Source organism: Actinosynnema sp. NPDC037264, assembly GCF_055603705.1.
Genome location: NZ_JBVJVK010000050.1, coordinates 1 through 57,671, shown reverse-complemented (window position 1 = coordinate 57,671; position 57,671 = coordinate 1). Strand labels below are relative to the sequence as shown.

The window sequence follows — 57,671 nt, the reverse complement described above, 5'->3', positions numbered from 1 at the left end:
AGCAGCCGCGGCAGTCGTCGTCGCAGCCGCCGCGCCAGCCGCACCAGCCGCCGCCCTACAAGGTGGAGAAGCCGCCGCCCTACCAGCCCGCGCAGATCCCGCCGTACCAGCCGGTCCCGCCCTACCGGCCGACACCGCCGGCACGGCACTACCCGCCGACGCGGGTCGCCGACGTGCCCGTGGAGGCGCCGAGGCCGACCAAGCCGGAGCAGCCCGCGCCGTTGGCCGACACGCCCGGTCCGCTGCCGTTCGGCCCCGGCGGCGGCAGCAGCGCGCCGGTGCCGACGCCGACGCCCGACTCCGGCAAGGTGTGGAACCCGGCGGGCGGCCGGTTCCGGCGGATCCGCCAGCTCGGCCGCGGCGGGTTCGGCACGGTGTGGCTGGCCGTGGACGAGCAGTTGGCGCGCACGGTCGCGGTGAAGCTCGCGCACGCGCCCGACAACGACACCGAGCAGCGGATGCTGCGCGAAGCGCGCGCTCTGGCCGCCGTGCGGCACCCGAACTGCGTGCGCGTGTTCGACATCGTGCAGGACCCGGACGGCCTCGCGATCGTCATGGAGTACATCGACGGCCAGCCGCTGTCGGACGTCGTGCGCGACAGCGGTCTGCTCGCCGACACGCTCGCCGCCCGGCTCTGGGTGAACATGGCGGACGCGCTGGCCGCCGCGCACGAGCAGGGCGTGCTGCACCGGGACGTGAAGCCGTCCAACGTCATCGTGGACACCCAGGGCACCGCGCACCTGATCGACTTCGGCATCGCCAGGTCGAAGGGCGACAGCACGCTCACCGCCACCGGGATGATGGTCGGCACGCCCGACTTCCTGGCGCCGGAGACCGCCCGCGGCGAGGCGGCCAGCCCGGCGTCGGACGCCTGGCAGCTGGCCGCGACGGTCAGCTACGCGCTCACCGGCCACCCGCCGCGCGGGTCGAGGGAGAACCCGATCTCCTCGCTGATGGCCGCCGCGCAGGGCGAGCCGTGCGTGAAGCTGCCGCAGCACAGCGCCCACGCCCGGCTGCTCACCAGCGCGCTGGACGCCGACCCGGCCAGGCGGCCGGCGCTGGGCGCGATCCGCACCGAGCTGAGCGCGTGGCTCTCGCAGGCGGGGTTGAGCAAGGAAGGACCGGTCACGAGGATGATCGACCGGCCGGAACCGCCGCCGCGACCCGTGCGCTGACCAGGGCCGCGACCCCGATCACCAGCGGCACGGCCAGGAGCGCGCCCGAGAAGACCAGCACCAGCGCGGTGCAGCCGAGGGCGAACGCGGCCGTGCGGCTGCGGAGGAGTGCGACGGCGGCGGCCAGTCCCGCCGCCGTCACCGCCGCGAGCGCGGTCGACGCGACGCGCATCAACGTGTCCAGCTCGACGTGCAGGCGCAGCGTCACGGCGGTGAGCACCGCGCACAGCACCAGCAAGCCGGTCAGGCCGTGCCGCCCGCCCAGGCGCGCGCCGCCCGCCAGGTAGGTGTTGATCGCGCCGAACGTGAGCAGGGTCGCGGCCACCGCCGTGACCAGCCGGGCGGACGGCCCGAACACGCGTTCCAGCAGGTCGGCGAGCGGGACGTCGCTCGTCGTGCCCGCCGTCGTGACCGCCAGCCCCAGGTACAGGACGGTGACGACGGCGAGCGTCCGCCGGGTCGCCCGACGCGGGTCGCCGAACTCGTCGGCGAGGTTGCCCGCCGCCTCCCAGCCGGAGAACGCGAAGAACAGCACCACGGCGGCGTGCCCGACGGCGAGCCACCCGTGCGGCGCGAAGGGCTCGAAGTCCTCGCGCGACACGGCCGGCACGTTGCCCGCGACGGCCACGGCCAGCAGCACCGCCAGCAGCCCGACCAGCAGGACCTGCGCGCCCGCCGACACCCGCAGCCCCGCGTAGTTGGCGGCGAACGCCGCGGCCAGCAGCACGACCCCGATCACCGCGGGGTCGCCGCCGCCGAGCGCGTGGGCGACGTAGCGGCCGCCGACCAGCGCGCCGCCGAGCACCCCGAACGGCACGCCGACCAGGTAGAACCACCACGCGACCGGCCGCGCGGCCCGTTCGCCGAACGCCGTGCGCACGAACCCGACCACGCCGCCCCGGTGAAGTTCACCCATCCGGGCGAACGACACCGCGATCGGGACGCTCAACGCCAGCAGCGCCGCCCACGCCAGGACGGAGGCAGGCCCGGCGGCCTCGGTGGCCAGGGCGGGCAGCACCAGCACGCCGGGGCCGAGCACCGCGCCCACGTACATCGCGGTGAGCCTCATGCCATCAACGGGAGCTTGCGGGTCAGCCGGGTGACCTCGGCGCGCGGGCCGTAGAGGGCGACCGCGACGAAGTCCGGGTCCTCGGTGCGGGCGAGGGCTTCCAGGTACTCGGGGTAGGCGCGGGAGCGGCGGGCGACCTCGGTGAAGCCGATCTTCAGCACGCCGTCGGCGCGGTGCAGGGCCTTGAGGTGGTCGGCGGACGTGGTCAGCACCGGCACCGGGTGGGTGTTGAGGCCGAGGTACAGGGCGCCGCCGGCGTCCTCGGCGTCGTCGCCGAGCAGGTCGGGCAGGCGGGCGCCGAGGGTGAGGCCGAGGACGACGGCGGCGTTCGCGGCGAGGTTGGGCGGCAGGTCGTCACGCAGGATCAGGGCGAGTTTGGTGGGCAGCACGTCCGGTCCGTTCGTTCGGTGGATTGCGCCCAGACTTACCCATCTGAATGACTGGATCCAGGGTCACCGAACTTCGTTCGGCGACGTTTGCCATGATCGGGACGTGGACGAACTTGATTCGGCGATCATCAGGAATCTGCAACTGGATGCGCGGCTGACCAACCGCGAGCTGGCCCGGCGCCTCGGCGTCGCGCCGTCGACGTGCCTGGAACGCGTGCGCGCGCTGCGCGAACGTGGGGTGATCAAGGGCTACCACGCGGACGTGGACCTGAGCGCGCTCAACCGCCCCGTCCAAGCCTTCGTCGCCGCCCGCCTGCGCCCGATGAGCCGTGCGGTGATCGCCAACTTCAAGGCGGCGATCGGCGCCCTGCCCGAGGTGACCGCGATGTACGTCGTGGCGGGCGACGACGACTTCCTCATCCACCTCGCCGTGCCGGACCTGGAACACCTGCACGCGTTCCTCATCGACCGCCTGAGCGAACGCCGCGAGGTCATCAGCTTCCGCAGCTCGGTGATCTACGAGAGCATCCGCAACCCCGTGCTCACCGAGCTGCCCGACTGACCTCCCGGTCGCGGTCGGCTGCGTCGAACGGGTGAAGGCGATGTTTCCGGGTAACGGACTCCTCCCGTCGGCCGAACTACGCGTTGATCCGTATGAACAGAAAAGTCAGCGAGGTGGGTCGTGTCGTCCGAGGAAAGCTGGCACGCCGCCCGGTTGATTCCCACTTCGGGGATCAACGGGGCGGATGAACAAGAACGACGGGCGACTTCCGCATTGCTGGCGGTGATGTCCGCGGTGCGCGAATTCGGGCGAACGCTCACCCAGCCGTTGGGCGCGCCCGCCGCCGCCGTGCAGACGTTCATCGAGGTCCCGTTCGAGCTCGAAGGCCGCAAGGTGATCCCCGACGGGCTGATCCGCGTGGTGCGCGGTCAGCGGTCGTGGACGGCGCTCGTCGAGGTGAAGACCGGCGCCAACCAGTTGCAGGTCGAGCAGATCGAGAACTACCTCGACGTCGCGCGGGACCGGGGTTTCGACGCGGTGATCACCATCTCCAACGAGATCCCCGCGCTGCCCGGCCGGCACCCCGCGGCGGTCGACCGGCGGAAGCTCAAGAAGGTCGCCCTGCACCACTGGTCGTGGACCGAGGTGCTGTGCGAAGCCGTGATGCAGAAGGAGCACCGGGGCGTCGCGGACACCGATCAGGCGTGGATCCTCGGCGAGCTGATCCGCTACCTCGAACACCCGCGATCAGGCGCGATGGCGTTCGAGGACATGGGGCCCGCGTGGGTGCCGCTGCGCGAGTCCATCCAGGCCGGCACGCTGCGGGCGACCGACAAGACCGCGCCCGAGGTCGCGCTGCGCTTCGACGCCCTCGTGCGGTTCGCGTGCCTCCAACTCGGCCGACGGCTCGGTGCGGAGGTGACGCCGGCGCTGACCCGCAAGGAGCTGGCCGAGCCGCAGACCCGGGTCGCGAAGCAAGTCGGTCAACTCGTCGCCGAGGGCAGGTTGACCGCCGGTGTCCACATCCCCGGCACGGTCGGCGTGCTCCAGGTGACCGCCGACCTGCGAGCCGGGCGGGTCTCGTGCCACGTCGACCTCGACGGGCCGCGGGAAGGCCGGCCGACCACCCGGGTCAACTGGTTGGTCCGGCAGTTGAAGGACGCCCCCGAAACCGTCCGCCTCGAGGCATTCGCATTGCACGGCCGCGGTGCGGGCGCGTCGGAGCTGCTGCGCACCGTGAAGAGCGATCCGATGGCCTTGGTGGTGGACCCGGCAAAGGAGATCCGCGGATTCCGGGTCGCCAATTCCGCGCCGCTGGGCAGCAAGCGCGGCACCGGTCGGAATTCGTTCATCGATTCCGTGCTCGGCGCCGTCACGAGCTTCTACGAAGAGGTCGTGCAAAACCTCAAGCCGTGGGCGGCCGCACCGCCGCGGATCCGGCCGGAGGAGGTCTTCGCACCGCCTGTCGACGTTCCTCCGGCCCTCGTCTCCACCGCGCCGTCCTCGCAGGACGGCCCCGAGCTCAGTTCCAGGATGGAAGCCACTTCTGGGCGTCCCACACTTCCGGGGTGATCGGGATGCCGTTGAGGATCGGCCACAGCCACACGAAGTTGGCCACGACCAGGCCCACGTACAGCGCCACCGCGAGCAGGCCGGTGCCGCGGCGTTCCTTGCCGTCGGTCCGCCTGCCCAGCACCTCGCCCAGCGCCAGCGCGATGCCCAGCACCAGGAACGGCGCCATCGGCATCGCGTAGAAGTAGTACATCTGCCGGTCGACGTTGAGGAACCACGGCAGGAAGCCCGCGCCGTAGCCGACCAGCACCGCCGCGTACCGCCAGTCCAGCTTGGCGATCGACTGCCACATCGCCCACGCCAGCATCGGGAACGCCAGCCACCACAGGGCGGGCGTCCCGATCAGCATGATCGCGCCGACGCAGCTCGGCCCGCCGCAGCCCTGCACCGAGCCCTCGAAGTAGTAGAGCATCGGCCGCAGGCCCATCGGCCACGTCCACGGCTTCGACTCCCACGGGTGGCGGTTCGTCTCCGACGTCACCAGCTTGGTGTGGAAGTCCAGCACGTTGCCGCTGTAGTACCAGAGCGCCCGCAGCGGCGCCGGGATCCAGCCGTCCTCGGGGATCTTCGTGCCCGCGATGTGCCGGTCGATGGCCGTCTCCGACGCGAACCACGCCCACCACGTCGCCAGGTACGCCAGCATCGGGATCACCAGCAGCGCGAACAGCGACGGCAGCAGGTCCTTCGCGAACGCGCCGAGCCACGGCCGCTCCACCCCCGCCGCACGACGCGCCAGCGCGCTCCAGAACACCGACAGCACGCCGAAGAACGCGATGTACCACAGGCCGGACCACTTCACGCCGCACGCGAGTCCGAGCGCGACCCCGCCCGCGAACCGCCACCAGCGGAAACCCAGCCACGGGCCGTACGGCGAGTTCGTCACCCAGCCCTCGCGCACCGCCTCGGCCAGCCGCGACCGCACCTGGTCCCGGTCCACCACCAGGCAGGCGAACGCCACCACCACGAAGAACGTCAGGAACGCGTCCAGCATCCCCATCCGCGACTGCACGTGGCTCATGCCGTCCGCGATCAGCAGCACGCCCGCGATCGCCGCGATCAGGTCCGACCGCGTCATCCGCCGCGCGATCCGCACCACCAGCAGGATCGTCAACGTGCCCACGGCGGCCGACGCGAACCGCCAGCCGACGCCGTCGTAGCCGAACAGCCACTCGCCGATCGCGATGAGCTGCTTGCCCAGCGGCGGGTGGACGATCAGCTCGTAGCCGGGGTTGTCCTCGTACCCGCCGTTGCGCAGCACCTGCGCGCCCTGCGGCACGTAGTGCTTCTCGTCGAAGACCGGGGTGCCCTTGTCGGTCGGGAACCCGAGGTTCCAGAACCGCACCACACCGCCGATCAACGCCACGGTCAGCGTGATGAGCCAGCCCCTCAGGGCGTCGCTCATCCTCCCGGGTTCGAGCTGGCGGGCCCGCTGTTCGCGGTCGTTGCCCGGTGGCGGGCTCGTCGGCGGCACGTCGCCGGCGTCGACCACGTCGTCTGCGGACTGCGGTGCGATCAGGCTCACGCGCACGATCGTAGGGTGAGAGGCGTGAGACCTGTATCTGGATCAGGCCGTTTGGTGCTGGCCGCTACTCCGCTCGGCGACGTCCGGGACGCGTCACCACGCCTGGTGGAGGCGTTGGGCGCGGCCGACGTGATCGCGGCGGAGGACACCAGACGGCTGCGGTCGCTCGCTTCGGCCCTCGACGTCACGCCGTCCGGGCGGGTGGTCAGCTTCTACGACCAGGTCGAGACGGCCCGGCTGCCCGGCCTGCTGGAGGCGCTGCGGGACGGTCGGACGGTGCTCCTGGTGACCGACGCCGGCATGCCGAGCGTGTCCGACCCCGGCTACCGGCTCGTGGCCGCGTGCGTCGAGGAGGACATCCGGGTCACGTGCCTGCCCGGCCCGTCCGCGGTGACGACCGCGCTGGCCGTGTCGGGCCTGCCGTCGGACCGCTTCTGCTTCGACGGCTTCCCGCCGCGCAAGCAGGGCGAACGCCGGCGGTGGTTCGCGGCCCTGCTCGAAGAGCCCCGGACGTGCGTCTTCTTCGAATCACCCCATCGGCTGGCGGACACCCTCGCCGACGCCGCCCACGTGCTCGGCCCGGACCGCCGCGCCGCCGTGTGCCGGGAGCTGACCAAGACCTACGAGGAGGTCAGGCGGGGTGGGCTCGGCGAATTGGCCGAGTGGGCGGCCGAGGGCGTGCGCGGCGAGATCACCGTCGTGCTGGCGCCCGCCGAGGTCCGCGAGACCCCGCCGATCGAGGCGCTGGTGGCCGAGGTGAGGCAGCGCGTGGCCGACGGCGAGCGGATGAAGACGGCGGCGGCGGAGGTCGCCGAGGCGGCGGGGGTGAGCAAGAAGGCCCTGTACGACGCCGCGATCAGCAAGAGCTGAGACGGGCGGGCGGTCTGCCGCGCACGGCGCCCCGGGCACTGCCCAACCCGCGGAAACCCGCTGGAAGCGGCTCCGTAGGCTTGGCCCATGAGTGCCTCCGTGCTGACCGCGGTGGCGTGGCCCTACGCCAACGGCCCCCGCCACATCGGTCACGTCTCCGGTTTCGGTGTCCCCTCCGACGTGTTCTCCCGCTACATGCGCATGTCGGGCAACCGGGTGCTGATGGTCTCCGGCTCGGACGAGCACGGCACACCCATCTCGGTGCAGGCCGAGAAGGAGGGCATGTCCACCCGCGAGCTCGTGGACAAGTACCACCGCGTGATCGCGAACGACCTGCACGGCCTCGGCCTGTCCTACGACCTGTTCACCCGGACCACCACCGGCAACCACTACAAGGTGGTCCAGGAGCTGTTCCTGGCCCTCTGGCGCAACGGCTACGTCGTCCCGAAGACCGAGATGGGCGCGATCAGCCCGTCCACCGGCCGCACCCTGCCCGACCGCTACATCGAGGGCACCTGCCCGATCTGCGGCTACGACGGCGCCCGCGGCGACCAGTGCGACAACTGCGGCAACCAGCTCGACCCCGTCGACCTGAAGAACCCGCGCTCGCGCATCAACGGCGAGACGCCGAAGTTCGTCGAGACCGAGCACCTGTTCCTCGACCTGCCGCAGTTCATCGACGCGCTCGGCGGCTGGCTGCAGACCCGCACCGAGTGGCGGCCGAACGTGCTCAAGTTCAGCCAGAACCTCATCGGCGACCTGCGCCCCCGCGCCATCACCCGCGACCTGGACTGGGGCATCCCCATCCCGCTCGACGGCTGGCGCGAGCAGCCGATGAAGCGCTTCTACGTGTGGTTCGACGCCGTCATCGGCTACCTCAGCGCGTCCGTCGAGTGGGCCCGCCGCAGCGGGGACGACGACGCCTGGAAGGAGTTCTGGACCGGCGACGCCCAGGGCTACTACTTCATGGGCAAGGACAACATCGTCTTCCACTCGCTGATCTGGCCCTCCCTGCTGCTCGGGCAGAACGGCCAGGGCGCGAAGGGCGGCGAGCCCGGCTCGTTCGGCACGCTGAACCTGCCCACCGAGGTGGTCTCCAGCGAGTTCCTGACCATGAGCGGCTCGAAGTTCTCCACCTCCCGCGGCACGGTGATCTACGTCACGGACTTCCTCAAGGAGTTCGGGCCGGACGCGCTGCGCTACTTCATCTCCGTGGCCGGCCCCGAGAACCAGGACGCCGACTTCACCTGGGACGAGTTCGTCCGCCGGACGAACTTCGAGCTGGCCAACGAGTGGGGCAACCTGGTCAACCGGTCGATCTCGATGGCGCACAAGAACGTGGGCGCGATCCCGAAGCCGACCAGCCCGACCCAGGCCGACCACGAGCTGCTGGAGCTGTCCCGCAAGGCGTTCGACGTGGTGGGCTCGAACCTGCGCCGCTCCCGCTTCAAGCAGGCGTCCACCGAGGCGATGAAGGTGGTCGGCGCGGCCAACCGCTACCTGTCCGACCAGGAGCCGTGGAAGCTCAAGGACGACCCGGAGCGCCGCGACACCGTGCTGCACACCGCGTTGCAGGTCGTGCAGGACGCCAACACCCTGCTGACGCCGTTCCTGCCGCACTCGGCGCAGAAGGTGCACGAGGCGCTGGGCGGCACGGGCGTGTGGGCGGCCCAGCCCGAGCTGACCGACGTGCCCGACCTGGACGTGCCCGACCGCGAGTACCCGGTGCTGACCGGCGACTACGCGGGCGAGCGGGCGACGTGGGCGTCCACCCCCATCGAGGTGGGCAGGCCGCTGGCCAAGCCCGCGCCGCTGTTCGCGAAGCTCGACCCCGAACTGGGTGAGACCGGCCCCGAGTGGGCCCCGATCGCGAAGTGACGAAACGCCGAGGCGAACGGCCACCGGTCCCGGAAGCCCTTCCGGCGCCGGTGGTCGACGCCCACACCCACCTCGACGCGTGCGGGGCGAAGACGCCCGAGCAGGTGCGCGAGGTGCTCGACCGGGCCGTCCGGGCGGGCGTGGACCGCGTGATCACGGTGGCCGACGACCTCGACGCCGCCCGCTGGGCCGCCGAAGCCGCCACGTGGGACGACCGGGTGTTCGCCGCGGTCGCCCTGCACCCCACGCGCACGTCGACGTTCGGCGAGGTCGAGCAGGCGGAGCTGGAACGGCTCGCCGCCCGGCCCAGGGTCGTCGCGATCGGCGAGACCGGGCTGGACTACTACTGGGACTACGCGCCGAAAGCCGCGCAGCACGAGGCCTTCCGCTGGCACATCGACCTGGCCAAGCGGGTCGGCAAGCCGCTGATGATCCACGACCGGGACGCGCACGACGACATCCTCGAGGTGCTCGACGCCGAGGGCGCGCCGGCCACCGTGGTCTTCCACTGCTTCTCCGGTGACCTCTCCTTCGCGCGCGCGTGCGTGGAGCGCGGGTTCGTGCTCTCGTTCGCGGGCACCACGACGTTCCGCAACGCCCACGCCCTGCGGGAAGCCGCACTGTGGGTGCCGGAGGACCACGTGCTCGTCGAGACGGACGCGCCGTTCCTCACGCCCCACCCGTACCGAGGTCGCCCGAACGAGCCGTATTGCGCGAACTACACGCTCCGGGACATGGCGACGCTGCGTGAGACCGACCTGGGTGAGTTGGCCACGAAGATCACCCGAAACGCCGAACGCGTCTTCGGTCTTCGTGACGCGGTGAGGTCGTAGTCCTCCTTACGACGAATGGCGGACAGACTTGCTCCCCTAACGGAGTGACTGAACTCACAAGGGTTGTCGGGGTGTTGGCACAACCCCCGTGAACCCGTTACGGTCCCGTGACCGTGCCCCGAGTCGTGATTCGGGGCGCACCCGCAGTCGGGGCGGGTCACGTTGACACCAGAAGCGAGAAGCCGAGAACGCACGGGAGTTGCCGGAGATCACCAGCTGACCACCGACATCGACCGTGCGCGTCGCCGGACTTCGCGCCTTCAGGAGGTATGGCAACCCGTGAACTCGTTCAACGAGGACACCGACTGGTTTACGCCCGTGCAGTCGACACCCGCGACCGGTGTCGACGTCCTGGACAGACCCGGGCCGCCGTCCGAATGGGACACCGCGGTGTTCACCATCACCCCGGACGACGTGCTGGAAGTGCTGGGACCGGACGCCGACGCGCTGCTGGAGAGCGCGAACGTCGACGTCGACGAGCTGATCCGGCTGATCAACGCCGAGACCACGCTCCTGCCACCGATCATCATCCCCGACGAGGTCTCCCAGGACCGGGTCGCGGGCAGCCTGGCCGCCGAGCGGCCGAGCGCCCCGCCCGCCGCACTGGTCGAAGCCGCGGGGAAGTGGAAGCGGCGCTTCCTGAAGGCCGCGGTCCTCACCGTGCTGGTCACCATCTCCGGCGGCGGCGCCACCGCGATCGCGATGGACAAGTCCGTCACGGTCGACGTCGACGGCGAGGCCACCACCGTCCGCACGTACGAGTCGACCGTCGGCGAGATCCTCGCCGACGAGGGCATCGCGATCGGCGAGCACGACGCGCTGAGCCCGTCACCCCAGGCCAAGGTGAGCGACGGCGGGAAGATCTCGCTGGACCGCGGCCGCCTGGTGAAGATGACGGTCGACGGCGAGCAGCGCGAGGGCTGGGTCCGCTCGGTCACCGTGGACGAGGCGCTGGACCAGTTGCAGGTGAACGACGAGGGCGCCTGGCTCTCCCACGACCGCAACATGGACGTCCCGCTCGACGGCCTGTCGCTCGAGGTCAAGAGCCTCAAGACCATCACGCTCTACGACGGCGGCAACGCGCCCCGGCAGATTCAGACGACGGCCGTGACCGTCGACGAGCTGCTGAAGAACGAGAACCTCTCGCTCGGCCCCGAGGACAAGCTCGAGACGGCGGTCGACCTGCGCGTCACCAACGGCGCCGAGGTCCACATCACGCGCACCGGCGTGTCGGTGATCAACGCGACGGAGGCCATCCAGCCGCCCGTCGAGGAGGTCAAGGACGACACGATGATGAAGGGCCAGAAAGAGGTCCTGGACCCGGGCGAGGCCGGCGAGCAGATCGTCACCTACCGCGTCACGGTCAAGAACGGCCAGGAGGTCGGCCGGGAGAAGCTGGGCGCGAAGGTCACCAAGGAGCCGAAGCCGAAGAAGGTCAAGGTCGGCACCAAGCTCCCGCCCGACGGTGCGGTGTGGGACGCGCTGGCGCAGTGCGAGGCGACCGGCAACTGGGCCATCAACACCGGCAACGGCTACTACGGCGGCCTGCAGTTCAACAAGGGCACCTGGGACGCCTACGGCGGCAGCCAGTACGCCGCGTACCCGCACCAGGCGACCCGCGAGCAGCAGATCGCCATCGCCACCAAGCTCCGCGACGCGCGCGGCGGCTACTCGGCGTGGCCCCACTGCCAGCAGAAGCTCGGCTTGCCGTAACAATGTGCCGGTGACACAGGACTCGACGTCGGCCGGTTCGGGGAGCCACCTCCTCGGGCCGGCCGACGTGCGTCGGCTGGCCGCCGAACTGGACATCCGCCCCACGAAGAAGCTGGGGCAGAACTTCGTGCACGACCCGAACACGGTGCGGCGCATCGTGGCGGCGGCCGACCTGCGCCCGGACGACGTGGTGCTCGAGGTCGGGCCCGGCCTGGGCTCGCTCACGTTGGCGTTGCTGCCCTCCTGTCGCGCGCTGGTGGCCGTGGAGATCGACGGCGTGCTGGCCGACCGCCTGCCGGTCACGGTGGCGGAGCGGGCCGCTGAGCTGGCCGACCGGCTGTCCGTCGTGCACGCCGACGCGATGCGCGTCACCCCGGAGCAGCTCCCGGTCGCGCCGACCGCCCTGGTGGCGAACCTGCCGTACAACGTGGCCGTGCCCGTGGTGCTGCACCTGCTGGCCGTGCTGCCGTCGTTGCGCACGGGCCTGGTGATGGTGCAGTCGGAGGTGGCCGACCGGATGGCCGCCGGTCCCGGCAGCAAGGTCTACGGCGTGCCCAGCGTGAAGCTCGCCTGGTACGCGGACGCCCGCCGGGCCGGTCCCGTGCCGCGCTCGGTGTTCTGGCCCGTGCCGAACGTGGACTCGGCGCTGGTCGCGTTCGACCGGCACGAGCAGCTGTCCACTGTGGACCAGAAGCGGCTGTTCGCCTTGGTGGACGCGGCCTTCGCGCAACGCCGCAAGATGCTGCGCGGCGCGCTGTCGGGCTGGGCAGGCTCGGCCGCCGAGGCGCACCGGCTGCTCGTCGAGGCGGGCGTGGACCCCTCGGCGCGCGGCGAACAACTGGCCGTCGGCGACTTCATCCGGATAGCCGAGGCCGCGTCCGCCCGCTAGTCGTTGATCTTTCGGCCGAAAGTGTGATTTGCCGGACGATCCTGGTTCGGACTTGCGTCAGCCGGGCCCGGTCGGGTCTACTCGTGGTGCCATCCCGAGCGGCCGAGAGACCTGGCTCCACGACGCCGCAGCAACCACCCCTCCACGGGGGCAGGTGCTTCCGCCAGGAACGATGGAGGAATCACGTGCCCAGGATGCGAATGCTCACCCGCCGGCGGGTGGTCGACCACGGTCGCCGCACGTCGTCCGCCTGTCGCAGCCGCTGAGCAGCCGCAGGCGCCTCGAATCCCCGCGTCCTTCACCCAGGACACCTTTCCGAGCTGAGCCGTCGGTCACGCACGCCCCGGGCGTGCGCTGCCGCATGCCGTCGTGGAGCGAAAACGTGATCACTGTCGAGAACCTCACCAAGACCTTCCCCGGGAGTACCGGGCAGGTTCGCGCGCTGGACGGCGTGAACCTGGACGTCGCCGCGGGCACCGTGCTCGGCGTCGTCGGCCCCAGCGGGGCGGGCAAGTCCACCCTGGCCCGGTGCGTCGCGCTCCTGGAGCGGCCCGACAGCGGCGCGATCCGCGTCGACGGCACCGACCTCGTCTCGCTCGACGGCACCGCGCTGCGCGCCGCCCGCCGGCAGATCGGCGTGGTGCCGCAAGGGGATTCCCTGCTGCGCCAGCGCACCGCCGCGGGCAACGTCGCGCTGCCGCTGGAAGCCGCGGGCGTGGCCGGGCCGCAGCGCCGCACCCGCGTCGCCGAGCTGCTGGACCTGGTGGGGCTGACCGACAAGGCGGGCTCCTACCCCGACCAGCTCTCCGGCGGCCAGCGCCAGCGGATCGCGGTCGCGCGGGCGCTCGCCGCGTCGCCGTCCGTGCTGCTGGCCGACGAGCCGACGTCCGCGCTGGACCCCGAGACCACCGGCTCGGTGCTCGCCGTGCTGGACCGGGCGCGCGCCGAGCTCGGCGTGACGGTCCTCGTGGTCACGCACGACATGGGCGTGGTCCGGAAGATCTGCGACGCCGTCGCGGTGCTGGAGGACGGCCGCGTGGTGGAGCACGGCAAGGTGCTCGACCTGGTGTCGGACGCCGCGAGCCGCACGGCCGCGTCGCTGCTGCCCGCCGTGGACCAGAACCCGGCGGCGGAGTCCGCGTTCGACCGGGTCGCGGACGTCGTGCTGATCGGCTTCGCCGCCGTGGGCGCGCTGCTGCCCGAGGCCACCGGCCGGTTCGGCGTGGAGCTCAACCTGCTCGGCGGCGGCCTGACCAGGCTCGGCGAGACCCCGGTGGCCCGGTTCCGGGTCGGCCTGAAGGGCGAGCGCGCCGACTCGGCGCTGGAGTGGATCTCGGAAGCGGGCGGCTCGGTGCGCCGGACCCTGTCGGGTCCTCAGGGAGTAGCTGCGTGAGGTCCGCAACACCCTGGTCCATCGTGTTCGACGACCTGCTGGTCGCCACCGGCGAGACGTTGTACATGGTGGTCGTCTCCACCCTGATCGCCGTTCTGCTCGGAGCACCTGTCGGCATCTGGCTTCAGCTCACCGCACCCGGTGGGCTGAGGCCCCGGCCGGTGCTGCACAAGGTGCTCGGGTTCGTCGTGGACCTGGGCCGCTCCATGCCGTTCCTGGTCCTGCTGGTGGTGCTCACCTCGCTGACCAGGCTGCTGCTCGGCAGCACCATCGGACCGACGGCGGCCATCGTGCCGCTCGCCGTGGGCGCGATCCCGTTCGTCGGCAGGCTGGTGCAGAACGTGCTGGCCGAGGTGCACGTGTCGGTGGTCGAGGCCGCCGTCACCACCGGGTCGTCCACGGTGCGGATCGTGCGCAGCGTGCTGCTCCGCGAGTCGTTGCCCGCGCTGGTCAACGCCATCGGCGTGACCGCGATCGCGCTGCTGGGCTACTCGGCGATGGCCGGCGTGGTCGGCGGCGGAGGGCTCGGCGACCTCGCCGTGCGCATGGGCTACCAGCGGTTCAACGACCGCTACCTGTGGAGCACGGTCGTCGTGCTGGCGGTCATCGCCACCGCGATCCAGTTCACCACCAACCGCGTGGCCCGCGGCGTCGACCGCCGCCGCACCGCGTCCGTCTGATCGTTTTTCTCCTCACCTAAGGAATGAAATGCGTATTCGTGCTGCCCTGCTGGCCGTGCTGCTGACCGCGGTGGGCTGCGGTAGTGGCGACACCGGCGCCGCGTCCGACCCGAACGCGCCGCTCAAGGTCGGCGTGAGCCCGGTCCCGCACGCCCAGGTCCTGCGGTACGTGGCGGACAACCTCGCCGCGTCGAAGGGCCTGAAGATCGAGGTCGTCGAGTTCACCGACTACGTGCAGCCGAACACGGCGCTGGTGGACGGGTCGCTGGACGCGAACTACTTCCAGACCGTGCCGTACCTGGACACGTTCAAGGCGGAGAGCGGCGCGCCGCTCGAGTGGATCGGGCCGGTCCACCTGGAGCCGCTCGGCGTGTACTCGAAGAAGCACAAGTCGCTGGCCGACCTGCCGTCCGGCGCCCGCGTGGCCGTGGCGAACGACGCGACCAACGAGGCGCGCGGCCTGAAGCTGCTGCAGGACAACGGGCTGATCAAGATCACGCCGGGCGCGGAGAAGACGGCGACCGTCCGGGACGTCGCGGAGAACCCGCGCGGGCTGGAGTTCGTCGAGCTGGAGGCCGCGCAGCTGCCGCGTTCGCTGGACGACACCGACGCGTCCGTGGTGAACGGCAACTACGCCATCGACGCCGGCCTGAACCCCGCGTCCGACGCGCTGGCGCTGGAGAAGGCCGAGGGCAACCCCAACGCGAACGGCCTGGTCACCCGAACCGACCTCAAGGACGACCCGCGCGTGAAGGACCTGCTCGCCCTGCTCCAGTCGCAGCAGGTCAAGGACTACATCAAGGAGACGTTCTCGGGCTCGGTCCTCGCGGTCTGAGGGTCCTGCCGTCTGAGCGGAGAGTCCTGAAGGACGAAAAGAGTGTCCTCGCCGGACGGGCGGAGAGTCCTGGAGGACGGCCGGAGAGTCCTGGAGGACGAAAAGAGTGTCCTCGCCGGACGGGCAGATCAGCAGGATGACGGCGGTGGGTGGTTTTGTGCCGGGTCCGTTGTTGGTCCGGGTTTCGTGTCATCCCACCGACCTCCCGAAGGGCTACCACACGTGTCAAGGGGGGCGGCATCGGTTCAGGCCGTGGGTATCGCTGGACGGTGCCCCCCTTGACACGTGCGGTAGGGCTGCGCCAGGTCGGCGGGATGACACGAAGCCCTTCCTTTGTGTAGGCAAGCGGGTGCGTGAGCGGGAGTGCGTGACGGTTGGGTGGGCGTGCGGCTGCGTGAGGGGGAGTTGGTGGGCACGCGGGTGCGTGAGCGGGAGGCGAGTGTTCCGTCGCAGGTCAGAGGTTGGTAGGAGCGGGCAACCCGGAAACGCCCGTACGCTTCATGGCGTGCTCGCTGTCGTCCCACCCCCGGTCACCGTCCGCGTCCCGGCCAAGGTCAACCTGCACCTGGCCGTAGGCGACTCCCGCGAGGACGGCTACCACGACCTGGTGACGATCTTCCAGGCCTTGTCGCTGACCGACGAGGTGACCGTCGCCATCGCCGAGGACCCCGGTGTCGAGGTGCACGGCGAAGGCGCCGACTCGGTGCCCACCGGCGCGTCCAACCTGGCGTGGCGGGCGGTGCGGGTGCTGGCCGAGCACGTCGGCCGCGACCCCGACGACCCGAAGGTCCGCGTCGTCATCCGCAAGTCCATCCCGGTCGCCGGCGGCATGGCGGGCGGCAGCGCGGACGCGGCGGCGACGCTCGTCGGGCTGGCCTCGCTGTGGCGGCTGGAGATCAGCCGGGACGAGCTGGCCGGCCTCGCGGGCAAGATCGGCGCGGACGTCCCGTTCGCCATCTACGGCGGCACGGCCCTCGGCACGGACCGCGGCGACCGGATCGTGCCCGTGCTGTCCCGCCACACGTTCCACTGGGTGCTGGCGTTCGACCGGCGGGGCCTGTCCACGCCCGAGGTGTTCGACGAGCTGGACCGGCTGCGCGCGGACGGCGACCCGCCCCGCGTAGGCGAGGCGGAAGCCGTGCTCGAAGGCCTGTCCTCCGGCGACCCGCGCCAGCTCGCGCTCCTGCTCGGCAACGACCTGCAGGCCGCCGCCGTGTCGCTGCGCCCCAACCTGCGCCGCACGCTGCGCGCGGGCGTGAACGCGGGCGCGTTGGCCGGCATGGTGTCCGGCTCGGGCCCGACCTGCGCGTTCCTCTGCACGGACGGCGACTCGGCGGTGCGGGTGGCGGCCGAGCTGGCGGGCGCGGGGGTCTGCCGGACGGTGCGCGTGGCGCAAGGGCCGGTGCACGGCGCGCGCGTCATCGGCACCGAGGAAGCGCCCCGGCCGATCCCGCCCGAAGTGCACGCGTGACCTACTCGCCCGCCTTCTTCGCCGACAGCGTGACCTCGGTGTCGCAGTCGACCACCTGACCGGCGGCGACGCTCTGCGCGGTGGTGGTCCAGTTGCGGTCCACCACCAGCAGGCGCCCCTGACCGGTCGCGTCCTGCTCGCGCAGCCGGTACAGGCCGGCGGACTGCATGGTGTCCTGGGCGGTCTGGTGGACCATGCCGACCACGTCCGGCACCGTGCACATCCTCGCGGCCTGTGTCACGGTCGGAGGTGGCTCGGTCACCGCGGTGGAGGTCGAGGTGGTGGTCACCGAGGTCGAGGTCGAGGTCGTGGTGGTGGTCGTCGCAGGTGGAGTGGCCGCGGTGCCGCATCCTGCGGCTGACAGGACGGCGAACGCGCCGACGACCCTGCTGAGCTGTGACATCGGACTCCCTGGTTCGGTCGTGGCCGGTGCGTCGAGCCGGGGCGGGCCGTCGTCACCGGCGCGATAGCTAGGCTGGCGTACTGCGTTGTCACCCCGTTCTCGATGAAGGTGCTGGTACATGGCCAACTTGGTCAACTTGGAGAACGTCTCCAAGTCGTTCGGCGTGCGTCCGTTGCTCGACGGCGTGTCCCTCGGCGTCGGCGAAGGCGACCGCATCGGGGTCGTCGGCCTCAACGGCGGCGGCAAGACGACGCTGCTGGAGGTGCTGGCCGGGCTCGCCCCGCCGGACGAGGGACGGGTCAGCCAGAACCGCGGGCTGCGGATGGCGGTGGTCACGCAGCGCACCGAGCTGCCCGAGGGGTCGACGGTGCGCAACGCCGTGATCGACCCGCTCGGGTTCGACTCCGAGCACGAGTGGGCCTCCGACGCGCGCGTGCGGTCGATCCTCGACGGGATCGGCATCACCGGGTTCGGGCTGGACTCGCCGGTCGCCACGATGTCCGGTGGCGAGCGACGCCGGGTGGCGCTGGCGGCGGCCCTCGTGCAGGACCTCGACCTGGTCGTGCTGGACGAGCCGACCAACCACCTCGACGTCGAGGGCGTGCGGTGGCTGGCGGAGCACCTGCTGGCCCGGCGCACGGCACTCGTCGTGGTGACCCACGACCGGTGGTTCCTGGACACGGTGTGCAGCCGCACGTGGGAGGTCGTGAACGGGAAGGTCGAGCAGTACGAGGGCGGCTACGCGGACTGGATCTTCGCCCGTGCCGAACGCGCCCGACTGGCCGACACGATCGAGGAGAAGCGCCGCAACCTGGCCCGCAAGGAGCTGGCGTGGCTGCGCCGCGGCGCGCCCGCCCGCACGTCCAAGCCCCGCTACCGCATCGACGCCGCCGAGGCGTTGATCTCCGACGTGCCGCCGCCGCGCGACTCGGTGGAGCTGCTCGCGTTCGCCAAGCGGCGGCTCGGGCGCACCGTGCTGGAGCTGGAGGACGCGACGCTGACCGTGCCCGACCGGGTGCTGGTGCGCGACCTGACGTGGCGGATCGGGCCGGGCGACCGGGTCGGGATCGTCGGGGTGAACGGGTCGGGCAAGACGACGTTGCTGCGGGCGTTGGCCGGTGAGCGCGAGCTGGAGGGCGGCAAGCGCGTCCAGGGGCAGACGGTGAAGCTCGCGCACCTCAGCCAGGAGCTGCACGACCTGGACGGGTCGATGCGGGTGCTGGAGGCCGTGGAGGAGGTCGCGCGGCGGGTCGTGCTGGGCAAGCAGGAGATGTCGGCGTCGCAGCTGGCGGAGCGGTTCGGGTTCTCGTCGCAGAAGCAGTGGACGCCGGTGGGCGACCTGTCCGGCGGTGAGCGGCGGCGGTTGCAGCTGTGCCGGCTGCTGATGGCCGAGCCGAACGTGCTGCTGCTCGACGAGCCGACCAACGACCTGGACATCGACACGCTGCAGCAGCTCGAGGACCTGCTGGACTCGTGGCCGGGCACGCTGGTGGTGATCTCGCACGACCGCTACCTGGTGGAACGGGTGTGCGACCAGGTGGTGGCGCTGTTCGGCGACGGCGGGCTGACCGACCTGCCGGGCGGGATCGAGGAGTACCTGCGGCGGCGGGACAAGCAGAAGGAAGCCGCCGTCGTGCCGAGCGCGAAGCCCGCGTCCGCGCCGTCGTCGGCGGCGGACCAGCGCGCGGCGCGCAAGGAGCTGTCCCGCCTGGAACGGCGGCTGGAGGCGTTGCAGAAGAAGGAGACCCAGCTGCACGCGGCGCTGGCCGAGGCGGCCACCGACCCCGAACGCCTGCTGGCCCTGGACGCCGAGCTGAAGGCCGTCCTGGCCGAGGCGGAGGACGTCGAAGCCCAGTGGCTGTCCGCCGCCGAGTCCGCCGAAGCCTGACCCGCGAGTCCTGAAACTCCAGGACCCCCGAGTTCAACGCTCAGGACCACCCTGAACGGCGAACTCGGGGGTCCTGAGCGTTCGACACGCGAGGGTCAGCGGCCGCGGCGGCGGAGCTCGGTGACGAGCAGCGGCATCAGCTCGTCCACGTAAGCGCAGTCGTAGCCCTGACCCGCGATCAACGCGGTGGCGAACTTCGTCGTCGCCACCTCCGCCGACGACGCGCCGAGCATGCCGTCGAGCGCGATGCCGACCTCCTCCAGCACCCGGTCCACCTGGGACGTCCGGTACCCGCGCTGCGCCGGCCCCGCCAACGGGATCTTGATCGACCGCAGCTGCTTCCACGACGTGATCGGCGGGATGGCGCTCGGGCGCGGCGGTCCCTCGCCCAGCTGCTTCTCCACCCGGGCCAGGAACGCGTCCACCTCGGTCTCGTCGTACCCGCGCCGGCCGAACATGGGCCGGCTGAAGCGGACCTCGCGGACCTCGCGCGCGGTCAGGTCGTCCTGCCCGAGCAGGGTGTTCTCGATCCGGTCGAGGAACTTGTCGACCTGCGACTCCTGGTAACCACGCCGGCCGCGCGGCGGCTTGCCGAAGGCGGCGGTGCGGACGTCACGAGCGGTCAACGGGCGCGTGCCGGGGCCGGGACGGGGTCGCACCGGGGGCGCGGGAGGGGGCAGGGGTGAGGAGGGTGGCGCGAGGGCGGCGGGGGAGGTGAGGGGAGAAGGAGGTACGGGGAAAAGTGGTGCGGGCATTCGCTCCAAGGTCACCACGACGAGGTCGAGGAACGTGTCCACGTCGTCCTCGTCGTACCCCACCTGACCTGGAGGGGCGTAGCTGAACTCGAAGTCCTGCACCTCCCGGGCGGTCAGGTGGTCGCGACCCGCCAGGGTGTTCTCGATCCGGTCGAGGAACGCGTCGATCTCGCCCTCGTGGTAGCCCCGGTTCCCCGGTCTGGGCTTGTGGAACCGCACGCCGCGCACGTCCTGCGGCGTCAGCCGGGCCGCCGGGCGCATCCCGGTCGACGTGGCGTGCGCGCCCTGCGCGGGAGCGGTGGCCTGGCGCCGCTGCGGCGTCGAGCCGAGCGTCTCGGCCGCCAGGTCCATGAACGCGTCGACCTCGGCCGCGTAGTAGCCGGGCCGCGAGGGTCTGAACCGCACCTCGCGCACGTCCTGCTCGGTCACGTCGTCCCGACCGAGCAGCGTTGCCTCGATGCGGTCCAGGAAGGCGTCCACCTGACCCTCGTCGTACCCGGGCTGACCGGGCGGGGGGCGGTGGAAGGCGACCTGCCGCAGATCCCGCGCGCCCAACAGCGGCGCCGGATGTGCCGGCATGTGCTGGCGAGCGTCGAACCCGGCCACCCCATTACCTCCTTCGTGTGGTGTACCGGGGAGTATCGCCGGACGACGCACCCGATGTTTCGCCCTATCGGCTCAATGCGCCGGAAGATCGCTCTACCCTGACGGGCATGAGCCGGTTCGTGGACACGATGGTGGCAACCGCTACGGGCGCCGGAGGACGGGCGCGGGGCATGACCACGGGGGAGCCGAACGCTCCGGTCCGCAGGTCGTGGGCGGAGGTGCACCAGCAGGCGACCCGCATGGCCGGCGCGCTCGTGGCGGAGGGGGTCGCGCGCGGCGAGTCCATCGCCGTCCTGGCGGGCGACCCGGCCGAGATCGCGCCCGCCGTGCAGGCGGTGTGGCTGGCCGGCGGCAGCACGACCATGCTGCACCAGCCGACGGCGCGCACCGACCTCGCCGAGTGGGCCGGTGACACGTTGCGCGTGCTCACCATGATCGGCGCGAAGCTGGTGCTGCTCGGCGCGCCGTTCGACGCGCTGTCGGGCGTGCTGGACGAGCACGGCGTCTCCTACCGCAGGCTGGCCGAGCTGGACGGCGAGCCGCTGGCCGCGCCCGTCGAGGTCGACGAGGACCTGCCCGCGCTGCTCCAGCTGACCAGCGGCTCCACGGCCGACCCGAAGGCCGTCCGCATCACGCACGGCAACCTGTGGTCCAACGCCAAGGCGATGGAGGTCGCCGCCGAGCTCGACCCGGAGACCGACCGGATGGTCTCCTGGCTGCCGCTGTTCCACGACATGGGGATGGTCGGCTTCCTGACCGTGCCCATGCTGTTCGGCATCGACCTGGTCAAGGTCACGCCGGTCGACTTCCTCGGCCGGCCCACCCTGTGGCCGGACCTGATCAGCCGCTACCAGGGCACCATCACGGCCGCCCCGAACTTCGCCTACGCCATCGCCGCCCGCCGAATGAGGGGCGTGGACGACGGTGCGTTCGACCTGTCCAGGCTGCGGATCGCGCTCAACGGCGCCGAGCCCATCGACCCGGCCGCGGTGAAGATGTTCACCGACGAGGGCGCGCGGTTCGGGCTGCGGCCCGAGTGCGTGCTGTGCGCGTACGGCATGGCGGAGACGACGCTGGGCGTGGCGTTCGCGCCGGTGTTCACCGGGCTCTCGGTCGACGTGGTCGACCCGGAGGAGCTGGAGGCGGGCCACCGCGCCGTGCCGGTGCCGCCGGACAGCCCCAACGCGCGGGCGTTCCCGCTGCTCGGGCCGCCGCTGCCGGGCCTGGAGGTGCAGGTCGTGGACGAGCAGGGCAAGCTGCTCGGCGAGCGCGAGGTCGGTCAGCTGCGGGTGCGCGGCGAGGCCGTGACGCCCGGCTACCTCACCGTGGACGGCCCGAGGGACACCCAGGACGCCGAGGGCTGGCTGGACACCGGCGACGAGGGGTACGTGGTGGACGGCCAGGTCGTCGTCTGCGGGCGGCGCAAGGACGTGATCATCATGGGTGGGCGCAACATCTACCCCACGGACATCGAGCGCGCCGCGACCGCCGTGGAGGGCGTGCGCGCGGGCAACGCGGTGGCCGTGCGGCTGGACGCGGGCACGCGGCGGGAGCGGTTCGCCGTGGTGGTCGAGTCGAAGCTGGCCGGTGAGGACGACGCGGTGCGGGCGTTGAGCAAGGAGATCAGCGCGCGGGTCGTGGACGCGGTCGGGCTGCGGCCGTTCTCGGTGGTCGTGCTCAAGCCCGGCAGCCTGCCCAAGACGCCGTCCGGCAAGCTGCGCCGTTCCGCCGCCGCGGGCCTGGTGCCCACCGTGTGATGTCGCCGGCGGAGCGCGCTCTGAGGCACGTGAGGGCGCGGTCGACCGGCACACCGCTCGACCGCGCCCTGCGCGTCACCCTCAACTTCCACCCCGAACGAGTGGTCGCCGCCCTCGCGGACACGGGGCGTTACGTCTCGCAGTTCGTCACGGGCACCGGCAACGGCGGCCTGACCGCGTTCGCCGGTGGTGACCGGTGGCGGTGGGAGAGCCGGATGTTCGGCGGCGCCTACGACGACGCGTCGCCGCACGAGAGGCCGGTGTACGGCGGGCTGAACTTCCGCCTCAGCCCGTACGGCGCGTCACCGCGGTTCGGGTCGTCGCACTTGCGGCTGACCCGGGACGTGGTGGACCGGACCACGTTCTGCTACCCGGACAGCGTGCTGGAGCCGGAGACGTTCGGCACGGCCGACCGGATGGCGTTGATCGAGCTCGCGCGGGCCGACCGCCGCGACCCGCTGGACGACTACGTCGAGGCCCACGTGCACGGTCCCGTGTCGCTGGAGGCCGACGCGGAGGCGCTCGTGCTCGACCCGAGCTACCGGGGCACGGAGGTGGAGGAGGCGGCCTACCGCCTGCCGTGCGCGGTCGAGTGGCACACCGGGTTCCGGCTGCCCGTGGACGAACTGCGCCGCCACCCGGACTTCCGGGGCCCCGAGTACGTCGAGTTGGGCGTGGCGGTCGCGGTGGACGGCGTGCTGACGCCGAAGGTCATCGGCGACGCCCGCGACCGCTACGACCAGCAGGACCTGAAGAAGGTCTGGCACCTGCTCGCCCGCTTCGGCCGCGCCTGACCTCGTTCCCGGCGGAACTTGTGCTCAGTGGAATTTATTCTGGGCGGCTTCCAGCCCCAGCTCCAGCAGCGCCTCCACGGCGTCCGCCGCCCGGTCCAGCTCCAGCGCCAGCTGCTTGCGCTCCACCAGCGAGAAGTCGCGCAGCACGTAGTCGGCGGGGTCCATCCGGCCCGGCGGCCGGTCCACCCCGAACCGCACCCGGTGGTAGTCCTTGGTGCCCAACGACTTCGTGATCGACCGCAGCCCGTTGTGCCCGTTCTCGCCGCCGCCGAGCTTGAGCCGCACCACGCCGAACGGCAGGTCCAGCTCGTCGTGCACGACGATGATCGACGACGGCGGCGCCTTGTAGAAGTTCGCCGTGCCCGCCACCGGACCGCCGGAGGTGTTCATGTAGCCGCGCGGCTTCGCCAGCACGACCCGGCGGCCGGCCAACCGGCCCTCGAGGACCTCGGCGCCGCCCTTGTGGGCCTTGAACTTCCCGCCCACGCGCGCGGCCAGCTCGTCCAGCACGAGGAAGCCGACGTTGTGCCGGTTGCCCTCGTACTTGGGGCCGGAGTTGCCCAGCCCGACGACCAGGGCGACGTCATCGACCACGGAACCGCAACTCCTGCTCAAGCTCGTCCAACAGGGCGTCCACCGCGCGGACCTGGTAGCCCCGCCGCAGCCCGGACGTGGTGGTGAACCTGGTGTGGCGCACCTCGCTGGAGGTCATCCGCCCCCGCCCGTCCAGCGCCGCGGCGGCCCGGCCGAGGAACGCGTCGACTTCGCCGCGATCGTAGCCGTTCGGCGCGCGCGGCAGCTTCACCGCCAGCACCGCCTCGCCGGTCTGCAACGTGGTCGGCGGCACGTGGCCGGACCGGAGCTGGTGCTCGCACGCGGCCAGGAAGTCGTCCACGGTCCGCTGGTCGTACCCGCCGGCGATCTCGGTGAACGCGATCGTGCGCACCTGGTCGGGGTGCAGCGGCACGCGTCCGGCCAGCGCGTCGGCGATGCGCAGCACGAACGCGTCGACCTGCGCCGGGTCGTAGCCCTTGCCCCTCTTGCGGGGGAACCGGGTGGCGCGCACCTGCGCCGGGCTCAGAAACGGGAACGGCACGCCGCCCCAGCCGTGCGGCGGGGGAGGCGTGCCGTTCGAGTTGCCCGACGTGATGGGCTCAGCCTTCTTCGGTGGCCTCGGGCTCGGTGCCCTCACCGGTGTCGCCGTCCAGCTCGGCGGCGGTCGGCGCGGCGTTCACCGCGAGGACCATCGCCTCGCCGTCGGTCACCAGCGTGGTGCCGGCCGGCAGGACCAGGTCGGAGGCGTGCACCTGGGTGCCCGCGGCCAGGCCCGCGATGGAGTACTCGACCTGCTCGGGGATGTTGAGCGCGTCGGCCTCCACCTGGATGGTGGTGAGGTCCTGCGTGAGCAGGGTCGCCGCGGCGGCGTCGCCCGTGAGGACGATCGGCACCTCGACGGTGACCTTCTCGCCCCGCTGCACGAGCAGCAGGTCGACGTGCTCGATGTAGTTCTTGATGGGGTGCGTGGTGACGGTCTTGGTCAGCGCCAGCTCGGTGGAGGACTCGATGTCCAGCGTGAGAACTGCGTTGTGACCGTGCTCGCGGACAACACGGGCGAACTCGAGCGCCGGCAGGGCCAGGTGCTTCGGGTCGGAACCGTGGCCGTAGAGCACCGCGGGGATCTTGCCGGCGCGGCGGGTGCGGCGGGCGGCGCCCTTGCCGAACTCGGTGCGCTGCTCTGCGGCGAGACGGACCTCGGACACGGTGGGGCTCTCCTAACGGTCTGGCCTGGTAAACGTCGGCGGGTACGTCGGGCGGGGCGAAGCGGGGGTTGGCCTGCGGCGGCGGGCGGCGCGGAGGGTGAACACGCGCGGCATCACAACCGCCGCGTCGATCACGCCGAGCGTGATGCTCGCCCTCGCCGAGGCAACCTGGCCAGTGTAGGCCGACTCTCGGGACGGGGCCTAATCGGGGTTGCCAACGCGCCGATCCGGCACTAGGCCGGGCCACTCGCCCGCTCGATGACGGCGAGTTCGCCCAGGATCGCCGGGAGCGCTTCCGGGACCATCCGGCAGAGGGCGCGGATGCTCGACGTCCAGTCCAACACCCGTCCCTCGGACGCGAGGACGCGGGCCAGCAGGCGTCGCCCTGGCCCTGGTTCGACGGCGTCGACCAGGTGCAACGCCCTGGTCGGCTCGTCGGCTGTGGTAATCGAGTCGACGAGGGCACCCGCGCGGTCCGGGTCGCCCGACTTGAGCAACGCCGAGGCGACGGCGGCGAGTGCGTCGCCACGCCACCACGGATCCGCGATCGACCAGGCGAGTTGGTGCGCCCGGTCGTGGTCGCCGAACGCTATGACGGCTTCGGTCACCGCCACGAGCGCTGTCGCTTCGGCATGCGCCTCGCTCGCCGAACGGGCCGCGGCCTCGGCACGGTCCAGCAACAGCTCCGCCCGGTCGAGGTTGCCTGCGGCCACCATCGCGGTGATCACCTTTGTGATCTGCCGGCTGGAGCGCCCAGACTCGATCAGCGAGAGGACGATCGCCTCGGCCCGGTCGAGGTCACCGGCTCTGATGGCGGCATCCGCCACCCGGCCGGTCATGTCGTCGCGGGAGTAGCGCGTGGTGATGGAGCCGGCCAGCGTCTCGGCCCGGTCGAGGTCGCCGGACGCGATCGCGATCTCGACGGTCAACTCGGCCGCTGTCTCCCGGTGGTCGGCCTCCCAACCGGCGACGAGTTCCGCCGCCCGGTCGAGGTCCCCGGTGGCGATCGCCGCGCGGACCACGTTGGCGACCGCGAACCGCTGACGTGCCGGCTGGGGGATTCGGGCGACAAGGCCCGCCGCCCGCTCCAGGTCACCGTCGAGGATCACGTCCCGCACGAGCGACTCCAGCAGGTGGCTGCGGTAGTCCGGGTCCGGGATGGAGAGGGCCAGTTCCTCGGCGCGTTCGAAGTCGCCGTCGGCCGCCGCAGCGTGGACCCGTGACGCGGCCGTCTGGTTGTCCTGCTCCGGCTCCGCCGAACCGTGTCGTCGAGTTCGCAGGCGGTACGTGTCCGATGTTCGCCCGAGTGCCCCGCTGCGGAAGATGGGCTCGATCACCGAGTAGGCGAGCGCTTCCGCTTCGGCGCCCCGACCCGCCGCGCCGAGGTGCCGGACGAGAGCGGAAATCGCGTCGTCGCGTCCGAAGAGGTTCGTGATGCCCAACGCGGCGGCCTTGGCCTTGTCGAGCAGCACGTCGGCGCGTTCGGGATCGTTTTGACGCGTGGCGGTGGACAGGGTGGCCAGCACTTTGCTGCGGCTGCCCGGCTCAGCGATGGAGTCCGCCATGGCCTCGGCCTGCCCGATGTCGCCGGTTCGGACCACTTCGTCGATCAACGCGGCCAGCACCCGGCTCTGACGGGTGGCGTCGGCGGCGCGTCGCGCGACGGCGGTGGCCTGGTGAAGCGCCCGCCGCGCCGTCTTCACGTCGCCGCGCCCGGTCGCTGCCCTGATGACGGCGGCGAGCGCCCAGCCCCGGTACCCGGGTGTCGAGATCGACTCGGCGAGCGCCTCGGCCTGGTCGAGGTCGCTGTCGACCAGGGCCCGCGTCACCAGGACGAACGCTCGGTCCCGGGAGTCGGCGTCGATGATCGAACCGGCCAGGCGCCGTACCCGGTCGACCTCACCGACCGCGATCCCGGCCTGGACCACCGCGTGCAGCGCCCAGCTCTGTGCGCTCGCGTCCGGCAGGGCGCGGGCGGCGGTCTCGGCCCGCGCGAAGAGCCGTTCGACCCGATCCCGGTCGTCGGCGGCGATCGCTGCGCGCAGCGCCCACGCCAACGCCTGGCTGTAGCGGATCGGGTGACCGGTGAACTCGACGAGCGCCTCGACCCGGTCGAGGTACCCGGCGGCCCGGTCGGCGGCCCCGAGGCCGAGCGTCGCTTCAGTCAGGGCGTGCAACGCCCGGCTGCGGTGCCGAACCTCGGTGATGCTGTCGGCCAGCGCGTCGGCGCGGTCGAGGTCGCCGGCTGTGATGGCCGCGTAGACCGCTGCGAGCAGCACGCGGCCCTGGTGCATGGCGGCCACCTCGGTGCCCAGGCTGCCCGTGCGGGTGAGGAAGTCGGCCTCTTCTTCCGGGTCATCGGTGCGGATCACCTCGCGCACCGCGGTGGTGAGCGACTGACCCGGGGCGGTGGCGTCGGTGGTCGACCGCGCGGTCGACAGGACCAAGTCGAACACCTGACCGGCCAAGACGTGCCCGGACACCGCCCCGGCCACGCGGACCAGGGAGTAGCCGCGTCGCGCGGTGTCCACGATCTGGTGCGCCGCGGCTGAAGCACGCTGGAGTTCGCCACGCTCGACCAGGCGGCGGACCACCGTGTCCAGCACCCGCCCTTGAGCCGCAGAGTCGGTGATCGACAACGCCAGGGCCTGCGCACGATCGAGGTCGTCGACCTCGACCTCGACCACGGCTTGCAGAGCTTGACCACGGCTGCGGGTGTCCTCGATCGAGCGGGCCAGGTCGGTCGCCCGCGCCAGGTCACCCCGCTCGGACTCGACCACGGCACGGAGCGCTTCGCCGCGGAACCGGCGGTCCGCGATCGACGCGGCCAGCCGTTCGGCGCCGAGGTGATCTCCGAGACGGATCATCGACCGGGACAGAGCCGCCATCGCCCTGCCTTGCCGATAGGCGTCCTTCACCAGCCGGAAGGTCCCTTCGGCCCGTGCGACCAGCGTTCGGGCCTGATCGAGGTCGCCACCTTCCACGGCCGCCTTGATGATCGACTCCAAAGCGTCACCGTAGTAGTCGATCCCACTGATGGCCGAGGCCAGGTCGACGGCGCGGTCCAGATCACCGAGTCGGATCACCGCTTCGACGGTCGTCCGCAACGCGCGGTCACGTTGGTTGCCTTCGCTGAACGAGGTCGCGAGCGCCTCGGCCCGGTCGACGTGACCGATGCCTGCCCAGAGCGAGGGCAGGTCGCGGGGAAGCCACTTGTTGCGGCCGGTGAGGTGGTCGCGGTGCACGGCCAGCTTGCTCATCGTGACCAGGTCCGGCTCCTCGGCGGCCAGCACGACCTGCTGCGTGGCGGCGAGCTCGGCCAGCGCCGCACCGTCGCCACCGGACAGCTCCAGCATGCGGTCGTGCCGGTTGGGGTCTGTGCAGCACCGAATCATCGAGTCCAGGTCACCGGCGGCGGTCAGCATCGCGAAGTAGCCCCGGAGCAGGTACTCCGGTGTCTCGGCGGGCCACTGCCGGTCGCGGTAGGTCCGGACCCAGTCGTGGATGCGGTCGCGGTACTCGCGCATGCGGCCGGGGCCGAGCATGTCGATGGCTTTCACGTGCAGGTCCTCATGGCCGAGGAGGTAGACGTCCGGTGACCGGTCCGGCGCGTAGTGGGCGTTGCGCCTGCTGAAGCTGCGGCCCGTCACCGCCCGCAAGTGGTCGTCCACGTCCCACTCCGACCAGCCCGTCAGCTCCGCCAGGTCGGCCGCGGTGAGGCCGCCGCCCGCCGCGGTGAGCAGGCCGAGCAGGTCCTGCTCGGTCGGCGAGCCGTGCAGCAGGCGCTTGAGCTCGCGTTCCATGTCGGCGCGTTCGGCCTGCGCGGCCGGTGACGTGGTCAGCGGCCGGACGACGTCCGGGTCGCGCAGCGGGTGGTGGTCGGGGACGTCGCTCGGGATCGGCGGGTTCGGGCGGCCGGCGACGACCACCCGCAGGCCCGCCGGCGGGGCGACCGGCAGCAGCGCCGCGATGCTGTGGGCGTCCGGGCCGGTCGTCACGCCGCGGTCCTCGTCGAGGCCGTCCACCAGCAGCACGAGGTGCTCGCCGCGGTCACGGCACGCCTCGGCGGCCTCGGTCAGCAGGCCGAGCAGGTGGGCCTCGCGGGTCGACTCGGTCAGCAGCGGCGGCAGGTCCTGCCCGAGGATCGTGACCAGCTGCTCCAACACGTTGTCGATGAACGCGTTGCGGTCGTTCTGGGCGGCCAGGCGGGCGGTGATGAAGAACGACACCACGCGGACGCCTGGCGGTGGGCTCAGCACGAACGTCGACATCAGCGCCGACTTGCCCGACCACGCCGGCGCACGCCACCAGCGGTAGGGAGTGGGAGAGGACGTGCTGAACGAGGCCAGGTCGGCCAGCTCGGCCTCACGACCGATCAACTTCGGCGGCGCGATCCGCCGCACCTGCTCCCGGTACCTGGTCTTCACCGGGGCGCCGGTCACCAGGTTCACGTCGCCGTGCACGACGCCGATCTGTGCGACCGGGCCGTGCACGGTTCCCGACACCGAGTTGGACGTCGAAGGGCCCGGCACGTCGCGCGTGCCGGGCCCTTCGCGTTCGAGCGCCATCCGGGGATCATCCCGCAGGGCGCGCGGGGTGTCAGGCGTTGCCGTCGAACAGCGAGGTCACCGAGCCGTCCTCGAAGACCTCCTGGATCACGCGCGCCAGCAGCGGCGCGATCGGGAGGACGGTCATGGCGTCGAAGCGCTTCTCCGCCGGGATCGGGAGGGTGTCGGTGAACACCACTTCACGGGCGCCGCAGTCGCGCAGCCGCTCGATGGCCGGGCCGGACAGGACCGGGTGGGTGGCGGCGATGACGACGTCCGACGCGCCCTCGGACAGGAGCTGGTCCACCGCCTTGGTGATCGTGCCGCCGGTGTCGATCATGTCGTCGATCACGACGCACAGCCGGCCCTCGACCTGGCCGACGACCCGGTTGGCGACGACCTCGTTCGGCCGCAGCGGGTCGCGGGTCTTGTGGATGAACGCGATCGGAGTGCCGCCGAGGGTGTCCGCCCACTTCTCGGCCAGCTTGGTGCGGCCGGCGTCGGGCGAGACGACGGTGATCTCGCGGCCCGCGTACTTGGCCTTGATGTGCTCGGCCAGCAACGGCATGGCCCACAGGTGGTCCACCGGGCCGTCGAAGAAGCCCTGGATCTGCGCGGTGTGCAGGTCCACGGCCACCAGGCGGTCCGCGCCCGCGGTCTTGAACAGGTCCGCGACCAGGCGGGCCGAGATCGGCTCGCGGCCGCGGTGCTTCTTGTCCTGCCGCGCGTAGGGGTAGAACGGCATGATCACGGTGATGCGCTTCGCGGACGCGCGCTTCAGCGCGTCCACCATGATCAGCTGCTCCATCAGCCACTGGTTGATGGGCGCGCAGTGGGACTGGATCACGAACGCGTCGCAGCCGCGCACGCTCTCCTCGAACCTCACGAAGATCTCGCCGTTGGCGAAGTCGTACGCCGACTGCGGGGTCACCGACACGTTCAGGTGCTTGGCCACCTGCTCGGTCAGCTCGGGGTAGGCCCGCCCGCCGAAGAGCATCAGGTTCTTCTTGGGTGTCCCGGCCATCGTGGGGTTCACGTCAGCGCCCTTCATCGGTTGTGCCTGCATTCTCGGGCGTCAGAGCGCGCTCCGCCGCTTCGGCCGAAGGCGTGCCCGCACGGCGGGACACCACCCATCCGTCCAGGTTGCGCTGGGGTCCGCCGGACACGGCCAGCGCGCCGGGCGGCACGTCGCGCCGCACCACGGTCCCCGCGCCGGTGTACGCGCCGTCGCCGACGGTGACCGGCGCGACGAACATGTTGTCCGAGCCGGTGCGGCAGTAGGACCCGATCGTGGTCCGGTGCTTGTGCACGCCGTCGTAGTTCACCGTGACGCTGGCCGCGCCGATGTTGGAGTGCTCGCCGATGGTCGTGTCACCGATGTAGCTCAGGTGCGGCACCTTGCTGCCGGCGCCGATGTCGGAGTTCTTCGTCTCCACGAAGGTGCCGATCTTGCCGCGCTCGCCGAGCCGGGTGCCCGGCCGCAGGTAGGCGAACGGGCCCACGGACGCGCCCGCGCCGATCTCCGCGCCGGAGCCGTGCGTGCGCACCACGGTCGCGCCCGCGCCGATCACGCACGCCGACAGCGTGGTGTCCGGGCCGACGACCGCGCCCTCGCCGACGGTGGTGCCGGCCCGCAGCTGCACGTTCGGCTCGATCAGCACGTCCCGCTCCAGCCGCACGTCGGCGTCCAGCCACGTGGTGGCCGGGTCGACGACGGTCACGCCCGAGCGCATCGCGGCCTCCACCAGCCTGCGGTTCAGCTCGGCGCCCAGCCTGGCCAGCTGCACGCGGTCGTTCACGCCCTCGACCAGCCAGGCGTCCGACGTCACCAGCGCGCCCACGCGCCGGCCGTCGCCGCGCGCGATGGTCAGCACGTCGGTCAGGTACAGCTCGCCCTGCGCGTTGTCGGTGGACAGCCGGGACAGCCCGTCGCGCAGCACGGCCGCGTCGAACGCGTACACCCCGGAGTTGATCTCGGTGATCTCCCGCTGCTCGGGCGTGGCGTCCTTCTGCTCCACGATGCCCTCGACCGAGCCGTCCGCGGACCGAACGATCCGCCCGTACCCGGCGGGGTCGGCCACCACGGCGGTCAGCACGGTGACGGCGTTGCCGCGCGCGCCGTGCTCGGCGAGCAGGCCGCGCAACGTGTCGGAGTCCAGCAGCGGCACGTCGCCGTAGGTCACCACGACCGTGCCGCCGAGGTCGGCGGGCAGCTCGGCGAGCCCGCAGCCGACCGCGTGCCCGGTGCCCTTCTGCTGCTCCTGCACCGCCACGGTGACCTTGCGGTCCAGCGCGGTGGACAGGCTGTCGAGGTGGTCGGCGACCGCGGCGCGGCCGTGGCCGACCACGACGGCGAGGTGGTCCGGGTCCGTCCCGGCGGCGGCGCGCACGGCGTGCTCCACCAGGGAACGACCCGCGACGCGGTGCAAGACCTTCGGGGTGGCTGAGCGCATGCGGGTGCCTTCACCCGCTGCGAGGACGATCGTGCTGACTGGGGTGGGGACACCCTCGAGCATCAGCGCTCTCCCTAGCTGAGTGCGTGCCTTCAGCGGGAGGGGCCTGGCTTCCCGCCAGGTGCCGATACTAAGCCTCCGAGGAGGGCTCTACTTCCACGGCCGCAACCTGGCAGCCACCTCGGCGCTTCGCGGCGTACATCGCCGAGTCGGCTCGGGCGAGGGCCGCGTGGGCCGCCTCGCGCGGGCGCACGGAGATCACGCCCACCGACAGCGTGACCCCCCTGGACAGGTCGGAAGGCAGTGCGGCGACGGCATCCACGGCTCGGGCGAGGGCCGCTTCGGCGGCGTGCAGGGGCGCGCCGGGCAGCAGCACGACGAACTCGTCGCCGCCGTAGCGGGCCACCAGGTCGTCACCCCGCAACGCCTGGCGCAGTGTGCTCGCAATCACGCGGAGGACGTCGTCACCCTCGGCGTGCGAGTGCTTGTCGTTGACGACCTTGAACCCGTCGAGGTCGACCAGCGCGATGGCCATCGGGTGGGTCTGGGCGTTGATCAGCGCGGCCAGCCGGTCGTCGAGCGCGCGGCGGTTCGGCAGCCCGGTCAGCGGGTCCTGCAACGCCTGCTGCGCGATCGCGCCGTGCGCCCGCGTCAGCCGTTCGTGGTCGCGCCGGGTGAGCAGGGTGGCGGTGCGCGCCTCCTGCATCAGCCACAGCTCCACCTCCAGCGCGTTGGCGTAGGTCTGCAACGCCGAGATGGTGCGCTCGCCGTGCGGGCCGGACATCCGGGCGTACTCCCGGGTCAGGCACAGCATCAGGGTCGGCTCGGACGTGTCGTGCTCCAGCCGGTCCTGCGCGTCGTGCAGCACCTGCAACGCCTGCTGCGGCAGCTCCTCCATCTCCAGGCAGCGGGCCAGCGCGATCGACACGATGATCAGCTCGCGGGCGTACATGGCCAGCTCGCGCAACGCCCACAGCCGCGCGATGTGCTCCGCGCCGGGCTTGGCCAGCGCGTGCGCCGCGCCGATCACCGGCACCTGCTCGGCGGCGGTGCGGTCGCGCCTGCCGGGGTGCAGCGACTCGCGGAACGGACCCTCGACGGCGGTGGCGATGGCCGACGCGGTGGCGAACCGCTCGGCGGCCTCCTCGAAGTTGTCCACCCGCTCCAGCCGCAGGCCCCAGCCGATCAGCAGCCGGGCCCGGTTGACCAGGTGGACGTAGATCTGGTGCGGGTTGGCGCTGTCCCGGATCGCGTTGTGCGCCCGCGCCAGCACCTCGTCGGCCATCTCGTAGACGCCGAGCTGGGTGAGCACGAGCCCGGTCGACTGCAACGCCGAGGCGAGCAGCCGGTCCCAGGTGCGCTTGTCGATCATCGGGTCGGGGCTGAGGTCCTCCTCCAGCATCGCGAGGCCCGCGGCGACCTCGGTCAGCGCCTTGTCCTCGAACCCGCCGAGCAGGTAGCGCCGCCCGCGCAGGGCGTGCGCCTCCGCCTCCAGCACCAGCAGGCCGTGCCGGCGGCAGTGCGCCAGCATCTCGTCCAGGACGGAGTCGGAGAGGTCGACCAGGCCGGGGGTGACGATCCGGACCACCGCGGCCGCGCGCAGCAGCTGGCCGACGATCCGCGGCTCGCCGCGGCCCTGCGCCTCGGCCAGGATCTCGTCGACCTCGTGCGCCGCGTCGAGCTGGTCGGACAGGTGGCTGCTCTGGGCCACGGCCACGAGCTCACTCGCGCGGCCGACCAGCCACGCGTCGGACATCTCGTGGAGCGCCGGCGCCACGTTGTCCTGCTCGTCGACCGCTTCCTCGTGCAGCGACTCACACCCCCATGCAGACGCAGGGCGGCCGGGGCCCTCGTGGCCCGGCCCCTCGCTCCGCCACCAGGATTCGAACCTGGACCATCGGAACCAAAATCCGAGGTGCTGCCTTTACACCATGGCGGAACGGTCGAGGCTCGCCCCGACCGCGCGAACACATGTTGTCACGAGTCTCCCTCGAAGGTCAGCACCACCACTCAAGTGGCGGCAAGCCCACCGTGACTCGATCATGACACTGCGTGTTTATGCACGTCAGAGCGGCGGACGACGTGGCCTACATCACGGCTGGGTGAACTTCTCGCCGCTTCGGGTCGACGCTCGGCGGCCTCGCCGGGAGGTCTTCCGGCCCCTGTTCGCCACGATTTCGGGCGAAACAATCACCCGCTTAACTACCTTGTGTAGTCGTACGGGCACAAGCAGATGCCCGTCGCGCTACCGAATCGCGTCGACCGAGTCGAGGAACTCCGTCAGCGCGCGGTCGTAGGCCTCCGGGTCGACGTTCCACGCCGCCGTGTGCTCGGCCGCGGGCACCTCCACGTACCGCATCGGCCAGTCGAGCCGGTCCGCCGCCGCGGCCAGGTCGCGCGAGGCCTGCACGGGCACGGTGCCGTCCGCGCCGCCGTGGAACAGCAGCGTCGGCGGCCTGCGCGCGGGCGGGTGGTCGAGCAGGTCGAAGCGGGTGAACTCCAGGTCGACCCGCCAGTCCGAGACCAGCTCCGCGATCGGCGCCAGCTGCACCGGCACGCCCCGGTTGCGCGACTGCAGCTCCAGCGTCTTCGTCCAGCTCACGACGGGTGCGTCGAGCACGACCGCGGCCACGTCGCCCGCCTCCGCCGAGCGGCCGAGGAACTGGCCGACGATCGCGCCGCCCATCGACCACCCGTACAGCACGACGCTGCGCGCGCCGTGCTCGCGGGCGTACCGGACGGCCGCCTCCACGTCGCGCCACTCCGTGTCGCCGAGGTGGTAGAGGCCGTCGGGCGAGCGAGGCGCGCCCTCGTCATTGCGGTAGGTCACGGCGAGAACGGGTAGTCCCAGTTGGTGCAACGCAGGCATCACCCGCAGCGCCTCGGCCCTCGTGCCACCCCGACCGTGCACCGCGACGACCCACGTGTCCGACGTCGCGGGGACCAACCACGCGGGCGCGTCACCCAGTTCGGTCGGAATTCGCACATCCGTGTACTCCAGGTCGAGCGCGGTGGCGGGGTCCGTGCTCCAGACCGACGTCTCCAGCCGCACCTGCGTGCCGTCCGCCGGGGCCTCGCCCTGCAACTCGCGCACCACCGTGCCCTCGGACCGGTGGGTCACCGGCCCGACCTTCGCGCCGCCGCCCGGCCACACGAGACCCCACGTGCCGGGGAGCACGGTGACCCTGGACTCCGCCAGCGCGACGGTCCCCGAAGCCGACGACGTGACCGTGTCGCGGTAGCCGGGGCGGGCGTTCTCCGGGTCGAGCAGCTGGCCGCTGTAGTACCAGCCGAACCCCAGCAGACCCCCGATGACCAGCAGGAACACCACCGCGAACGTGACCAGTGCGAGGCGGAGGCGGCGGCGGGCGCGGACGTTCGGTGACCCCATCACCGAATGATGCCCCCACCGTGATCGACACGCCCGACTTCCTGAGAACACGCCGTGACTTTGGCCCCGCCTATGGCGGCACGAGGTTGGCCTAACTTACGCTGCCGTAAGTTACGGTTCCGTAGGTAGCCCCGAGCACACAACGAGGTACATGTATGACCAGCACCCTGGAGAGCAGGTCCACGCCGCAAGGTCCCGAGGATCGTGGACCCAAGCCGATGATCGAAGGGCGACGGGGACACGTCGAGCAGTTCGGCGTGTACGTGTTCGTCATCGTGCCGTTCCTGGCTCTGCTCGCGGCCGTTCCGCTCGCTTGGGGTTGGGGCCTGGGCTGGGTGGACGTCGCGCTGTTCGTGGCCTTCTACTACCTGGCCGGCCTCGGCGTGACGATCGGGTTCCACCGGTACTTCACGCACGGCTCGTTCAAGGCGAACCGCGCGCTCAAGATCGGCTTGGCGATCGCGGGCATGATGGCGCTGCAGGGCCCGGTGATCGTCTGGGTCGCCGACCACCGCCGCCACCACGCGTTCTCCGACCGCGAGGGCGACCCGCACTCGCCGTGGCTGTTCGGCCGCGGGCCGGTCGCGCTGGCCAAGGGCTTCTGGCACGCCCACATGGGCTGGCTGTTCGACCGCGACAAGACCAACGCGGAGCGCTTCGCGCCGGACCTGCTGGCCGACAAGGACCTGGTCCGGATCGACAAGCTGTTCCCGCTGTGGACCGCGATCAGCCTGCTCGCGCCCGCCGTGCTCGGCGGTCTGATCACCATGTCGTGGGCCGGCGCGCTCTCGGCGTTCTTCTGGGCCGGTCTGGTCCGGGTCGCGTTCCTGCACCACGTGACGTGGTCGGTCAACTCGATCTGCCACATGGTGGGCGACCGCCCGTTCGCCGCGCGCGACCGCTCCGCGAACGTGTGGGCGCTGGCGATCCTGAGCTTCGGCGAGTCGTGGCACAACCTGCACCACGCCGACCCGACGTGCGCGCGGCACGGCGTCAAGCGCGGTCAGATCGACACCTCCGCGCGGCTGATCTGGCTGTTCGAGAAGTTCGGCTGGGCGACCAACGTGCGCTGGCCGAACCAGCAGCGGTTGGCCCGCATCAGCGCCAAGAAGTAGAAGCGGTCGGGCAAGCGACCACCTGCCCCTCGCGACTCACGCGGGGGGCAGGTGTTTAGGGTGGTCTGGGTGGCGGGGAGACGGCGCGGCGACGGGGCACCGGTGCCGCGCGTGCGGATGACGGGCAAGGAGCGGCGCGAGCAACTGCTCGACGTGGCCCGGGCGTTGTTCGCCGAGAAGGGCTTCGAGGTCACCTCCATCGAGGAGATCGCGCACCGGGCGGGCGTGTCCAAGCCCGTGGTGTACGAGCACTTCGGTGGCAAGGAAGGCATCTACGCGGTCGTGGTGGACCGCGAGATGCAGTACCTCATGGACCACATCGTCAACGCCCTGTCCGGCGGGCACCCGCGTGAGCTGCTGGAACAGGCGGCGTGCGCGTTGCTGGACTACATCGAGGGCTCGACGGACGGCTTCCGGATCCTGGTGCGCGACTCGCCCGTGGCGTCCTCCACCGGCACGTTCTCGTCGTTGCTGAACGACATCGCGTCCCAGGTGGAGTCGATCCTGGGCCTGCACTTCTCCCGCCAGGGCTACGACCGCAAGCTGGCCGCGCTCTACTCGCAGGCGCTGGTGGGCATGGTGGCGCTGACCGGCCAGTGGTGGCTCGAGGTCCGCAAGCCGAAGAAGGACGAAGTGGCCGCCCACCTGGTCAACCTGGCCTGGAAGGGCCTGTCCCACATGGACCACAAACCCCGCCTGCGCACCCGCTGACCCCCGCGTGTCGAACGCGCGGAGGTCAGGGGTTGGGGTTGGTGATGCGGAGGAGCTTGTCGTCGGTGCCGTTCGAGGTGGTGACGTAGAGGGCGCCGTCGGGGGACAGTTCGGCGCCGCGCAGTCGGCCGTGGGTGCCGTCCAGCTCCGGCGGGATGGAGACGGAGTGGACGCCGCCCTCCTGGGTGACGGTGAACAGCAGGAGCTTCGAGCCCTTCAGGGCGGTGACGGCCAGCACGCCGTTCAGCGAGCCCCACTGGTCGCCGGAGAGGAACGCGGCGTCGCAGATCGCCTCCGTCGGACGGCCGGAGGACCACACGGCGGGCACGGCGTCCGGGAAGCGCTCCAGGTCCGTCATCGGCACGTCCTCGTCGTACCCGCCGACCGTGCCGCCCTGCGACGGGTCCCAGCCGTAGTTCGCACCCGGCTTGAGCACGTTCACCTCGTCGTCCACCGACGGCCCGTGCTCGGCGGTGAACACCATCCCGTCCTGCCGCACGGCCACGCCCTGCACGTTGCGGTGCCCATAGGTGTAGATCCGGTCGCCGAACGGGTTGCCCGCCACGCCCTCGCCGGTCGCGAGGTCGACCCGCAGCACCTTGCCGCCGAGGCTGGACCGGTCCTGCGCCACGTCGCCGCGCGCGGTGTCCCCGGTGCCGACGAGCAGGTTGCCGTCGCGGTCCAGCGCCATCCGGCACCCCGAGTGGCGTCCGCTCGACGCCGTCGGCAGCCCCGAGAGCAAAGGGTCCTTCACCCTCGTCGCCCTCGTGCCGTCCAGCTCCCACGTCACCAGCCGCACGTCCGAGGACGTGTTGAAGCACGTGGTGAACCGACGGCTGGTCGCGAAGTCCGGGTGCACGACCAGGCTCATCAGCCCGCCCTCGCCCCGCGCCTCCACGTCACCGAGTTCGGCCTCCACGTCGCTCACCCGACCGTCCGCGACCAGCGCGATCCGCCCCGGCCGCTGCGGCACGAGCATCCGCCCGTCGGGCAGGAACCCCACGTCCCACGGGTGGCTCAGCCCGGAGGCGACCACCTCGACCTTCAGCCCTTCGGGAGTGGTCGTCGAGGGCGCGCTGCCACCGGAGCCCTCCGCCGAACACGCCGCGCACGCGGCCAGCACCGCGGCGAACCCGACAAACCGACGCATGACGCCCAGCATGGCAACCCCCGTGTGTGCTCCCCGTTCACGCGACCCGGTCACGCGCCCCTCGAAGCGTCCCCTCGAAGCGACCCGTCGACGGCCCGTCACTGACCCGTCACCCGCCGGGCATCGGGTAAGGCCGTTCCACCGGCAGCAACGCCCGCGCCCCGTCCAGGTCGCCGGCACGCACCAGCGCGTGCACCTCGTGCGCCAGCGGCGTCACGTCCGTCAGCCCCACGACCCACTCGTCCACGTACCGCCGCGACGCCTCACCGGCCAGCCCCAGCTGCAACGACCGGTGCGGCAGCGCGCCCAGCCGCAGGCTCCGCTCCGGGTCCCACTGCACCCGCACGTCCGGCTTCCGCCCGATCCCCTCGTCGCTCGGCACGGCCGACCGCACCGCCCAGTCGAACCCCGATCGGGTGATTCGCACGGCCAGCACGCACTCCTGGTCCGGCTTCGTCCCCCACCCGGACCGGTACATCATCCAGAGGAAAGACGGCTTGATCCACGTCATCCGCCCCGGTTTGAACGGCGGCACGAACCGCCCCGCCGCCAGTGCGGGAACGGCGATGGCGGGGGAGTACGCCTGGTACACGGTGATGTGCCGATCGTCGTAGTCGGCCCTGATCTCTCTTTGCTCCACGTACCCAGCGTCACCTCGCCGTCAACCGAAATGACGGGGCACCCCGCCCGGAAGGGCCGTAGGCTGGCAGTCGAGCACCCCTCCGGTGGACGCGCGTCCTCGTCCAGTCCCGGGCAGGGGTCTGTCCGCGTTTGATCCCCCGGGGAGCCACCGCAATGCCCCAGCCCGGCCCGCTGTCCGGCCTGCTGACCGCTGTCCTGCCCGACAAGGCGCTGCGCGCCCTCGCCGACTCGGTCGGCGTGCCCGACCTCGAACTCGAAGGACCACCGGCGGCCCGGCCGCTGGTCGCGGCGGCCCTGTCCCAGCACGCGCCCGTCCTCGCGGTCACCGCGACCGGCCGTGAGGCCGACGACCTCAAGGCCGTGCTCTGCGACCTCATCGGGCACGAGCAGGTCGCCCTGTTCCCGTCCTGGGAGACGCTGCCGCACGAACGGCTGTCGCCGCGGGCCGACACGGTCGGCGCCCGGCTGGAGGTGCTGCGCCGCCTCGCCCACCCCGGCGAGCACCCGCTCAAGGTCGTCATCACCACGGTCCGCAGCCTCATCCAGCCGATGGCGCCCGGCCTCGGCGACCTCGAACCGGTGCACCTGGCCGTCGGCTCGGAGCACGACTTCGACGCGCTGCCGGCCAACCTGACCGAGATCGCCTACACCCGCGTCGACATGGTCGAGAAGCGCGGCGAGTTCGCGGTCCGCGGCGGCATCCTGGACATCTTCCCGCCGACCGCCGAGCACCCCCTGCGGGTCGAGTTCTGGGGCGACGAGGTCAGCGAGATCCGCCCCTTCGCGGTCGCCGACCAGCGGTCGCTGCCGGAGGAGGTCGCGGGCTTCATCGCGCCACCGTGCCGCGAGCTGCTGCTGACCCCGCAGGTGAAGGCCAAGGCCGCCGCGCTGGCCGAGGAGCACACGGCCGACGCCCACCTGCACGAGCTGCTGACCAAGATCGCCGAGGGCATCCCGTCGGAAGGCATGGAAGCCCTCATCCCCGCCCTGTGCGAAGGCGAGCTGCAGCTGCTCACCGACGTCGTCCCCGACGGCACGCACGTCGTGCTCAACGACCCGGAGAAGATCCGCGCCCGCGCCGCCGACCTCGTGCGCACCGGCCAGGAGTTCCTGGAGGCCTCCTGGATGGCCGCGGCGGGCGGCGGGCAGAGCCCCATCGACCTCGACTCCAGCGCCTACCACAGCCTCGCCGACGTGGCCGGGTCCGCGCGGGCCCAGGGCAGGCCCTGGTGGACGCTCAGCCAGCTCACCACCGAGGGCGAGGACGTCGTCCGGCTCGAGCTCAAGCAGGTCGAGGCCTACCAGGGCGACATCGACCGGGCGTTCGCCGACCTGCGCGCCCACACCGCCTCCGGCGGCACGGCGGTCCTCGTCGTCCCCGGCGCGGGCACGGCCCAGCGCGCCACCGAGCAGCTGCGCGAAGCCGACGTCGCCGTCGTGCTCCGGGACACCCTCGACACCCGGCCCAAGAAGGGCGCCGTCACCGTCGTGCGCGGCGCGCTGGAAGACGGCTTCTCGCTGCCCGAACTGGCCCTGGTCGTGCTCACCGAGACCGACCTCACCGGCGGCCGGCACGGCACGTCCACCAAGGACATGCGCCGCATGCCCAGCCGCCGCCGCAACGCGGTCGACCCGCTGGCCCTGCGGCCCGGCGACTACGTGGTGCACGAGCAGCACGGCATCGGCAAGTACGTCGAGATGGTGCAGCGCACCGTGGCCGGCGCGACCCGCGAGTACCTGGTCCTGGAGTACGGCTCCAGCAAGCGCGGCCAGCCCGGCGACCGGCTGTTCGTGCCCACCGACCAGCTCGACGAGATCTCCCGCTACGTCGGCGGCGAGCTGCCCACGCTGAACAAGCTCGGCGGCAGCGACTGGAAGAACACCAAGGCCAAGGCGAAGAAGGCGGTCAAGCAGATCGCCGCCGAGCTGGTCCAGCTCTACGCCGCCCGCCAGGCCGCGCCCGGGCACGCGTTCGCGCCCGACACGCCGTGGCAGCGCGAGCTGGAGGACGCCTTCCCGTTCACCGAGACCCTCGACCAGATGGCCGCGATCGACGAGGTCAAGGCCGACATGCAGCGCACCGTGCCGATGGACCGGGTGATCTGCGGCGACGTCGGCTACGGCAAGACCGAGATCGCGGTGCGGGCGGCGTTCAAGGCGGTGCAGGACGGCAAGCAGGTCGTGGTGCTCGTGCCGACCACGCTGCTCGCCCAGCAACACCTGAACACGTTCACCGAGCGGATGCGCGCGTTCCCGGTGACCATCAAGGGCCTGTCCCGGTTCACCGACGCCCAGGAAGCCGAGCAGACGATCACCGGCCTGGCCGAGGGCGAGGTCGACATCGTCATCGGCACGCACCGGCTGCTGCAGAAGAGCCTGCGCTACAAGGACCTCGGCCTCGTGATCGTCGACGAGGAGCAGCGGTTCGGCGTCGAGCACAAGGAGCACATCAAGGCCCTGCGCACGCACGTCGACGTGCTCACGATGTCCGCCACGCCGATCCCGCGCACCCTGGAGATGTCGCTGGCCGGCATCCGCGAGATGTCGACCATCCTCACCCCGCCCGAGGAGCGGCACCCGATCCTGACCTACGTCGGCTCCTACGACGACAAGCAGGTCGCCGCCGCCATCCGCCGCGAGCTGCTGCGCGACGGCCAGGTGTTCTTCGTGCACAACCGCGTGTCCTCGATCGAGCGCGCCGCCCGGCACATCCGCGAGCTGGTCCCCGAGGCCCGCGTGATCACCGCGCACGGCCAGATGAACGAGGACAAGCTCGAGAAGATCATCCAGGGCTTCTGGGAGAACGAGTACGACGTGCTCGTCTGCACCACCATCGTCGAGACCGGCCTGGACATCTCCAACGCCAACACCCTCATCGTCGAGCGCGGCGACCTGCTGGGCCTCGCCCAGCTGCACCAGCTTCGCGGACGCGTCGGCCGCGGCCGGGAACGCGGCTACGCCTACTTCCTCTACCCGCCCGAGGCGCCGCTGACCGAGACCGCGCACGACCGGCTCGCCACCATCGCCCAGAACACCGAGCTCGGCGCGGGCATGGCCGTGGCCATGAAGGACCTGGAGATCCGCGGCGCCGGCAACATCCTCGGCGCCGAGCAGTCCGGCCACATCGCGGGCGTCGGCTTCGACCTGTACGTGCGGCTGGTCGGCGAGGCCGTCGAGGCGTTCCGCAAGCACGCGGGCGCCGACGGCGAGGCCGAGGAGGAGCTGGCCGAGGTCCGCGTCGACCTGCCCGTCGACGCGCACATCCCGCACGACTACGTGCCCGGCGAGCGGCTCCGGCTGGAGGCCTACCGCAAGATCGCCGCCGCGAGCGACGCCGAGGCGCTGCAGAGCGTGTGGGACGAGCTGAAGGACCGCTACGGCACCCCGCCGCTGCCCGTCGAACGGCTGCTCGCGGTGGCCCGGTTCCGGCAGACGTGCCGCGCCCACGGCGTCACCGAGGTCGCCACCCAGGGCCAGACGATCCGCTTCGCGCCGCTGGAGCTCAAGGACAGCCAGCTCGTGCGGCTGCGCCGGCTGTTCCCGAAGGCGGTCTACAAGCAGGCCGCGCACACCGTCAGCGTGCCCCGGCCGACGGAGGGCGCGGCCGGCGGCCGGATGGGCGCACCGCAGTTGCGTGATCAGGAATTGCTGGATTGGTGCGCGCACTTCCTGGAGTCTTTGGCGGGGACTCCCGTGAGCGGCGTCACGAGGACGTGAGAAGGTACTGGTCGTGAGGACTGTGCAGAGGCGCTTCACCCTGATCGGCGCGGCGGTGGCACTCCTGGTCGCGGGCTGCGGCACGGGGCCCGGCCACGTCGGCTCGGCCGCGATCGTCGGCGACACCGTGCTGCCGTTGCAGCAGGTGCAGCAGCGGCTGGACGTCGTGCTCAAGAAGGAGCCCGAGGCCCAGAAGCTGCACGACCAGCGCAAGCTCGACCAGGTCGCCCGGCAGCTGGTGACCCTGGGCGTGCAGCACGAGCTGATCGAGCAGGCGGCCCGGCGCGAGGGCGTTTCGGTGTCCGAGGAGGCCGTGACCGAGTCGGTCGAGCAGGCCGGCGGCGCGGAACTGGCCTCGCAGAACACCGTGTACGACGCGGCGACGTTCCGCGAGCGGGCCAGGGACCAGCTGCTGCTGGTCGAGCTGGCGCGCAAGTACGTGGACCGGATGGAAGTCACGTTCGACTACTTCTTCACCAAGGACAACGCGGACGCGATCGCGAAGGCCAAGCAGGTCGCGGCCGACCCGGCGAAGATGGCCGAGTTCGTGGCCGACGCGCCTTCCGGCACCCAGGGCCAGACCCTGTCCAAGGAGGGCCAGCGGGTGCGGTCGGCCGAGTCGCCGCAGGCCGCCCAGTCGCCGTTGTTCGGCGTGCCGGCGGGCACCGTGGTGGCGTTCGCGCCGGACCCGAGCAGCGCGCAGTGGATCGTGGCCTACGTGACCGACCGCAAGACCGACGTGCGGCCGTCCGGCGAGTCGTCCACCGAGCAGTTGACGCCGCAGCTGCTGGAGCAGATCGGCCTGCGGCTCGTGCAGACGCTGGCCGGCGACCCCGAGATCGAGGTCAACCCGCGCTACGGCCTGTGGGACGGCACCGCCATCTCGCTGGCGGCGAGCGAGGGTGAGATGAGCGGCTACCAGGCGCCGGTGCGGCAGAAGTCGCCGTGACCGTTGTCGTCGTAGGCACCGCCCCGGTTCTGCCCGCCGCCGCGCTACCCGCTCTGCGGGGCGCGGCGGCGGTGTACGCGGGGGAGGGCGTGGACGCGGCGCTGTGGTCGGCCGAGCCGGTGTCGGAGCTGGTCGCGGGTCCGTCGCTGGTGCTGATCACCACGAACCCGGACGAGCCCGCCGCGCTGGAGCTGATCTCGGCCGGGTCCGCCGTGATCCGCACCCCGGCCGTGCCGCTGCTGGACGCGGCGGCCGTGATGGACCGCCTGCGCTCGCCCGGCGGCTGCCCGTGGGACGCCGAGCAGGACCACAAGTCGCTGCGCCAGTACCTGGTCGAGGAGACCTACGAGCTGCTGGAGGCGATCGAGGACGGCGACCGGGCGTCGTTGCGCGAGGAGCTGGGCGACGTGCTGCTCCAGGTGCTGTTCCACGCTCGGATCGCGGCGGAGGACGCCGAGGAGCCGTTCGGGATCGACGAGGTGGCGGGCGACCTGGTGGCCAAGCTGGTCGGACGGCACCCGCACGTGTTCGCCGACCACGACCCGGCCGTGCACGACGCGACGTCCCAGCAGCACCGGTGGGAAGAGCTCAAGCAGGTCGAGAAGCAGCGCCAGTCCAGTGTGGACGGCGTGGCGAGCGGGCAGCCCGCGGTGGCGCTGGCGGGGAAGCTGGCGCAGCGGGTGGCGCGGGCCGGGTTCCCGGTGGACCTGCTGCCGGAGGGTGACGACGCGGGCACGACGCTGTTCGCGGTGGCGGCGCTGGCGAAGCTGGCCGGTGAGGACCCGGAGACGGAGCTGCGCGCGGTGGCGCGGCGGTTCGAGGTGAACGTGCGTGCGGCCGAGCGGTCGGCTCGCGCGGCGGGGCTCACCACCCTGACCGCCGCGGACTGGCGAGCCCACTGGCCCTCCTGAGCCCACCGGCCTGCCCGAGCCCGGCCCGAGCCCTGCTTGAGCCCGCCCGAGCCGCGCTTGAGCCCGCCTGCCCGAGCCCGCAAGGCCCAGGCCCCTGGGTGCTCCAGCGCTACCGCCTGCACCCTCCGCTGCCGCTCGGCTCCTCCCGCAACTCGCCCGCCAGTCCTCCCCGCCGCCGTGGCCGCCGTTTTTCCCGGCTAACGGGAGAAATGCGGTTCGGGTTGTCCCGGGTTGCAGGATTCGCCTGTCCGAGTGATCCGGTTGGCCCGCGCGCCGGTCGTTGATCTCGATGCCGCAGCGACCTGGCCGGGGCGGGTCGGGTGGGGATCACCGGAGCGCTAACGTCGAAGAGGTGACCGAGGCCTACCTCCGCTTCCCGCACCTGCACGGCAACCTCGTGACCTTCGTGGCCGAGGACGACGTGTGGCTGGCCCCCCTCGACGGCGGCCGGGCCTGGCGGGTGACCGCCGACCAGGTGCCCGTCTCCTTCCCGCGCTTCGACCCGACCGGAACCCGGTTGGCCTGGACCAGCCGCCGCGACGGCGCGCCCGAGGTCCACCTGGCCCCGGTGGACGGCGGCGAGGCCACCCGGCTCACCTACTGGGGCGACTACTCCACCGGCGTGCGCGGCTGGACGTCCGACGGCGAGGTCGTCGCCGTCACGTCCACCGGCCAGGCGACCACGAACCGGCAGTGGGCGCACGCCGTCCCCACCGACGGCGGCCCGCCCCGGCGGCTGCCCTTCGGCTGGGTGGACGACGTCGCGTTCGGCCCGTCCGGCCAGGTGGTCGTCACCTCCGTGTACGGCCGCGACCCGGCCTGGTGGAAGCGCTACCGGGGCGGCGCGGCGGGCAAGCTGTGGGTCGACGTGGACGGTGACGGCGAGTTCGCGCGCATCCTGCCCGAGCTGACCTCGTCGTTGACCTCGCCGATGTGGATCGGCGACCGGATCGCGTTCCTGTCCGACCACGACGGCGTCGGCAGCCTGTACTCCGTGCTGCCCGACGGCTCCGACCTGCGGCGGCACACCGAGCAGGAGTTCTACGCCCGGGTCGCGTCCAGCGACGGCGAGCGGATCGTCTGGCAGCACGCGGGCGAGTTGTGGGTCCTGGACGGTCTGGAGGCCGAGCCGCGGCGGTTGGAGGTCGCGCTCGGCGGACCGCGCACGGCGCGCAGGCCGCGGCCGGTGCCGTCGCGGCCCGACGACTTCCACCCCGACAAGACCGGCCGCGGCAGCGTGGTCGAGGTGCGCGGCACCGTGCACTGGGTGACCCACCGGGACGGCCCGGTGCGCGCGTTGGCCGAGCAGCCCGGCGTCCGGGCCAGGCTGCCGCGCGTGGTCGGCGACAACGTGGTGTGGGTGACCGACGCGGACGGCGAGGAGGCCCTGGAGTTCTCGCCGGTCGGCGGCGTGGAGCCCGGCAACGAGCCCCGCCGGGTCGCGGTCGGCAAGCTCGGGCGGGTGCTGGAGCTGGCCGTCTCGCCGGACGGGCGCAGGCTCGCCGTGGCCACGCACGACGGGCGGCTGCTGCTGGTCGACGTGGAGTCCGGCGAGGTGCGCGAGGTGCTGAAGGGCGCGAACCCGCACGTCAGCGACCTGGCGTTCTCCCCGGACTCGAACTGGCTCGCGTGGTCGCACCCCGGGCCGCGCCCGTTGCAGCACATCCGGATGACCAACACCACCGACCTGTCCGTGGTGGACGTGACGCCGCTGCGGTTCTCCGACTTCTCGCCGACGTTCACCGAGGACGGCCGCTACCTGGCGTTCCTGTCGGTGCGCAGCTTCGACCCGGTCTACGACGCGCACGTGTTCGACCTGTCGTTCCCGACCGGCTGCCGGCCCTACCTGCTGCCGCTGGCCGCGACCACGCCGTCGCCGTTCGACCCGCTGCGCCTCGGCCGGCCCGTGGGCGACGACTCGTCGGAGAAGGACAAGGACAAGGACGACGAGAACCCGATCACGGTCGTCGACCTGGACGGGCTGGCCGACCGGGTGGTGACGGTGCCGGTCGCCGCCGCCCGCTACTCCGGCCTGACCGCCGCCAAGGGCGGGCTGCTGTGGCTGCGGTCGCCGTTGCGCGGTGTGCTCGGCGACAACCTCGCCTCCCCGACGGCCCGGCCGCCGAGGTCCGTGCTGGAGCGGTTCGACCTGGCCAAGTCGCGCACCGACGTGCTGGTGGACGGCGTCGACGCGTTCGACGTGACCGGCGACGGGCAGCGGATGGTCGTGCAGGACGGCGGCGACCTGCGGGTCGTGCCGACCGACCGGAAGGTCGACTCCGACGACCACGACTCGGTGGACGTCGACCTGTCGCGGGTGCGGGTGGTGGTGGACCGGGCGGCCGAGTGGCGGCAGGCGTACGCCGAGGCCGGGCGGCTGATGCGGGACCACTTCTGGCGCACCGACATGGGCGGCGTCGACTGGGCGGGCGTGCTGGAGCGCTACCGGCCGCTGGTGGACCGGCTGGGCAGCTACAACGACCTGGTCGACCTGCTGTGGGAGGTGCAGGGCGAGCTGGGCACGTCGCACGCCTACGTCATCCCGGCGCACGGGTCGCGCGGGCGTGCCGTGGGGCTGCTCGGCGCCGACCTGGAGCGGGACGAGGCGGGCGCGTGGCGGATCGCGCGGGTGATCCCGGGCGAGACGTCGGACCCGGCGGCGCGGTCGCCGCTGGCGGCTCCCGGGGTCGCGGTGCGGGCCGGTGACGCGATCGTGGCGGTCGACGGGCGGCAGGTGGACCCGTTGACCGGGCCCGCGCCGCTGCTCGTCGGCACGGCGGGCAAGCCGGTGGAGCTGACCGTGCGGCCCGGCGGCGGTGGCGAGCCGCGCCGGGTCGTGGTCGTGCCGCTGGAGGACGACGAGCCGTTGCGCTACCACGCGTGGGTGGCCGACCGGCGGGCGCGCGTGCACTCGCTGACCGACGGGCGGGTCGGGTACCTGCACGTGCCGGACATGATGGGCGCGGGCTGGGCGCAGCTGCACCGCGACCTGCGGGTGGAGCTGGGGCGCGAGGCCGTGGTGCTGGACGTGCGGGAGAACGGCGGCGGGCACACGTCCGAGCTGGTGGTGGAGAAGCTGGGCAGGCGGATCATCGGCTGGTCGGTGGCGCGCGGGTACACCACGGCGGACAGCTACCCCGGCGACGCGCCGCGCGGGCCGGTGATCGCGATCGCGGACGAGTTCGCCGGGTCCGACGGCGACATCGTGAACGTGGCGATCAAGGAGATGGGCATCGGGCCGGTCGTCGGCACCCGCACGTGGGGCGGGGTGATCGGCATCGACATGCAGTACCACCTGGTCGACGGGACGTTGGTGACGCAGCCCCGGTACGCGACGTGGTTCGCCGGGCCGGGGTGGGGCGTGGAGAACCACGGCGTCGACCCGGACGTCGAGGTGGTGGTCACGCCGCAGGACCGGGTGGCCGGGCGCGACCCGCAGCTGGACACGGCGGTGCGGCTGGCTCTGGAGGCGTTGGAGGCGCGGCCGGCGGCCGTTCCGCCGCAGCTACCGCCCCTCGCCTGATCGAGTTCACCCGGGCGTGTGACGGCGTGGTGGTTGCGGCCGGTGGTCCGAAACCGACCAATGGGTACCACGCAAGATCGGGTTCGGGGGGCGGGGTAACGGGTGAGTCATCGTGAGTCGCCGCGCAGTGGGCGCGGGTGCATGGCGGCGGTCGTGGTGCTGCCGCTGGCGGCGGTGGGCGGGGTGGCGGCGCTGGTGCTGACGTTCGGTCAGCCGGCGCCGCCACCGTCGGGCCAGGCGCCACCGTCCGGCCGCCAGACCCTGGTCAGCGCCCGCACCCAGGTCCCGCCCGTCCCGCTGACGCACCGGACCGGAGCCGCCACGACCACCCCGCCGCCCCCGTCCGTGCCGGCCCCGTCACCGAGCCCCGCCCCGTCCACGGACCGCCGGGCCCTGCACCACCCGCCGCTCCCACCGCCCACCTCGACGCACGCCGTCACCGCCCGCGCCCGAACCGGCGCCGAACCCCTCCCACACCCCACTCCGACACCATCCACCTCCCCATCACCTTCGGCCACCGCCAGCACCCCGACCCCCACCTCTCCCACGTCCACCTCACCTTCACCTTCACCCGACCCCACCACCTCACCCTCACCAGCCCCGACAACCCCCACCGACCCGACCGCCACCTCGCGCCTGTCCTACGTCCTGACCGCGCGCGTCCTACGCCCAGGACCCCCGCGTTGAACGCCCGGAACACGGTGAACCGGCCCCCTCGGCTGGAATCCCGGCGGTCTCCGGGCGTCTGATCGGGGGTTTCGGGCGGCGACGGCGCCGAGCACGCCCGGGCACCCGGGTTCAGCACGTAGCCTGGGGCGGTGGTCGTTCCGCCGCCGTCCAAGACCGAGTCGCGCCCGCCGTCGCGCGGCCGCGCCGGCGACCTCGCCGGACGCCTGGCGCTGGTGTTGTTGCTGCTGGCGTTCGTGGCCGGGGGCGCCTGGGCCCTGAGCACGCTCAACCGGTCCGGGCCCAGGCCCGCCGCCGACCCGCCGTTCCCGGTGCCGTTCCTCGAGGTCCAACCGGGCGCCGCCGCGCCGGGCTCCGCGGGTGACGTGCCCGCCGGCGAACCACAGGCCTCCTCGGCCGCCGCGGGCGACGCCGAGCCCCTGACCGCGTGGGCGACGGCGTTGTCGGAGAAGACCGACATCCCCGTCCGGGCCCTGCGCGCGTACGCCGTCGCCGACCTGGTGATGCGGTCGCAGAACCCCGCGTGCCGGGTGTCGTGGGCGACGCTGGCGGGCATCGGCCGCATCGAGTCGCACCACGGCACGATCGGCGGCCTGCGCCTGGGCGAGGACGGCCGGCCGTCACGCCCGATCATCGGCATCCCGCTGGACGGCTCACCGGGCGTGAAGGCGATCGCCGACAGCGACGGCGGCGCGCTCGACGGCGACACCCGCTGGGACCGCGCGGTCGGCCCGATGCAGTTCATCCCCACCACGTGGGCCCGCTACGCGGTGCGCGCGAACGGCGACGGGCAGAACCCGGACCCGCAGAACATCGACGACGCCGCCCTGGCCGCCGCCCGCTACCTGTGCTCGGGCGGACGTGACCTGGGCACGGGCGCCGGCTGGTGGGCGGCCGTGCTGGCCTACAACAACTCGACCGAGTACGGCCAGAACGTCTACAGCGGAGCCGACGCCTACGCCCGCGCCAGCATCGGCGGCTGACCCGTCAGGCGGGCACGGTCAGGCTGAGCCGTCGGGCCGGCACCGTCAGGCGGGCACGTGCGGGTCGACGGTCAGGCCCAGCTCAGGCTGCCCGAGCCAGTCGAGCTCGACCGACGCCTGCGCCGCGCGTGCGGCCAGGTCCAGGCGCACGCGGTACACGCTGAGCAGCAGGGCTTGCAGGGAGTCGACGCCGAACGCGGCGCCGACGGCCTCGTCGCCGAGACCGAGGACCTGGTGGGGGCAGCACCAGTCGCCGTTCGCGCTCAGCGGGTCCGGGTGGGGCGTCCCGATCCTGATCACGACCGCTGTGCGGGCGCCGTCGCCGGCCACGCACTCCAGCCGGCGTTCGGCCACCACCGGACCGAGCTCGTAGGCCGTCATCGGTCCCGTTCCACCGCGAGCCGGGCGCTGACCTCGCCCAACGCCTCCTGGTACTCCGGTGACGGGTTCATCGCCGCCGCCATCCGCAGCTGCGTGAGCGCCTCGGGCAGCCGGCTCTGCCGCTGCAACGTCCGACCGAGCGCGAACCGCGCGTAGTGATCACTGGGGTCGAGGTCGAGCACCTTCCGGAACGCCGCCTCGGCACGCTTGAGCTGGGCCGATCCCAGGTAGGCCCGACCCGCGAGCAGCTGCACGCCCACCTGGTCCGGCGCCGCTTCGAGCACGACTCGCAGCTCGCGCAGCGCCTCCAGCGGTCGGCGGTCCGCGAGCAGCGCCTCGGCTCGGCGGAACGCCTCGAAGGTGCTGTCCGTCATGGTTCGATCAACGCTACCCGGCCATCCGGCCGGCACACGACAGCCGACCGGATGACGGGATCGGTGTGTCACGCCACGAGAGCGCCGTGCAGCCGGTCGAGCACCGGCTTGATCGACAGCGGCTGCTCCACGTGGGCGTTGTGACCCACCCCGGGCAGCACCACCCCGTCCGCCCGCGCCGCGAGCAGGTGCTCCGGCGGGCACATCCCGTCGGACTCGCCCGCCGCCAGCACGACGGGCGCCTTCGCCACCGCCAGCAGCCCCGCCACATCCGGCGCGCCGACCCCGAACGCCGCCGGGTCCAGCGCCGCCCGCCAGCCGCCGTCCACCTCGACCACGCCGTCCTCCAACGGCACGCCGGCCAGCTTCGACGCCCACGCCGACGCCTCCTCGCGGGTCGGGAACACCCGCGCGGGCTTCGCGGCCAGCGAGGCGGCCCGCGCCAGCTCCTCCGCCGTCCACCGCAGCTTGATCCCGAGCCCGCCGACCGCCCGCACGTCCACCCCGAACCACCCGCTGGCCAGCGTCAACGCGACCACGCCGCCCAACGAGTGCCCGAGCACGGCCACCGGCCCGGAACCGACCGCCCCGGCCACGGACGCCGCCAACGACCCGAACGAGTACCGCGCCGCCGGCGCCGACCGGCCGTGGCCGGGCAGGTCGACCGCCAACCACGCCCCGGGCCAGGCCGCCGCGGCGCCGCGCCACACCGACCCGGTCCCGCCGAGCCCGTGCAGCAGCACCAGCAGCGGCCCGTCCCCACCCCGCGCCACGTGAACCACGCGTGCACCGTCCTAACGTCACCGAGCCGGATCCCGCACCATTGTCGGTCCCGGCGCGCCCCGAGCGGTGGCGGACGCGCTCGGCCGCCGCGTCCCCGTCCCGCCCGGCGGTACGCCCCGCCGCCCGTCGCCCGGGCGAACGGCGGGCGAACGCCGCTCGAACAGGCGAGCCGGGGCCGTCCCACACCTTGCACCAACTAGGCTCGGCATCGATACACAGATGGTCTGACGAGGGAGCGCACGTGGCGGTCATCGAGCAGGTCGGCGCCCGCGAGATCCTGGACTCGCGAGGAAACCCGACCGTCGAGGTAGAGGTGGCGTTGGACGACGGCACGCTGGAGCGCGCCGCGGTTCCGTCCGGCGCGTCGACCGGCGAGCACGAGGCGGTCGAGCTGAGGGACGGCGACGCCAAGCGCTACCTGGGCAAGGGCGTCGAGCGCGCGGTCACGGCGGTGCTCGACGAGATCGGTCCCGAGCTGGTCGGCATCGAGGCCGTCGAGCAGCGGGTGGTGGACCAGAAGCTGGTCGACCTGGACGGCACGCCGGACAAGTCCCGCCTGGGCGCGAACGCGATCCTCGGCGTCTCGCTCGCGGTGGCGAAGGCGGCGGCGGCGTCCAGCGGCCTGGAGCTGTTCCGGTACATCGGCGGCCCGAACGCGCACGTGCTGCCGGTGCCGATGCTGAACATCCTCAACGGTGGCGCGCACGCCGACACCGACGTGGACATCCAGGAGTTCATGATCGCGCCGATCGGCGCGGAGACCTTCCGCGAGGCCCTGCGCTGGGGCGCGGAGACCTACCACGCGCTGAAGTCGGTGCTGAAGTCCAAGGGCCTGGGCACGGGCCTGGGCGACGAGGGCGGCTTCGCGCCGTCCCTGTCGAGCAACCGCGACGCGCTGGACCTGATCCTGGTCGCGATCGAGAAGGCGGGCTTCACGCCGGGCCGCGACATCGCGCTGGCCCTGGACGTGGCCGCCACGGAGTTCTACGCCGACGGCGCCTACACGTTCGAGAAGACCAAGCGCAGCGCCGAGCAGATGACCGGCTACTACACCGAGCTGGTCGACGCCTACCCGATGGTGTCCATCGAGGACCCGCTGTCGGAGGACGACTGGGACGGCTGGGTGCAGATGACCGCCGAGCTGGGCGAGCGCGTGCAGATCGTCGGCGACGACCTGTTCGTGACCAACCCGGAGCGGCTGGAGGAGGGCATCTCCCGCCGCGCGGCCAACGCGCTGCTGGTGAAGGTCAACCAGATCGGCACGCTGTCCGAGACGCTGGACGCGGTCGCGCTGGCCACGTCCTACGGCTACAAGTCGATGATGTCGCACCGGTCCGGCGAGACCGAGGACACCACGATCGCCGACCTGGCCGTGGCCGTCGGCGCGGGCCAGATCAAGACCGGCGCGCCCGCCCGCGGCGAGCGCACCGCGAAGTACAACCAGCTCCTGCGCATCGAGGAGGCCCTGGGCGACGCCGCGCGCTACGCCGGCGACCTGGCCTTCCCGCGGTACACGCCGGAGAGCTGATGGCACGGCGGGAACGGGAACCCCGGCGCGGTCGCGAGGCCGCGTCGGGGTCCCGCCCTGCGCGGGCCCGTCGCGGCCAGGCACGCAAGGGCGAGCCGGGCAAGGGCGAGCCGCGCAAGCCGGAACCGCGCAAGGGCCGGGCCGACGGGGCGCCGCGCACCACCCGGCCCGCGGCGCGCAAGCCGCAGTCCAGGGCGCGGACCAGGGCGGGCGCGGGCACGGGCGGCGCGTTCGGCATGACCGGCACGCGGCGGGCCGCGTTGCTGGCGATGGTGGTGTGCGCGTTGGCGTTGAGCATCGCCGTGCCGCTGCGGACGTACCTGGCGCAGCGCGAGGAGCTGCGCGAGGTCACCGCCTCGCAGGAGACGCTGCGGGCCGAGGTGGGGCAGCTGGAGCAGCGCAAGCGGGAACTGGCCGACCCGGCGCACGTGGAGGCCGAGGCGCGGCGCAGGCTGCACTACGTGCGGCCCGGCGAGACGCCCTACATCGTGCAGCTCCCCGGTGACGCGGAGCGTGAACTGGACCAACAGCGACCGGAGACCAAACCGGCCGAGGACAAGGCGTGGTACGAGCAGTTGTGGGATTCGGCGGCGGCACGATGACGGTGAGCGACGAGGACCGGGCGGCGGTCGAGGCGCAGCTGGGCCGCGCGCCGCGGGGGATGCGCGAGGTGGCCGCGCGCTGCCCCAGCGGGCACCCGGCGGTCGTGCAGACCAGTCCCCGGCTGGAGGACGGCACGCCGTTCCCGACCCTGTACTACCTGACCTGCTCCCGGTTGAACTCCTACGTCAGCAGGCTCGAGGGCGCCGGGCTGATGAAGGAGATGACCGACCGGTTGGCCACGGACGAGCAGCTGGCCGAGCGGTACCTCCGGGCGCACGAGCTGTACCTGGCCGAGCGGGACGCGATCGAGCCGCTCGGCACGACCGTCACCGCCGGTGGCATGCCGACCCGGGTCAAGTGCCTGCACGTGCACGTGGCGCACTCGCTGGCCGCCGGCCGTGGCCTGAACCCGTTCGGCGACGAGGCGCTCGACCTGCTCGCGCAGTGGTGGCCGAGCGGTGATTGCGCGTCAAAGGTGAAAAACTGACCGTAGGGGCAGTTCTTCGGGCACAAAGCTCAGCCGTGCCCGTGACACCGCCGTTCGGATCAGGCAGGCTGGTCTGCAGGCCGGGTGACGAGTCGATGGGGAGTTCGTGGCTGTGCCGAAGTCGAAGCGTCGGGGGCGGAAGCGGACCAAGGTCCATCCGGGCACGATGACGCCTCGGCAATGGGGCTTCGCGGCGACCGCGACCGCCGCGCTGCTCGTGCCGGCGCTGCTGCACACGGCCACGCCGATGGACTGGTTCGCCTCCGCCGACCGCGCCGACGTCGAGGCCGTGCCGCCCGGTCCGGGCGACGTGCTGGGCACGCTCGCGCTGGACGCCCAGGGCAAGCTCGGCGCCACCGGCCGGCTGCCCGAGACCGACGAGCTGAGCGCGGCCCTGCTGGCCGACGCCGACGACCCGTCGGAGTTCGAGGACGACCTGCCCCCGCTGGAGGGCGGGTTCCTGCGCGAGGGCCAGCACGGCATCCCCGGCGTCATGCTCGACGCCTACATGCGCGCGGCCGACCGGCTGGGTCGGACCACGCCGGGCTGCAAGCTGGACTGGCCGCTGCTGGCGAGCATCGGCCGCATCGAGTCCGGGCACGCCCGCGGCGGCCGGGTCACCGAGAGCGGCACCACGGTCGAGCGGATCGTGGGCCCCGTGCTCGACGGCTCGCCCGGCGTGGCCGCGATCCGCGACACCGACGGCGGCCGGTTCGACGGCGACCGCACCTGGGACCGGGCCGTCGGCCCGATGCAGTTCATCCCGTCCACGTGGGCCGGTTACGCGGCCGACGGCAACGAGGACGGCGACCGGAACCCGAACAACATCTACGACGCCACCATCGGCGCGGGCAACTACCTGTGCGCCAACAACGCCGACGTGAGCGATCCGGTGCAGCGCGCGCGTGCGGTGTTCCGCTACAACCAGTCCAACGAGTACGTCGCCACGGTGCTGTACTGGGCGGAGGTGTACGCCAGCGGCGTGCCCGTGCTGCCCGACATCATCGGCTCGGACGACGACTTCGGGCCCGACCCGGGCAACGGCAACACCCCGTCGGACAACAACAACAACGCCTCGCCGCCCGGCAACACGACGCCGCCGTCCTCCGGCACGTCGAACCCGACGACGACGTCGACCACGACCACGACGCGGCCCGGTGTGACGATCACGTTCACCCCGACCGTGCCGACGAGTCCGACCACGACGACGCCGACGTGCCCCACGCAGCCGACGGAGACGACGACCACCACGCCGACGACGACGCCCACCACGACGCCGTCGATCCCGCCCGGCTGCCCCACGCCGACCACGACGACGACCACCACCACGACGACGACCGAGGCGCCCGCGACCACGCCCGCCGAGACGACCTCGGCCGGCACGTCGCCCGACGGCACGTCCGGTGGCACGACGGGCGGCACGTCCAGCGGCACGTCCGGGAGCACGTCCTCAACCGGTTCAGGCCCGACCTACCCGACGTCGTCGTCCATGCGGGCCACCTGAGTCGCCTGAGAGCCACTTTTCCCGCACCGGGTGATCCCACAGAGCGCTTAACGGATTAAGACCGGCGCTTTCGCAACGTTTCGACAAGCGTTGACAACGCCGTGGAGTCGGTCGAACACTACCCGCATCGGCAGATCCCGATCCGCCGGTCCGGTCACCCGCCGTGCTTCGGTGATCCGGTCGTCGGGCCGCACGACGACCGACCGAACCCGCCGCGGCGCAACGACCCCGGTGTGCGGCGGCCGCCATCCCGCCACCGGTCGAAGCAGGCTCGCCGAGTGCTGTCCCGCTGCCCTCAACGAGGAGGACGCATGCCCGTGGACCACGCCGCCGGTCGTCCGATCAGCCGCGAGGGGTTCCGCCGCGGCGCTCGCGCTTCTTCCCGGCGTTGACGGCAACCCGAATCCACCCTCACCCCGCGATGCCCTGAGCCGCCGCACGGATACCGGCTACACCTTGATGGAGGGCAGAAAGACCATGCGCAGATACAGGTTCAGATTCTTATCGGCAGTGGCGGTCGCCGCGGTCGGCGTGGGGAGCACGGTGTTCGTGGCGCAGGCCGCCGCCACGGGCTGCGGCGTCACCTACTCCGTCCCGTCGCAGTGGAACAACGGCTTCACCGCGAACGTGAACGTGACGAACCTGGGCGATCCGATCAGCTCCTGGACGCTGACCTGGAGCTTCGCCTCCGGCCAGCAGGTCACCCAGGCGTGGAACGCCACCGCGACCCAGAGCGGCGCCCAGGTGACCGCGCGCAGCGTCAGCCACAACGCCAACCTGGCGACCGGCGCCACCGCGACGTTCGGCTTCAACGGCTCGTGGACCGGCAGCAACCCGGCGCCGACCTCGTTCGCCCTCAACGGCACCGCGTGCACCGGCGCGCCGGTGACCACCACGACGTCCTCGCCGACCAGCGGGCCGACGTCGACCACGTCGTCCACCACATCGCCCACGTCGACCACGTCCGTGCCGCCGACCGACAACCCCGCGTGGGGCAAGTCGGTGCCGCCGGCGGACGCGCAGAGGAGCATGGCGTACGACATCGTCGCGTCGGAGAGCGGCAGCGGCTACGCGCCGAAGGCAGGCGAGTGCTCGCGCGAGATCCACGCCCGGTACTGGACGTACGGCCCGGACGGCAAGGTCTACCCGACGTGGCACCCGCCGCGTGACGCGAGCGGTTGCGCGTTCGGCCACGAGCACGGCGACGACCCGCGCACGTCGGACCTGTTCGCCGACGCGAAGTGGCCGTACTTCGGCTACACCAGTGAAGTGATGATGTCGAGCAACCCCGGTGGCGCGCACCGGCACGAGGACCACGTCGGCCACAAGGTCCTCGCGGTCGACAACTCGAACGTCATCCAGGGCGACAACGGGACGAGCTTCTTCCCGCCGCAGGGCACCACCATCGCCACCTGCGACATCCTGCTGAAGTTCCACCAGGGCACGCACTCGCCGGACGCCTTCACCAACAACGTGCACGAGCTGATCTACAACAACAAGTGCACGCACCGGGACAACAACCAGGTCACCGAGGCCAAGTTCACCGCGTTGATCCCGAACGGCCGTCCGGGCGGGTTCGGCGCGACCGACTGCCCCGGCCCGTTCAACAACAAGTTCACCAACGTGGGCCCGGCCATCCCGGCGGACTCGCCGTCCGACACGCGCTCGCTCGGCCGGCTCATCACCGACGCCTCGTGCGTCCAGGCCATCCGCGAGGGCAAGACGCACTTCGAGGTCATCACCGGCACCGAGGTGCCGTTCGACACCAACGACCTGCACGAGTTCTGGTTCTCCGACGTCACGATCAGCACTTCGCAGCTGTCGTTCGCCATCCAGCCCTTGTTCTACGTGCTGAACCCGGCGCGCTACTACGACGCGTCGAAGCCGAACAAGCTGGCCCGCCAGGTCGACCTCTGCTACGAGGGCATCCGGGGCGACTACTGCAACACGGTCCGGCGGATCACCGAGCAGACCGGCCAACGGGTGGCGTGGGACGACCCGCGCTCGCCTTTCAAGGGCACGCTGCGGGAGTTCCGGGCGGGTGGCTTCAAGCTGCGCAACTCCGGGCCGACCACGGTCTACACGGACGTGTACGGCCGCAACGCCTCCACCACGCCGTTCAACGGCTCGATCAAGCAGTACTTCTCCGGTAACCACGCCGAGCAGAACATGTTCGTGCGTGGGGCGACGCGGGACTACGCGGCCAACTCCGCAGACCAGATCCACGCGCCCAACTGACAGGCGATGGGCTGACAGGCGATGGGCTGACAGGCGATCAGGCTGACGTACGGGCGGGCGCTCGCAATCTCGCAATCACTCGGCGAGCGCCCGTTCGTTCGTTCGTGCGTTCCGATGGCTGTGTCCAGGCCAAAGAGGAAAGATCAAAGCCTTAAAAGCATGTCCTCGCCGGACGGGCAGATCAGCAGGATGACGGCCCGTTCGGTGGTTCTGCGCCGGGTCCGTTGTGGGTCCGGGTTT

Annotated in this window: 45 protein-coding genes, 1 tRNA gene and 1 riboswitch (1 of these 47 running past the window's edge); of the genes, 27 read left to right on the top strand and 19 right to left on the bottom strand. The window is 72.1% G+C overall.

The genetic code is table 11. The annotated features are described in order from the left end of the window. Positions 1-1,175, top strand: the 3' portion of a protein-coding gene (locus tag ACZ7GX_RS35390) for a serine/threonine-protein kinase (protein ID WP_498783326.1). The gene continues 760 nt to the left of window position 1, outside the view; only the last 1,175 of its 1,935 coding nucleotides appear in the window; its start codon lies beyond the left edge, outside the window; its stop codon occupies positions 1,173-1,175. Here the strand turns inward: ACZ7GX_RS35390 and ACZ7GX_RS35385 are convergent. Then, on the bottom strand, positions 1,126-2,244 hold the full coding sequence (locus ACZ7GX_RS35385; RefSeq protein ID WP_498783324.1) for an APC family permease: 1,119 nt from the start codon (positions 2,242-2,244) through the stop codon (positions 1,126-1,128). The genes ACZ7GX_RS35390 and ACZ7GX_RS35385 overlap by 50 nt on opposite strands. Continuing rightward, complete coding sequence (locus ACZ7GX_RS35380) at positions 2,241-2,633, bottom strand: DUF2000 domain-containing protein (protein ID WP_498783323.1); 393 nt, start codon at positions 2,631-2,633, stop codon at positions 2,241-2,243. Before ACZ7GX_RS35380 ends, ACZ7GX_RS35385 begins: the two co-directional genes overlap by 4 nt. Positions 2,634-2,736: 103 nt before the next feature. Here ACZ7GX_RS35380 and ACZ7GX_RS35375 point away from each other — a divergent pair, with 103 nt between their 5' ends. Beyond that, positions 2,737-3,195: an Lrp/AsnC family transcriptional regulator gene (locus ACZ7GX_RS35375; RefSeq protein ID WP_498783321.1), complete on the top strand. Its 459-nt coding sequence runs from the start codon at positions 2,737-2,739 to the stop codon at positions 3,193-3,195. Positions 3,196-3,420: 225 nt separating this feature from the next. Further along, on the top strand, positions 3,421-4,707 hold the full coding sequence (locus tag ACZ7GX_RS35370) for a hypothetical protein (protein WP_498783319.1): 1,287 nt from the start codon (positions 3,421-3,423) through the stop codon (positions 4,705-4,707). Here ACZ7GX_RS35370 and ACZ7GX_RS35365 read toward each other — a convergent pair. Then, complete coding sequence (locus tag ACZ7GX_RS35365; RefSeq protein ID WP_498783317.1) at positions 4,658-6,229, bottom strand: dolichyl-phosphate-mannose--protein mannosyltransferase; 1,572 nt, start codon at positions 6,227-6,229, stop codon at positions 4,658-4,660. The genes ACZ7GX_RS35370 and ACZ7GX_RS35365 overlap by 50 nt on opposite strands. A 24-nt stretch (positions 6,230-6,253) precedes the next feature. On the opposite strand from ACZ7GX_RS35365, the gene rsmI reads away from it, so the two are divergent. The 9 genes from rsmI (at position 6,254) to ACZ7GX_RS35320 (ending at position 16,791) form a co-directional block, all read left to right on the top strand. Then, positions 6,254-7,099: a 16S rRNA (cytidine(1402)-2'-O)-methyltransferase gene (gene rsmI / locus ACZ7GX_RS35360; protein WP_498783315.1), complete on the top strand. Its 846-nt coding sequence runs from the start codon at positions 6,254-6,256 to the stop codon at positions 7,097-7,099. An 87-nt stretch (positions 7,100-7,186) separates the two neighbouring features. Then, the gene (gene metG / locus ACZ7GX_RS35355; protein ID WP_498783313.1) at positions 7,187-8,977 is read left to right on the top strand and encodes a methionine--tRNA ligase; all 1,791 of its coding nucleotides are present in this window, start codon (positions 7,187-7,189) and stop codon (positions 8,975-8,977) included. Next, positions 8,974-9,810: a TatD family hydrolase gene (locus ACZ7GX_RS35350; RefSeq protein WP_498783311.1), complete on the top strand. Its 837-nt coding sequence runs from the start codon at positions 8,974-8,976 to the stop codon at positions 9,808-9,810. Before metG ends, ACZ7GX_RS35350 begins: the two co-directional genes overlap by 4 nt. A gap of 279 nt (positions 9,811-10,089) precedes the next feature. Beyond that, positions 10,090-11,523, top strand: coding sequence for a resuscitation-promoting factor (locus ACZ7GX_RS35345; protein WP_498783309.1), 1,434 nt, complete (start codon positions 10,090-10,092; stop codon positions 11,521-11,523). A gap of 10 nt (positions 11,524-11,533) precedes the next feature. Further along, entirely contained in the window at positions 11,534-12,412 is an 879-nt protein-coding gene (gene rsmA, locus ACZ7GX_RS35340) for a 16S rRNA (adenine(1518)-N(6)/adenine(1519)-N(6))-dimethyltransferase RsmA (protein ID WP_498783307.1), read from the top strand. A gap of 86 nt (positions 12,413-12,498) precedes the next feature. Continuing rightward, positions 12,499-12,591: riboswitch (SAM riboswitch) on the top strand. Between the two features lie 203 nt (positions 12,592-12,794). Further along, positions 12,795-13,805 carry a methionine ABC transporter ATP-binding protein gene (locus ACZ7GX_RS35335; protein ID WP_498783305.1) on the top strand — a complete coding sequence of 337 codons (1,011 nt, stop codon included), beginning with the start codon at positions 12,795-12,797 and terminating at the stop codon, positions 13,803-13,805. Further along, the gene (locus tag ACZ7GX_RS35330) at positions 13,802-14,485 is read left to right on the top strand and encodes a methionine ABC transporter permease (RefSeq protein ID WP_498783303.1); all 684 of its coding nucleotides are present in this window, start codon (positions 13,802-13,804) and stop codon (positions 14,483-14,485) included. The genes ACZ7GX_RS35335 and ACZ7GX_RS35330 overlap by 4 nt, the downstream gene beginning before the upstream one ends. Positions 14,486-14,513: 28 nt before the next feature. Continuing rightward, a complete protein-coding gene (locus ACZ7GX_RS35325; protein ID WP_498783301.1) occupies positions 14,514-15,320 on the top strand; it encodes a MetQ/NlpA family ABC transporter substrate-binding protein in 807 nt (268 codons plus the stop codon). 505 nt (positions 15,321-15,825) lie between these two features. Continuing rightward, on the top strand, positions 15,826-16,791 hold the full coding sequence (locus tag ACZ7GX_RS35320; protein WP_498783299.1) for a 4-(cytidine 5'-diphospho)-2-C-methyl-D-erythritol kinase: 966 nt from the start codon (positions 15,826-15,828) through the stop codon (positions 16,789-16,791). 1 nt (position 16,792) lies between these two features. Here the strand turns inward: ACZ7GX_RS35320 and ACZ7GX_RS35315 are convergent, their stop codons facing one another. Continuing rightward, the gene (locus ACZ7GX_RS35315) at positions 16,793-17,194 is read right to left on the bottom strand and encodes a PASTA domain-containing protein (protein ID WP_498783297.1); all 402 of its coding nucleotides are present in this window, start codon (positions 17,192-17,194) and stop codon (positions 16,793-16,795) included. Between the two features lie 118 nt (positions 17,195-17,312). Here ACZ7GX_RS35315 and ACZ7GX_RS35310 point away from each other — a divergent pair, with 118 nt between their 5' ends. After that, entirely contained in the window at positions 17,313-19,082 is a 1,770-nt protein-coding gene (locus ACZ7GX_RS35310; RefSeq protein ID WP_498783295.1) for an ABC-F family ATP-binding cassette domain-containing protein, read from the top strand. 95 nt (positions 19,083-19,177) lie between these two features. On the opposite strand, the gene ACZ7GX_RS35305 is transcribed toward ACZ7GX_RS35310, so the two are convergent. Then, on the bottom strand, positions 19,178-20,443 hold the full coding sequence (locus ACZ7GX_RS35305; protein WP_498783293.1) for a DivIVA domain-containing protein: 1,266 nt from the start codon (positions 20,441-20,443) through the stop codon (positions 19,178-19,180). A gap of 107 nt (positions 20,444-20,550) precedes the next feature. On the opposite strand from ACZ7GX_RS35305, the gene ACZ7GX_RS35300 reads away from it, so the two are divergent. Both ACZ7GX_RS35300 and ACZ7GX_RS35295 read left to right on the top strand, forming a co-directional pair. Beyond that, positions 20,551-22,200, top strand: coding sequence for a fatty acyl-AMP ligase (locus tag ACZ7GX_RS35300; protein WP_498783292.1), 1,650 nt, complete (start codon positions 20,551-20,553; stop codon positions 22,198-22,200). Next, on the top strand, positions 22,200-22,994 hold the full coding sequence (locus tag ACZ7GX_RS35295) for a DUF3626 domain-containing protein (protein ID WP_498783290.1): 795 nt from the start codon (positions 22,200-22,202) through the stop codon (positions 22,992-22,994). The genes ACZ7GX_RS35300 and ACZ7GX_RS35295 overlap by 1 nt, the downstream gene beginning before the upstream one ends. 24 nt (positions 22,995-23,018) lie before the next feature. On the opposite strand, the gene pth is transcribed toward ACZ7GX_RS35295, so the two are convergent. From pth to ACZ7GX_RS35250, 9 genes are all read right to left on the bottom strand, one after another. Further along, positions 23,019-23,588 (bottom strand): aminoacyl-tRNA hydrolase, encoded by a 570-nt coding sequence (gene pth, locus ACZ7GX_RS35290; protein WP_498783288.1) that lies wholly within the window; start codon positions 23,586-23,588, stop codon positions 23,019-23,021. Continuing rightward, positions 23,578-24,186, bottom strand: a complete 609-nt coding sequence (locus tag ACZ7GX_RS35285; RefSeq protein ID WP_498783286.1) for a DivIVA domain-containing protein — start codon at positions 24,184-24,186, stop codon at positions 23,578-23,580. The genes pth and ACZ7GX_RS35285 overlap by 11 nt, the downstream gene beginning before the upstream one ends. Then, the gene (locus tag ACZ7GX_RS35280) at positions 24,149-24,754 is read right to left on the bottom strand and encodes a 50S ribosomal protein L25/general stress protein Ctc (RefSeq protein ID WP_498783284.1); all 606 of its coding nucleotides are present in this window, start codon (positions 24,752-24,754) and stop codon (positions 24,149-24,151) included. The genes ACZ7GX_RS35285 and ACZ7GX_RS35280 overlap by 38 nt, the downstream gene beginning before the upstream one ends. Before the next feature lie 233 nt (positions 24,755-24,987). Continuing rightward, positions 24,988-29,322 carry a hypothetical protein gene (locus ACZ7GX_RS35275; protein WP_498783282.1) on the bottom strand — a complete coding sequence of 1,445 codons (4,335 nt, stop codon included), beginning with the start codon at positions 29,320-29,322 and terminating at the stop codon, positions 24,988-24,990. A gap of 31 nt (positions 29,323-29,353) precedes the next feature. Then, entirely contained in the window at positions 29,354-30,325 is a 972-nt protein-coding gene (locus ACZ7GX_RS35270) for a ribose-phosphate diphosphokinase (protein WP_498783340.1), read from the bottom strand. A gap of 13 nt (positions 30,326-30,338) precedes the next feature. After that, the gene (gene glmU / locus ACZ7GX_RS35265) at positions 30,339-31,817 is read right to left on the bottom strand and encodes a bifunctional UDP-N-acetylglucosamine diphosphorylase/glucosamine-1-phosphate N-acetyltransferase GlmU (RefSeq protein ID WP_498783280.1); all 1,479 of its coding nucleotides are present in this window, start codon (positions 31,815-31,817) and stop codon (positions 30,339-30,341) included. Between the two features lie 67 nt (positions 31,818-31,884). After that, a complete protein-coding gene (locus tag ACZ7GX_RS35260; RefSeq protein ID WP_498783278.1) occupies positions 31,885-33,531 on the bottom strand; it encodes a GGDEF domain-containing protein in 1,647 nt (548 codons plus the stop codon). 91 nt (positions 33,532-33,622) lie between these two features. Next, positions 33,623-33,693, bottom strand: a tRNA-Gln gene (locus ACZ7GX_RS35255). A 306-nt stretch (positions 33,694-33,999) separates the two neighbouring features. Then, positions 34,000-35,145, bottom strand: coding sequence for an alpha/beta hydrolase family protein (locus ACZ7GX_RS35250; RefSeq protein ID WP_498783277.1), 1,146 nt, complete (start codon positions 35,143-35,145; stop codon positions 34,000-34,002). A gap of 155 nt (positions 35,146-35,300) precedes the next feature. Between ACZ7GX_RS35250 and ACZ7GX_RS35245 the strand changes: the two genes are divergently transcribed. Continuing rightward, a complete protein-coding gene (locus ACZ7GX_RS35245) occupies positions 35,301-36,260 on the top strand; it encodes an acyl-CoA desaturase (RefSeq protein WP_498783275.1) in 960 nt (319 codons plus the stop codon). Positions 36,261-36,377: 117 nt separating this feature from the next. Next, positions 36,378-36,971 (top strand): TetR/AcrR family transcriptional regulator, encoded by a 594-nt coding sequence (locus ACZ7GX_RS35240; RefSeq protein ID WP_053719425.1) that lies wholly within the window; start codon positions 36,378-36,380, stop codon positions 36,969-36,971. A 25-nt stretch (positions 36,972-36,996) separates the two neighbouring features. Here the strand turns inward: ACZ7GX_RS35240 and ACZ7GX_RS35235 are convergent, their stop codons facing one another. Continuing rightward, the gene (locus tag ACZ7GX_RS35235; RefSeq protein WP_498783273.1) at positions 36,997-38,121 is read right to left on the bottom strand and encodes a PQQ-dependent sugar dehydrogenase; all 1,125 of its coding nucleotides are present in this window, start codon (positions 38,119-38,121) and stop codon (positions 36,997-36,999) included. 109 nt (positions 38,122-38,230) lie between these two features. After that, positions 38,231-38,761: a DUF4291 domain-containing protein gene (locus ACZ7GX_RS35230; RefSeq protein ID WP_498783271.1), complete on the bottom strand. Its 531-nt coding sequence runs from the start codon at positions 38,759-38,761 to the stop codon at positions 38,231-38,233. 155 nt (positions 38,762-38,916) lie between these two features. Here ACZ7GX_RS35230 and mfd point away from each other — a divergent pair, with 155 nt between their 5' ends. From mfd to ACZ7GX_RS35205, 5 genes are all read left to right on the top strand, one after another. After that, positions 38,917-42,480, top strand: a complete 3,564-nt coding sequence (gene mfd, locus ACZ7GX_RS35225) for a transcription-repair coupling factor (protein WP_498783269.1) — start codon at positions 38,917-38,919, stop codon at positions 42,478-42,480. 13 nt (positions 42,481-42,493) lie between these two features. Then, positions 42,494-43,429, top strand: a complete 936-nt coding sequence (locus ACZ7GX_RS35220) for a SurA N-terminal domain-containing protein (RefSeq protein WP_498783267.1) — start codon at positions 42,494-42,496, stop codon at positions 43,427-43,429. Continuing rightward, positions 43,426-44,340, top strand: a complete 915-nt coding sequence (locus ACZ7GX_RS35215; RefSeq protein ID WP_498783265.1) for a nucleoside triphosphate pyrophosphohydrolase — start codon at positions 43,426-43,428, stop codon at positions 44,338-44,340. The genes ACZ7GX_RS35220 and ACZ7GX_RS35215 overlap by 4 nt, the downstream gene beginning before the upstream one ends. A gap of 352 nt (positions 44,341-44,692) precedes the next feature. Next, positions 44,693-47,863, top strand: a complete 3,171-nt coding sequence (locus tag ACZ7GX_RS35210; protein ID WP_498783263.1) for a S41 family peptidase — start codon at positions 44,693-44,695, stop codon at positions 47,861-47,863. A gap of 818 nt (positions 47,864-48,681) precedes the next feature. Then, on the top strand, positions 48,682-49,533 hold the full coding sequence (locus tag ACZ7GX_RS35205; protein ID WP_498783262.1) for a lytic transglycosylase domain-containing protein: 852 nt from the start codon (positions 48,682-48,684) through the stop codon (positions 49,531-49,533). Between the two features lie 45 nt (positions 49,534-49,578). Here ACZ7GX_RS35205 and ACZ7GX_RS35200 read toward each other — a convergent pair whose 3' ends face one another. The 3 genes from ACZ7GX_RS35200 to ACZ7GX_RS35190 all read right to left on the bottom strand — a co-directional run bounded on the left by ACZ7GX_RS35200 (position 49,579) and on the right by ACZ7GX_RS35190 (position 51,070). Continuing rightward, positions 49,579-49,914, bottom strand: coding sequence for a DUF6968 family protein (locus tag ACZ7GX_RS35200; RefSeq protein WP_498783260.1), 336 nt, complete (start codon positions 49,912-49,914; stop codon positions 49,579-49,581). Further along, positions 49,911-50,288 carry a tetratricopeptide repeat protein gene (locus ACZ7GX_RS35195; protein ID WP_498783258.1) on the bottom strand — a complete coding sequence of 126 codons (378 nt, stop codon included), beginning with the start codon at positions 50,286-50,288 and terminating at the stop codon, positions 49,911-49,913. Before ACZ7GX_RS35195 ends, ACZ7GX_RS35200 begins: the two co-directional genes overlap by 4 nt. A 68-nt stretch (positions 50,289-50,356) precedes the next feature. After that, positions 50,357-51,070, bottom strand: coding sequence for an alpha/beta fold hydrolase (locus tag ACZ7GX_RS35190; protein ID WP_498783256.1), 714 nt, complete (start codon positions 51,068-51,070; stop codon positions 50,357-50,359). Positions 51,071-51,312: 242 nt separating this feature from the next. On the opposite strand from ACZ7GX_RS35190, the gene eno reads away from it, so the two are divergent. From eno to ACZ7GX_RS35165, 5 genes are all read left to right on the top strand, one after another. Further along, the gene (gene eno / locus ACZ7GX_RS35185) at positions 51,313-52,599 is read left to right on the top strand and encodes a phosphopyruvate hydratase (RefSeq protein WP_123744164.1); all 1,287 of its coding nucleotides are present in this window, start codon (positions 51,313-51,315) and stop codon (positions 52,597-52,599) included. Beyond that, positions 52,599-53,201 (top strand): FtsB family cell division protein, encoded by a 603-nt coding sequence (locus ACZ7GX_RS35180; protein ID WP_498783253.1) that lies wholly within the window; start codon positions 52,599-52,601, stop codon positions 53,199-53,201. Before eno ends, ACZ7GX_RS35180 begins: the two co-directional genes overlap by 1 nt. Beyond that, the gene (locus ACZ7GX_RS35175) at positions 53,198-53,689 is read left to right on the top strand and encodes a DUF501 domain-containing protein (protein WP_498783339.1); all 492 of its coding nucleotides are present in this window, start codon (positions 53,198-53,200) and stop codon (positions 53,687-53,689) included. Before ACZ7GX_RS35180 ends, ACZ7GX_RS35175 begins: the two co-directional genes overlap by 4 nt. 166 nt (positions 53,690-53,855) lie before the next feature. Further along, positions 53,856-55,193, top strand: a complete 1,338-nt coding sequence (locus ACZ7GX_RS35170) for a lytic transglycosylase domain-containing protein (RefSeq protein ID WP_498783251.1) — start codon at positions 53,856-53,858, stop codon at positions 55,191-55,193. Positions 55,194-55,703: 510 nt separating this feature from the next. Then, positions 55,704-57,431, top strand: coding sequence for a cellulose-binding domain-containing protein (locus ACZ7GX_RS35165; RefSeq protein WP_498783249.1), 1,728 nt, complete (start codon positions 55,704-55,706; stop codon positions 57,429-57,431). Positions 57,432-57,671: the final 240 nt, after the last annotated feature.

Coding starts and splice junctions, on each gene's coding strand:
- mfd (WP_498783269.1), top strand. CDS start 38,917: ATGCCCCAGCCCGGCCCGCTGTCCGGCCTGCTGACCGCTGTCCTGCCC.
- ACZ7GX_RS35200 (WP_498783260.1), bottom strand. CDS start 49,914: ATGACGGCCTACGAGCTCGGTCCGGTGGTGGCCGAACGCCGGCTGGAG.
- ACZ7GX_RS35270 (WP_498783340.1), bottom strand. CDS start 30,325: ATGGCCGGGACACCCAAGAAGAACCTGATGCTCTTCGGCGGGCGGGCC.
- ACZ7GX_RS35180 (WP_498783253.1), top strand. CDS start 52,599: ATGGCACGGCGGGAACGGGAACCCCGGCGCGGTCGCGAGGCCGCGTCG.
- ACZ7GX_RS35315 (WP_498783297.1), bottom strand. CDS start 17,194: ATGTCACAGCTCAGCAGGGTCGTCGGCGCGTTCGCCGTCCTGTCAGCC.
- glmU (WP_498783280.1), bottom strand. CDS start 31,817: ATGCTCGAGGGTGTCCCCACCCCAGTCAGCACGATCGTCCTCGCAGCG.
- ACZ7GX_RS35295 (WP_498783290.1), top strand. CDS start 22,200: ATGTCGCCGGCGGAGCGCGCTCTGAGGCACGTGAGGGCGCGGTCGACC.
- ACZ7GX_RS35170 (WP_498783251.1), top strand. CDS start 53,856: ATGACGCCTCGGCAATGGGGCTTCGCGGCGACCGCGACCGCCGCGCTG.
- ACZ7GX_RS35300 (WP_498783292.1), top strand. CDS start 20,551: ATGAGCCGGTTCGTGGACACGATGGTGGCAACCGCTACGGGCGCCGGA.
- ACZ7GX_RS35250 (WP_498783277.1), bottom strand. CDS start 35,145: ATGGGGTCACCGAACGTCCGCGCCCGCCGCCGCCTCCGCCTCGCACTG.
- ACZ7GX_RS35235 (WP_498783273.1), bottom strand. CDS start 38,121: ATGCGTCGGTTTGTCGGGTTCGCCGCGGTGCTGGCCGCGTGCGCGGCG.
- ACZ7GX_RS35385 (WP_498783324.1), bottom strand. CDS start 2,244: ATGAGGCTCACCGCGATGTACGTGGGCGCGGTGCTCGGCCCCGGCGTG.
- ACZ7GX_RS35325 (WP_498783301.1), top strand. CDS start 14,514: ATGCGTATTCGTGCTGCCCTGCTGGCCGTGCTGCTGACCGCGGTGGGC.
- ACZ7GX_RS35195 (WP_498783258.1), bottom strand. CDS start 50,288: ATGACGGACAGCACCTTCGAGGCGTTCCGCCGAGCCGAGGCGCTGCTC.
- ACZ7GX_RS35370 (WP_498783319.1), top strand. CDS start 3,421: ATGTCCGCGGTGCGCGAATTCGGGCGAACGCTCACCCAGCCGTTGGGC.
- metG (WP_498783313.1), top strand. CDS start 7,187: ATGAGTGCCTCCGTGCTGACCGCGGTGGCGTGGCCCTACGCCAACGGC.
- ACZ7GX_RS35310 (WP_498783295.1), top strand. CDS start 17,313: ATGGCCAACTTGGTCAACTTGGAGAACGTCTCCAAGTCGTTCGGCGTG.
- ACZ7GX_RS35245 (WP_498783275.1), top strand. CDS start 35,301: ATGACCAGCACCCTGGAGAGCAGGTCCACGCCGCAAGGTCCCGAGGAT.
- ACZ7GX_RS35275 (WP_498783282.1), bottom strand. CDS start 29,322: ATGGCGCTCGAACGCGAAGGGCCCGGCACGCGCGACGTGCCGGGCCCT.
- ACZ7GX_RS35175 (WP_498783339.1), top strand. CDS start 53,198: ATGACGGTGAGCGACGAGGACCGGGCGGCGGTCGAGGCGCAGCTGGGC.
- ACZ7GX_RS35240 (WP_053719425.1), top strand. CDS start 36,378: ATGACGGGCAAGGAGCGGCGCGAGCAACTGCTCGACGTGGCCCGGGCG.